At 50.6% G+C, this 57671-nt stretch carries 43 protein-coding genes, 1 other RNA gene and 8 pseudogenes (2 of these 52 running past the window's edge); 22 read left to right on the top strand and 30 right to left on the bottom strand.

Annotation, left to right across the window (positions count from 1 at the left end; all coding sequences use genetic code 11):
- The 4 genes from endA to metK form a co-directional block, all read right to left on the bottom strand.
- Positions 1–398, bottom strand: partial view of a deoxyribonuclease I gene (gene endA, locus H2P46_RS16550; protein ID WP_193406003.1) — the 5' portion only. It extends 310 nt beyond the left edge of the window; 398 of the gene's 708 nt are visible here — the first part of the coding sequence; the start codon lies at positions 396–398; its stop codon lies beyond the left edge, outside the window.
- Positions 399–472: 74 nt separating this feature from the next.
- Positions 473–985 (bottom strand): SprT family zinc-dependent metalloprotease, encoded by a 513-nt coding sequence (locus H2P46_RS16545; RefSeq protein ID WP_193406002.1) that lies wholly within the window; start codon positions 983–985, stop codon positions 473–475.
- 85 nt (positions 986–1070) lie between these two features.
- A complete protein-coding gene (locus H2P46_RS16540) occupies positions 1071–2468 on the bottom strand; it encodes a sugar porter family MFS transporter (RefSeq protein ID WP_193406030.1) in 1398 nt (465 codons plus the stop codon).
- A gap of 455 nt (positions 2469–2923) precedes the next feature.
- Positions 2924–4075: a methionine adenosyltransferase gene (gene metK, locus H2P46_RS16535; RefSeq protein ID WP_193406001.1), complete on the bottom strand. Its 1152-nt coding sequence runs from the start codon at positions 4073–4075 to the stop codon at positions 2924–2926.
- A gap of 817 nt (positions 4076–4892) precedes the next feature.
- Between metK and speA the strand changes: the two genes are divergently transcribed.
- From speA to H2P46_RS23040, 12 genes and pseudogenes are all read left to right on the top strand, one after another.
- Positions 4893–6869: a biosynthetic arginine decarboxylase gene (gene speA / locus H2P46_RS16530; RefSeq protein WP_193406000.1), complete on the top strand. Its 1977-nt coding sequence runs from the start codon at positions 4893–4895 to the stop codon at positions 6867–6869.
- A 1591-nt stretch (positions 6870–8460) separates the two neighbouring features.
- Complete coding sequence (locus H2P46_RS16525) at positions 8461–9612, top strand: capsule biosynthesis protein (RefSeq protein WP_193405999.1); 1152 nt, start codon at positions 8461–8463, stop codon at positions 9610–9612.
- Positions 9613–9646: 34 nt separating this feature from the next.
- A pseudogene (locus tag H2P46_RS16520) lies at positions 9647–11320 on the top strand (polysaccharide biosynthesis/export family protein).
- A gap of 12 nt (positions 11321–11332) precedes the next feature.
- A pseudogene (locus tag H2P46_RS16515) lies at positions 11333–12376 on the top strand (capsular polysaccharide export protein, LipB/KpsS family); the annotation flags it as partial.
- A 31-nt stretch (positions 12377–12407) separates the two neighbouring features.
- Entirely contained in the window at positions 12408–13376 is a 969-nt protein-coding gene (locus tag H2P46_RS16510; protein ID WP_193405997.1) for an IS5 family transposase, read from the top strand.
- Between the two features lie 169 nt (positions 13377–13545).
- The gene (locus H2P46_RS23045; RefSeq protein WP_275092434.1) at positions 13546–13941 is read left to right on the top strand and encodes a fimbrial protein; all 396 of its coding nucleotides are present in this window, start codon (positions 13546–13548) and stop codon (positions 13939–13941) included.
- Positions 13942–14014: 73 nt separating this feature from the next.
- A complete protein-coding gene (locus H2P46_RS16500; RefSeq protein ID WP_193405996.1) occupies positions 14015–14575 on the top strand; it encodes a fimbrial protein in 561 nt (186 codons plus the stop codon).
- 30 nt (positions 14576–14605) lie between these two features.
- Positions 14606–15295 carry a fimbria/pilus periplasmic chaperone gene (locus tag H2P46_RS16495; RefSeq protein WP_193405995.1) on the top strand — a complete coding sequence of 230 codons (690 nt, stop codon included), beginning with the start codon at positions 14606–14608 and terminating at the stop codon, positions 15293–15295.
- A gap of 75 nt (positions 15296–15370) precedes the next feature.
- Positions 15371–18007 carry an outer membrane usher protein FimD gene (gene fimD / locus H2P46_RS16490; RefSeq protein WP_193405994.1) on the top strand — a complete coding sequence of 879 codons (2637 nt, stop codon included), beginning with the start codon at positions 15371–15373 and terminating at the stop codon, positions 18005–18007.
- Between the two features lie 68 nt (positions 18008–18075).
- A complete protein-coding gene (locus H2P46_RS16485; RefSeq protein WP_193406029.1) occupies positions 18076–19050 on the top strand; it encodes a fimbrial protein in 975 nt (324 codons plus the stop codon).
- Entirely contained in the window at positions 19034–19624 is a 591-nt protein-coding gene (locus H2P46_RS16480; RefSeq protein ID WP_193405993.1) for a fimbrial protein, read from the top strand. The genes H2P46_RS16485 and H2P46_RS16480 overlap by 17 nt, the downstream gene beginning before the upstream one ends.
- Before the next feature lie 388 nt (positions 19625–20012).
- Positions 20013–20114, top strand: a pseudogene (locus H2P46_RS23040) (transaldolase); the annotation flags it as partial.
- Between the two features lie 96 nt (positions 20115–20210).
- On the opposite strand, the gene trhA reads toward H2P46_RS23040, so the two are convergent.
- The 9 genes from trhA to H2P46_RS16430 form a co-directional block, all read right to left on the bottom strand.
- The gene (gene trhA / locus H2P46_RS16470; RefSeq protein WP_193405992.1) at positions 20211–20864 is read right to left on the bottom strand and encodes a PAQR family membrane homeostasis protein TrhA; all 654 of its coding nucleotides are present in this window, start codon (positions 20862–20864) and stop codon (positions 20211–20213) included.
- Positions 20865–21421: 557 nt separating this feature from the next.
- Entirely contained in the window at positions 21422–22165 is a 744-nt protein-coding gene (locus tag H2P46_RS16465; RefSeq protein ID WP_193406028.1) for an SDR family oxidoreductase, read from the bottom strand.
- Between the two features lie 199 nt (positions 22166–22364).
- Positions 22365–25238: an aminomethyl-transferring glycine dehydrogenase gene (gcvP, locus tag H2P46_RS16460; protein ID WP_193405991.1), complete on the bottom strand. Its 2874-nt coding sequence runs from the start codon at positions 25236–25238 to the stop codon at positions 22365–22367.
- A 78-nt stretch (positions 25239–25316) separates the two neighbouring features.
- Positions 25317–25703 (bottom strand): glycine cleavage system protein GcvH, encoded by a 387-nt coding sequence (gene gcvH, locus H2P46_RS16455; RefSeq protein ID WP_193406027.1) that lies wholly within the window; start codon positions 25701–25703, stop codon positions 25317–25319.
- Between the two features lie 22 nt (positions 25704–25725).
- Positions 25726–26820 carry a glycine cleavage system aminomethyltransferase GcvT gene (gcvT, locus tag H2P46_RS16450; RefSeq protein ID WP_193405990.1) on the bottom strand — a complete coding sequence of 365 codons (1095 nt, stop codon included), beginning with the start codon at positions 26818–26820 and terminating at the stop codon, positions 25726–25728.
- Positions 26821–27251: 431 nt separating this feature from the next.
- Positions 27252–28454, bottom strand: coding sequence for an FAD-dependent 2-octaprenylphenol hydroxylase (gene ubiI, locus H2P46_RS16445; protein WP_193405989.1), 1203 nt, complete (start codon positions 28452–28454; stop codon positions 27252–27254).
- 13 nt (positions 28455–28467) lie between these two features.
- The gene (gene ubiH / locus H2P46_RS16440; protein WP_193405988.1) at positions 28468–29646 is read right to left on the bottom strand and encodes a 2-octaprenyl-6-methoxyphenyl hydroxylase; all 1179 of its coding nucleotides are present in this window, start codon (positions 29644–29646) and stop codon (positions 28468–28470) included.
- Positions 29643–30965 carry a Xaa-Pro aminopeptidase gene (pepP, locus tag H2P46_RS16435; RefSeq protein ID WP_193405987.1) on the bottom strand — a complete coding sequence of 441 codons (1323 nt, stop codon included), beginning with the start codon at positions 30963–30965 and terminating at the stop codon, positions 29643–29645. The genes ubiH and pepP overlap by 4 nt, the downstream gene beginning before the upstream one ends.
- 50 nt (positions 30966–31015) lie before the next feature.
- Positions 31016–31594, bottom strand: a complete 579-nt coding sequence (locus tag H2P46_RS16430) for a YecA/YgfB family protein (RefSeq protein ID WP_193405986.1) — start codon at positions 31592–31594, stop codon at positions 31016–31018.
- Positions 31595–31764: 170 nt separating this feature from the next.
- On the opposite strand from H2P46_RS16430, the gene zapA reads away from it, so the two are divergent.
- The 3 genes from zapA (at position 31765) to H2P46_RS16415 (ending at position 32987) form a co-directional block, all read left to right on the top strand.
- Positions 31765–32094 carry a cell division protein ZapA gene (gene zapA, locus H2P46_RS16425; RefSeq protein WP_006120829.1) on the top strand — a complete coding sequence of 110 codons (330 nt, stop codon included), beginning with the start codon at positions 31765–31767 and terminating at the stop codon, positions 32092–32094.
- Positions 32095–32131: 37 nt separating this feature from the next.
- A non-coding RNA gene (ssrS, locus tag H2P46_RS16420) (6S RNA) lies at positions 32132–32315 on the top strand.
- 78 nt (positions 32316–32393) lie between these two features.
- Positions 32394–32987 carry a 5-formyltetrahydrofolate cyclo-ligase gene (locus H2P46_RS16415; protein WP_193405985.1) on the top strand — a complete coding sequence of 198 codons (594 nt, stop codon included), beginning with the start codon at positions 32394–32396 and terminating at the stop codon, positions 32985–32987.
- A gap of 35 nt (positions 32988–33022) precedes the next feature.
- Here H2P46_RS16415 and serA read toward each other — a convergent pair whose 3' ends face one another.
- Complete coding sequence (gene serA, locus H2P46_RS16410; protein WP_193405984.1) at positions 33023–34261, bottom strand: phosphoglycerate dehydrogenase; 1239 nt, start codon at positions 34259–34261, stop codon at positions 33023–33025.
- Between the two features lie 279 nt (positions 34262–34540).
- Positions 34541–35200, bottom strand: coding sequence for a ribose-5-phosphate isomerase RpiA (rpiA, locus tag H2P46_RS16405; protein WP_193405983.1), 660 nt, complete (start codon positions 35198–35200; stop codon positions 34541–34543).
- A gap of 183 nt (positions 35201–35383) precedes the next feature.
- On the opposite strand from rpiA, the gene H2P46_RS16400 reads away from it, so the two are divergent.
- Complete coding sequence (locus tag H2P46_RS16400; RefSeq protein ID WP_193405982.1) at positions 35384–36292, top strand: LysR family transcriptional regulator ArgP; 909 nt, start codon at positions 35384–35386, stop codon at positions 36290–36292.
- Between the two features lie 34 nt (positions 36293–36326).
- On the opposite strand, the gene H2P46_RS16395 is transcribed toward H2P46_RS16400, so the two are convergent.
- The 7 genes from H2P46_RS16395 to tkt all read right to left on the bottom strand — a co-directional run bounded on the left by H2P46_RS16395 (position 36327) and on the right by tkt (position 45088).
- Positions 36327–37055 (bottom strand): oxidative stress defense protein, encoded by a 729-nt coding sequence (locus tag H2P46_RS16395; RefSeq protein ID WP_193405981.1) that lies wholly within the window; start codon positions 37053–37055, stop codon positions 36327–36329.
- A gap of 272 nt (positions 37056–37327) precedes the next feature.
- Complete coding sequence (argO, locus tag H2P46_RS16390) at positions 37328–37951, bottom strand: arginine exporter ArgO (protein ID WP_193405980.1); 624 nt, start codon at positions 37949–37951, stop codon at positions 37328–37330.
- Positions 37952–38075: 124 nt separating this feature from the next.
- Positions 38076–38969, bottom strand: a complete 894-nt coding sequence (mscS, locus tag H2P46_RS16385; protein WP_193405979.1) for a small-conductance mechanosensitive channel MscS — start codon at positions 38967–38969, stop codon at positions 38076–38078.
- 388 nt (positions 38970–39357) lie between these two features.
- A complete protein-coding gene (gene fbaA, locus H2P46_RS16380) occupies positions 39358–40437 on the bottom strand; it encodes a class II fructose-bisphosphate aldolase (RefSeq protein ID WP_193405978.1) in 1080 nt (359 codons plus the stop codon).
- Between the two features lie 105 nt (positions 40438–40542).
- A complete protein-coding gene (pgk, locus tag H2P46_RS16375; RefSeq protein WP_193405977.1) occupies positions 40543–41706 on the bottom strand; it encodes a phosphoglycerate kinase in 1164 nt (387 codons plus the stop codon).
- 51 nt (positions 41707–41757) lie between these two features.
- Positions 41758–42777 carry an erythrose-4-phosphate dehydrogenase gene (gene epd / locus H2P46_RS16370; RefSeq protein ID WP_193405976.1) on the bottom strand — a complete coding sequence of 340 codons (1020 nt, stop codon included), beginning with the start codon at positions 42775–42777 and terminating at the stop codon, positions 41758–41760.
- A 316-nt stretch (positions 42778–43093) separates the two neighbouring features.
- Positions 43094–45088 carry a transketolase gene (gene tkt, locus H2P46_RS16365; RefSeq protein WP_193405975.1) on the bottom strand — a complete coding sequence of 665 codons (1995 nt, stop codon included), beginning with the start codon at positions 45086–45088 and terminating at the stop codon, positions 43094–43096.
- Positions 45089–45360: 272 nt separating this feature from the next.
- On the opposite strand from tkt, the gene loiP reads away from it, so the two are divergent.
- Positions 45361–46116 (top strand): metalloprotease LoiP, encoded by a 756-nt coding sequence (gene loiP / locus H2P46_RS16360; protein WP_193405974.1) that lies wholly within the window; start codon positions 45361–45363, stop codon positions 46114–46116.
- Between the two features lie 45 nt (positions 46117–46161).
- On the opposite strand, the gene H2P46_RS16355 is transcribed toward loiP, so the two are convergent.
- Complete coding sequence (locus H2P46_RS16355) at positions 46162–46578, bottom strand: YidB family protein (protein ID WP_193405973.1); 417 nt, start codon at positions 46576–46578, stop codon at positions 46162–46164.
- Positions 46579–46633: 55 nt separating this feature from the next.
- Entirely contained in the window at positions 46634–47554 is a 921-nt protein-coding gene (gene speB / locus H2P46_RS16350; RefSeq protein WP_193405972.1) for an agmatinase, read from the bottom strand.
- 709 nt (positions 47555–48263) lie between these two features.
- Between speB and H2P46_RS16345 the strand changes: the two genes are divergently transcribed.
- A complete protein-coding gene (locus tag H2P46_RS16345; RefSeq protein ID WP_193405971.1) occupies positions 48264–49040 on the top strand; it encodes an ABC transporter permease in 777 nt (258 codons plus the stop codon).
- A pseudogene (locus tag H2P46_RS16340) lies at positions 49037–49264 on the top strand (ATP-binding cassette domain-containing protein); the annotation flags it as partial. The gene H2P46_RS16345 and the pseudogene H2P46_RS16340, both read left to right, overlap by 4 nt.
- A gap of 62 nt (positions 49265–49326) precedes the next feature.
- Here the strand turns inward: H2P46_RS16340 and istB are convergent.
- Both istB and istA read right to left on the bottom strand, forming a co-directional pair.
- Positions 49327–50115 (bottom strand): IS21-like element helper ATPase IstB, encoded by a 789-nt coding sequence (gene istB, locus H2P46_RS16335; RefSeq protein ID WP_193403211.1) that lies wholly within the window; start codon positions 50113–50115, stop codon positions 49327–49329.
- Positions 50112–51140 (bottom strand): IS21 family transposase, encoded by a 1029-nt coding sequence (gene istA / locus H2P46_RS16330; protein ID WP_193405970.1) that lies wholly within the window; start codon positions 51138–51140, stop codon positions 50112–50114. The genes istB and istA overlap by 4 nt, the downstream gene beginning before the upstream one ends.
- Positions 51141–51216: 76 nt before the next feature.
- On the opposite strand from istA, the pseudogene H2P46_RS16325 reads away from it, so the two are divergent.
- Together H2P46_RS16325 and H2P46_RS16320 are read left to right on the top strand one after the other, a co-directional pair.
- Positions 51217–51672: pseudogene (locus tag H2P46_RS16325) on the top strand (ABC transporter ATP-binding protein); the annotation flags it as partial.
- A gap of 72 nt (positions 51673–51744) precedes the next feature.
- Positions 51745–52929, top strand: a complete 1185-nt coding sequence (locus tag H2P46_RS16320; protein ID WP_193405969.1) for a Stealth CR1 domain-containing protein — start codon at positions 51745–51747, stop codon at positions 52927–52929.
- A gap of 991 nt (positions 52930–53920) precedes the next feature.
- Here the strand turns inward: H2P46_RS16320 and H2P46_RS23035 are convergent.
- Positions 53921–54256, bottom strand: a pseudogene (locus tag H2P46_RS23035) (transposase); the annotation flags it as partial.
- Between the two features lie 31 nt (positions 54257–54287).
- Between H2P46_RS23035 and H2P46_RS16310 the strand changes: the two are divergent.
- Positions 54288–55256 (top strand): IS5 family transposase, encoded by a 969-nt coding sequence (locus tag H2P46_RS16310; protein WP_193405968.1) that lies wholly within the window; start codon positions 54288–54290, stop codon positions 55254–55256.
- A gap of 78 nt (positions 55257–55334) precedes the next feature.
- Here the strand turns inward: H2P46_RS16310 and H2P46_RS16305 are convergent.
- The 3 genes and pseudogenes from H2P46_RS16305 to tnpB all read right to left on the bottom strand — a co-directional run.
- Positions 55335–56140 (bottom strand): IS5 family transposase gene (locus H2P46_RS16305; protein WP_193403474.1). Its coding sequence is split into 2 segments (ribosomal slippage): positions 55335–55787 and positions 55790–56140, totalling 804 coding nucleotides; the frame shifts between segments, so codons are not numbered across the junction.
- Between the two features lie 316 nt (positions 56141–56456).
- Positions 56457–57593: pseudogene (locus H2P46_RS16300) on the bottom strand (IS66 family transposase).
- Between the two features lie 19 nt (positions 57594–57612).
- Positions 57613–57671: pseudogene (gene tnpB / locus H2P46_RS16295) on the bottom strand (IS66 family insertion sequence element accessory protein TnpB); it runs 277 nt beyond the window's last position.

Raw genomic sequence — 57671 nt, 5'->3', positions numbered from 1 at the left:
TTCACTTCGCCGACAGCGGGTTGCAGATTATGCAGATCAGTTTCAATACGGCGATACCCGGCATCTTTTCGGCAATTTTTGCGACCACCGTTTTGCCAGCATTGCCGCTGATGACCAAATTCCCAGGCAGGCACGACATGTTCCCATTCAATGCGTTCAGCACGATTGGCATTTTTCCGTACCTGATAACCGCAGCTGTTCAGATCGGGAATGCCTTTTTTACCTTTCCAGCTGATTTTACAGCCGCAGTAAAATGTTCCCGGCGCGTCAGCATTAATCTGCGCGGCATAAACTTTAGCCTGCTGAAAATTATTCTGATGATAGTTATTCAGACTCAGCGCACTGGCGGCAAAGGGAGCAAATAACAGCGAAACAGTAATACAAATTTTGCGAGACATATTCCCCTCTACTCAGACCTAAAAAAGGGCGGCAGGGTAACAGAATGGGGAATCACGCGGAATGAGAATTCTGCTCAGGAAGGGGAATACTCGCCTGGTTTTAACAGGCAGCCGCAGTGAACGCAGCGGTATTCGCTTTCACCACGTATTACCCGGTTATGACGACGCACAGTGAGCTGGTGTTGCTGGCACTGACAGCGATAGGAGAAGGCACGGCTGCGTACCGATCCCAGTTCAAAACGATGGGTACGCTGAGCGGGCACGCCAAGTATGCTTTCCATCATCCATTTCCACTCTTTGCCGTGTGGCGCAACACGACCAAATTTTTTCCATACCAGCAGATGCGCCAGTTCATGTGGCACGACTTCGTCAATAAACGCCTGTTGGTTTTCAAGCAACAAAACCGGATTGAGACGGATTTCCCACTTCTCCAGCCAGGCGGTTCCGGCAGCCGTACCGCGCTGCTGATAAACCAGTTTAGGTTCGGGGAAATCGCTCTCTAGTGTTTGATTAGCCAGATCAAGCGAATAGCGCAGAGAACGCATCACGGCTTGCTGGAGCGCGATGGGCAGGCGAGGAGTTTTCATGGCGCTAAGAATAAGGGGAGGCGGGAGTGAACTCAATATCAGAAAAGAAAACGGCGGGAAGACGTCCCGCCGTCAAAGGTGATTATCAGTCGTGTGAACCGATGTCGCGCAGTTTTCTGCCTTTCATCAGGTTGCGTTCGATGTGCTCCAGCGAGATGTTTTTGGTCTCAGGAATCAGCATTACCGTCAACAGGATAAAGAACACATTCAGCAGCGCGTATACCCAGAAGGTCGGCGCGTTGCCCAGCGTATTCAGCATCGTCAGGAAGGTAGCACCGACGATCATATTCGCAATCCAGTTGGTGGTCGTGGATACGGTAATACCAAAATCGCGGCCTTTCAGCGGCTGAATTTCAGAACACAGCACCCAGATTAACGGACCCGCCGACATAGCGAAGCCAATGATAAACATCAGCAGCATGCCGATGGCAAAATATTGCGCACCCGACGAGTTAATGCCTATATGCAGCATCGTACCCAGAATGCCCATGCCCGCAGCCATCACCAGGAAGCCGAGGATCAGCGTTGGTTTACGGCCCCAGCGGTCCACCAGACCAATCGCGATAAAGGTAGCCAGTACGTTGACGAGGCCAACGATTACCGTGCCCCACATCTGTTCCGTGGTGTTAGAAAAGCCCGCAATCTCAAAGATTTTCGGCGCATAGTACATGATGACATTCATACCGGTGAACTGCTGCATCACCTGCAACAGAATGCCGAGGAATACTGCACGACGGAAATTGCTGTTGTCTTTGAACAGGCCCCAACCGGATTGCTTGATCTTCAGGCTGTCACGAATTTCATCCAGCTCACGCTTTGCCTGCTCGCTGGTATCGCGCAGGCGATCCAGCACGCGCTGTGCATCACGGAAGTTGCCTTTCGCCGCCAGCCAGCGAGGGCTGTTAGGCAGGAAAAACACCCCAACCAGCAGCAGCGCCGCAGGAATGGTGATGACGCCCAGCATCCAGCGCCAGTTGCCAGTGAAGCTGAATGCCGTATCTGTCAGATAAGCCCCAAGGATACCGATAGTGATCATCAGCTGATACAGCGAAATCATACTGCCGCGTATTTTTTCTGGCGCGATTTCAGAGAGATAAAGCGGTGCAGTGTAGGAAGCGATACCCACAGCCAGGCCCAGTAAAACGCGCGCGCAAATCAGCATCTCAGGGTTTGGCGACATTGCCGACCACAGAGAACCGATTACGAACAGAATTGCACCTGCCATCAGGCTTTTCTTACGGCCCAGGCGAGACGACATCCAGCCACTACCGATAGCACCAACGGCTGCACCGAACATCATTGAGCTGACGATCCACTCTTGCTGGTGTGCCGTAACGTTAAAGTCTTTTGCGATGAACGGCAAAGCACCGGCGATAACGCCAATATCCAAGCCGAACAGCAGGCCAGCAAGAGCCGCCAGGAAGCAGACAAAAAAGGTCATCGCCTTATTTGATGTTCTGCTTTTGTGTGTGTTGCCAGGCATAGTGCCTCCAGATTTATCCATCGTTGTTTTTATCAATGTTAAAAAACCTTGTCCGGGAAAAAAGTGAGGGCGATCACATCAGTGTAATCGTTTACACAAGCTGAAGCCCTGAAATTCAGCATTTTCAGCCCAAAAAGGTCAAATAACCAGTGAGGTGTAGCACTCATTAAGTCTCTGACATTACTCTAATTATCAGCAATCAGACGACGCTGAAAATAACGCATTTTCACCAGAATAACTACGTCGTTTAATTTTTAAATTACAGATAAATAAAGCGTTTAAAACTGTAATCGTTAACATTTCTCTTACAGGAAAGGCGAAAAGAAGTGTAGCTGAGATAAAAAAAACTGCTGGCTGGCGGCAATTTTTCATCGCGCCTGAAAAACGGCAATAAAAAACCCCGCTTTATCAGCAGGGTTTTCAGGTAATGCTTAGAGGAAAGCGTGAACTTATACTTACAGACCGGCAGCGTCGCGCAGGAGTGCCGCTTTGTCAGTTTTTTCCCATGGGAAATGCTCACGGCCAAAATGACCATATGCAGCGGTTTCTTTATAGATTGGATGCAGCAGATCCAGCATCTGAATCAAACCGTAAGGACGCAGATCGAAGAACTCACGGACCAGCAGAGTCAGCTGCTCGCTAGAGATTTTCTCGGTGCCGAAGGTTTCAACCATGATAGACGTTGGTTCAGCAACGCCGATAGCGTAAGAAACCTGAATTTCACAACGATCCGCCAGACCGGCCGCCACGATATTTTTCGCAACATAGCGTGCAGCGTAAGCGGCTGAACGGTCAACTTTTGATGGATCCTTGCCTGAGAACGCGCCGCCACCGTGACGAGCCATACCGCCGTAAGTATCCACAATAATTTTACGGCCGGTCAGACCACAGTCGCCCATTGGGCCGCCGATAACAAAACGACCGGTTGGGTTGATGTGGTATTTGGTGGAAGCGTTTAACCATTCTGATGGCAGCACAGGCTTAATAATCTCTTCCATCACTGCTTCTTGCAGGTCTTTCTGGCTGATCTCTTCCGCATGCTGCGTTGACAGCACGACAGCATCGATACCGACGATCTTGCCGTCGTTGTACTGGAAAGTAACCTGGCTTTTCGCATCAGGACGCAACCACGGCAATGAACCGTTTTTACGTACTTCCGCCTGACGCTGTACTAAACGGTGTGCGTAAGTCACTGGCGCTGGCATCAGCACGTCGGTTTCGTTGGTGGCATAACCAAACATCAGGCCCTGGTCGCCTGCGCCTTGTTCCAGCGGATCGGTACGGTCAACGCCCTGGTTGATGTCTGGGGATTGCTTACCGATTGCGCTCAGCACAGCGCAAGAGTTGGCATCAAAGCCCATATCGGAATGAACATAGCCGATTTCACGTACGGTGTTACGGGTGATCTCTTCAATGTCGACCCAGGCGCTGGTGGTGATTTCACCGCCAACCAGAACCATACCGGTTTTAACGTAAGTTTCGCAGGCCACGCGTGCTTTTGGATCCTGTTCCAGGATTGCATCAAGCACGGCATCAGAGATTTGGTCAGCGATTTTATCAGGATGTCCTTCTGATACGGACTCGGACGTAAAAAGGTGTTTAGCCATTCTGTTCTTTACCTTACAAATGGTTTGAATTCGACTGCATAGCGTAAGTGAGGCCGGACCTGACTCAACGCCCCTTCAGGCAAAGCCGCGAGCAGTTAGGAAGTGCCAGTACATCAGGCTAACACCGCCTGGATATTAACCTGTTTAGATGGAAAACCATCTGGACGTCTATTTTAGGTTACAGAATGCGCGAATTACCAGCCCTTTTTCTGTTTCAGCATTTTACATATCGACAAAACGAAGAAATTTTTCCGGCTGTACAGCGAATAACCAAATAATCTTTTTGCATTTTTTAGCTGCAAACTGTATAAAACGCCGCTGCTTTTAAGCAGCAAAAAGGATGACGTCATCACGCGTCGCGCCTGTCAGATTTGCTTCTGACATTCACCCAGGTTGTTTTCCATATACCCCTGGTATGTGTGGAGGTGATACAAGTAATGAACCCTATTCTCTTCCCTTTCGGTTCTCTGCGCAGTTGCGCCGCGCTGGTTTTCTCCTGCTTCCTATCTTTTTCTCTGTCTTGCCGACATTTTGTTCGTTGCGGTAATTATCCCGACACGAGCGCCGGTTAATCTGTCGCGCTATCCTTACGTTTTAGTTCCTTCATTATGCTGATGCAGGTGAATGACGCACATTATCCGTGGTCCTTTTATACGTAACTGGCCGGGGTGTTTTACACTTACTCTCATGCGTGAATCGCACTGACGGCAATGTCAGGTGAACAGGACCTTGCGATACATGGAGCAACGAATTTCCAGATTAGCGGCATTAAAGCCGGTTAATAGTTTTATCTTTCAACGGAAAATTGAGGTTCGTGATGTCTGACGACGTGAAGAATATCAAGGGTTCGTCAGCTGGCGAACAGGGTGCACTCCGCTCAATGCAGGAGGTAGCAATGAACGATCAGGATGCCAGCAAAATGCTGCGTACCTATAACATCGCCTGGTGGGGCAACAACTATTACGACGTAAACGAACTGGGCCATATTAGCGTATGCCCGGACCCGGATCAGCCGGACGTGCGCGTTGACTTAGCCAGGCTGGTGAAAGAGCGCGAAGCGCAAGGCCAGCGCCTGCCTGCTCTGTTCTGCTTTCCGCAGATTTTGCAGCATCGTTTGCGTTCTATTAACGCCGCGTTCAAACGCGCACGCGAATCCTACGGTTATACCGGTGATTACTTCCTGGTCTATCCGATCAAAGTTAACCAGCACAAACGCGTGATTGAGTCTCTTATCCATTCCGGCGAACCGCTGGGGCTGGAGGCCGGTTCGAAAGCGGAACTGATGGCGGTGCTGGCGCATGCCGGGCAAACGCGCTCAGTAATTGTGTGTAATGGCTACAAAGACCGCGAATACATACGTCTGGCGCTGATTGGCGAAAAAATGGGGCACAAGGTTTATCTGGTGCTCGAAAAAATGACCGAAGTGCGGCTGGTACTTGAAGAGGCTGAACGCCTGAACGTTGTGCCGCGCCTGGGTATTCGCGCCCGTCTGGCGTCGCAAGGGTCCGGTAAATGGCAGTCGAGCGGTGGTGAAAAATCCAAATTTGGCTTGTCGGCGACGCAGGTACTGAAACTGGTTGAGATCATGCGCAATGCAGGCCGTATCGACAGCCTGCAACTGCTGCATTTCCATCTTGGCTCACAGATGGCGAATATTCGCGACATCGCCACGGGCGTTCGTGAATCGGCGCGTTTCTACGTTGAACTGGCCAAACTGGGCGTCAATATTAAGTGCTTTGACGTCGGCGGTGGGTTGGGCGTGGATTATGAAGGCACCCGTTCACAGTCTGACTGCTCGGTCAACTACGGCCTGAATGAGTACGCCAACAACGTGATTTGGGCAATTGGCGATGCGTGTGATGAGCACGGCCTTGAACATCCGACGGTGATCACTGAGTCTGGGCGTGCAGTAACCGCGCATCACACTGTGTTGGTGTCCAATATTATTGGCGTTGAGCGTAATGAGTTCAGCGAGCCGGAAACGCCAGATACCGATGCACCGCGTCCGATTCTCAGCATGTGGGAAACCTGGCAAGAGATGCACGAGCCAAACACGCGCCGTTCACTGCGTGAATGGTTACACGACAGCCAGATGGATTTGTTTGATATTCATACCGGTTACTCTTCCGGTACTTACGATCTCAAACAGCGTTCCTGGGCTGAGCAGCTTTATCTCAGTATCTGCCATTACATTCAGCAGCATCTTGATCCGAGCAATCGCGCGCATCGTCCAATCATTGACGAGCTGCAGGAGCGAATGGCAGATAAAATCTACGTCAACTTCTCGCTGTTCCAGTCAATGCCGGATGCGTGGGGAATTGATCAACTATTCCCGGTGCTGCCGCTGGAAGGGCTGAATAAAAAGCCGGAGCGCCGTGCGGTGCTGCTTGATATTACCTGTGATTCCGATGGCACCATCGATCACTACGTTGATGGCGACGGCCTTGCCACCACCATGCCGATGCCGGAATATGACGTAGAAAATCCGCCTATGCTGGGCTTCTTTATGGTGGGCGCTTATCAGGAGATTCTGGGCAACATGCACAACCTGTTTGGTGATACCGAAGCGGTGGATGTATATGCCCGTCCAGACGGCGAAGTGGATGTGCAGCTTTCTGATGAAGGCGATACCGTTGCGGATATGTTGCGCTACGTTCAGCTCGATCCCAATGAGTTGATGACGCTGTTCCGTAATCAGGTAACAGAAACGGAGCTTGATGAAGATCTGCGCGAGCAATTCCTGCAAGAGTTTGAAAGTGGTCTTTATGGGTATACCTATTTAGAAGACGAGTAATCTGCATTGGGCTGGGCACTTTGCGTGCTCAGCCTGTAATTAAAGGCATTCTGCACGCTTACTAACAAGCCTGGTTGTTAACGCAGCCAGTAGTTCCGTTTTACAGTTTCATGCTTTTTCAGCTTTTCCGAAAAATCGCACTACGCTCACTCTGCACTTGTCCTCGCCTGTGAAAAAAACATATTTTTCAAAAAGATATGGCGGATTCTGCCAATGTTTTTATGCAACTAAGATGTGAATCGTAATCCTATTGAAATATTGCCAGGTTATACGTTAGGTATTGAACTGCCATACTGAGAGCATGTCCTAATGCGTAAAGAGCAAAACAGCAAAGGTGGTTATGTGGAATACGTGCTTTATGGCCTGAGGATCACACTTTTTCTGGCTTTAATCATCGGTGTGGTAGTGGTGAGGTCGGCTGCAAAGGATATTGATAACGATTATTAGTAAAGAAGTCAGTACACTGATTCCTTCAATGATGCCTGTTCTTTCCTGTTTTCCTCTTAATCTCTTCTGTATTTTTGGTTTTTGTTTACACCATTCTGAACGGTTAATCTCTGAATTAACTTATTGATATAATTCTTGGATTTTTCTCGGTTTTCTATCAGCGTTTTCCGTTTTAGGATCTGTAATACTTACACATACACATAAGAATAAATTATTCTATGACGTGCTAGCGAGCTGGCTTCAAATGATGAATTTTTCTAAAGTCTCCTCTGCATAATGAGAGCGTGATTTAAAAGCACTTCTCACCCCGTTTTTTAGTTTTAAGTATAAACTAATCGCCTGCTAGTTATATCGAATTGAAAATTGTATAACGCTTTTTAGCTATTATCTGTAACTACAATATCCAGTACTAATAAAGAGGAAAAGCAATAGAGTTATATTGTTTAACTGACTGTATTAAATTCTTTTTTTAAAATTATTGTATCTGGCTAGTAAGCCTGGTGTAAAAAAACACAGCGTTATGTGTTAAGAAATTTCTTAAACATCTTGTGCCATTTCTTACGCTATGTTACATAGGATTCGCTAAAACTTCCTCCCGTCAGTCACGCTGTTTTTTGACTGGCGATCTGCGCCAGGAAACACTGCTAAAAATTTTCTGTGATAAACAGAAGGCCCTTTTTTTGTCTTTTTTAATGATAAAACGAGTGGCAGGTCGCGCGAAAAAAGAACGATCCAGGAAGTGAATGTACATGGCTGCTTATTATTTAATTAAAAACTAAAACAGTATCGTGATAGCTCGTAAGCATCACAAATGCAGAAAAAAGAAGGACAGGCTCAGGCTGATAAATTTCTTAAGTAAACGCTCACGTTTGCCAAATGACCATGTTGTTATTTAACCGGTAAAAAGCAACTAGATCTTATTAATATTTTGATTTTAAAGGTTTATTTAAAGATCCCTCTAAGGGTATAGCCAGTACTAAAGTACGATATAAGGAATGTATAGTTCTGTTTTCAAACGATTGTCGATAGATAAACAGAATAAAGTCACCGATTGGTGAAATTTAACGCTAGTCCGCAGACATAAACGACGCAGCTTCAGGCGCGGCTATCTGCGTGAGCACATAAAATAAATGATGAAAGCACCATGTTAATTGAGAAAGCGAAGTCCACAACTTTGATAATGCGCAGGCGTTTTCCAGCCTTATCACTGGCGAATCTGCAAAATCACCTTGGCAAAATTATCATTTTACTGCCAATGGCACTGCTACTGATTTACCTGATAATTTTCAGCCAGCCGCGCTTTATGAGCGAATCTAAAGTGGCGATTAAACGCTCTGATGATATTAATGGCAGCAGCCTGAACGTTGGTTTATTGCTGGGTGCGTCAAACCCCAGCTCGGCAGAAGATGCGCTCTATTTAAAGGAGTACATCAACTCACCGGATATGCTGGCCGTACTGGATAAGCAGCTTAATTTTCATGAAGCCTTCAGCCACAGCGGACTGGATTTTCTTAATCATTTAGCAAAAGAAGAAACCGCCGAACGTTTTCTTGCGTATTACCGCAGCCGCATCAGCGTGGCCTATGACGATAAAACCGGTTTGCTGGATATTCAGACACAAGGCTTTACGCCTGAATTTGCTAAGCGGTTTAACCAGGCGGTGCTGAAAGAGTCTGAGCGTTTTATCAATGAACTTTCTCATCGTATTGCCCGCGATCAGCTGACTTTTGCAGAAAACGAAATGCAAAAAGCTCGCGCCAGACTGGACCAGAGCAAAGGCGAGTTGCTGTCTTATCAGAACCACAACAATGTCTTAGATCCCGAAGCGCAAGCACTAGCCGCCAGTACGCTGGTTAATACGCTGGTAGGACAGAAAATCCAGATGGAAGCGGACCTGCGTAATTTGCTGACTTATTTGCGTGACGATGCGCCGCAGGTTATTAGCGCAAAAAACGCCGTCGCGTCGCTGCAATCACAGATTGATGATGAGAAAAGCAAAATCACCGCGCCAGAAGGGCACAAGCTCAACCGCATGGCTGTAGATTTTGAAGAGATCAAAGCCAAAGTGGCTTTCGATACTGATATTTATAAGTTAGCGCTTACTTCTATTGAAAAGACGCGTGTAGAAGCAGCACGTAAATTAAAAGTGCTGTCGGTGATCAGTTCGCCGCAGCAGCCACAAGAATCCACCTTCCCGAATGTCCCTTATTTAATTGCCTGCTGGTTACTGGTGTGCTGCCTGCTGTACGGCACGCTGAAACTGCTGCTGGCTGTTATTGAAGATCATAAAGATTAATGCCGTCGCCCCAGGGAAATTGAACGAGTTCGCCATGAAATTATTGAAGTCTCTGTTATTCATTGCTGCGTGCCAGGCTCTACCCGCCAGCGCAATCGATATAAATGCCGATCCTAATCTGACCGGCGCAGCACCGTTACCTTCTTTTATTACTGGTCAGCAGAACACGGTACAATGCAGCGATGGCTTTGATAATACGCCACCGCCAACCGCGCCGATGGTGATGAGCCGCATGTTTGGTGCGCAGTTGTTCAACGGCAACAGTGCCGATAACGGCGCCAGCGTCGGCTTTAACCCGAACTATGTCATCAGACTTGGCGACACCATCCAGGTGCGTTTGTGGGGCGCATTCACTTTTGATGGCGCGCTGGCGGTCGATCCTAAAGGCAATATCTTCCTGCCGAACGTCGGCCCGCTGAAGGTTGCCGGTATCAGCAATAGCCAGCTAAATAACCTGGTGACGACGCGTGTTAAACAGGTATATCAAAGTAATGTGAACGTCTACGCTTCGCTGTTGCAGGCGCAGCCAGTAAAAGTTTATGTCACCGGTTTTGTGCGCAATCCAGGGCTTTATGGCGGCGTGACCTCGGACTCTTTACTCAATTACCTGATCAAAGCCGGCGGCGTCGATCCTGATCGCGGTAGCTACGTGGACATAGTGGTGAAACGCGGTAATCGTGTGCGCTCTTCTGTCAATCTGTATGACTTCTTGCTCAACGGTAAACTTGGTCTTTCACAGTTCGCCGATGGCGACACCATTGTGGTTGGTCCGCGCCAGCATACCTTTAGCGTGCAGGGCGATGTGTTCAATAGCTATGACTTTGAATTCCGTGACAGCACCATTCCTGTGACGGAGGCGTTGAGCTGGGCGCGTCCGAAACCAGGTGCGACACACATGATCATTATGCGTCAGCAAGGCACGATGAAGCGCAGCGAATATTATCCGCTGAACACCGCCGCAGGTCGTATGTTGCAGGATGGCGATACGCTAATTATTAGCTCTGACCGTTACGCTGGCACTATCCAGGTTCGCATTGAAGGTGCGCATTCTGGCGAACATGCACTAGTACTGCCTTATGGTTCAACCATGCGTTCCGTACTGGCGCAGATTCGTTCTAACAGCATGTCGCAGTTGAAAGCCATTCAGCTTTATCGCCAGAGCGTGGCGACACGCCAGAAAGAGATGCTGGATCTGTCGTTGCAAAAACTGGAAGAAGCCTCGCTGTCGGCGCAATCTTCGACCAAAGAAGAAGCCAGCCTGCGTATGTAGGAAGCCCAGCTTATCAGCTGCTTTGTGGCAAAAGCCCGCACCGTGGTGCCAAAAGGCGAAGTGATTCTTAACGAAAAAAACCTGGACTCCGTGTTACTGGAAGATGGCGACGTGATCAATATTCCAGAGAAGAGTTCGCTGGTGATGGTACATGGCGAAGTGCTGTTCCCGAATGCAGTGAGCTGGGAGAAGGGACTTAGCCCGCAAGATTACCTTGAGAAATGTGGCGGCCTGACGCAGAAAACCAGCAACGCCAAAATTATCGTGATTCGTCAAAATGGTGCAGCTGAGAATGCTGAAGATGTGGGTTCCTTAAATCCGGGCGACGAGTTGATGGTGCTGCCGAAATATGAGTCGAAGAATATCGAAGTGACACGCGGCATTTCCACCATCCTGTATCAGCTGGCCGTTGGCGCGAAAGTGATTCTGTCGATTTAAGGACTCAGGAACATGATTGGTATCTTTTCTTCAGGTATCTGGCGCATTCCACATCTGGAAAACTTTCTGGCACAGCCGTGCCAGAAGATCTCTGTGCTGCGACCACTGCCAGAAGAAATTGATGCCATCGCTGTTTGGGGCCATCGTCCCAGCGCCCGTAAGCCGGTAGAAATGGCTCGCGCAGCCGGAAAATCGATTCTTCGTCTGGAAGATGGTTTTATCCGTTCGCTGGATTTAGGTGTGAATGGCGCGCCGCCGCTTTCCATGGTGCTGGATGAAGAGGGCATCTATTACGATGCTAATCAGCCCAGCACGCTGGAAAGACTGATTAAAGATACTACTGGGAATCTGCCTTTTGCTATTCAGGCAGAAGAGGCGATGCAGTCTATCGTTACAGAAGATTTGTCCAAATATAACCAAGCCCCTGCCTTTAAAGCAGGTATGAGTTTGCCCTCTGACTTAGTATTGGTAGTCGATCAGACCTTTGGTGATATGTCTGTCACCTATGGCAATGCCGGGCCGGATGATTTTGCGGCCATGCTTGAAGCGGCAATCAGTGAAAACCCGAACGCCATCATCTGGGTAAAAGTGCGTCCTGATGTATTGCAAGGCAAAAAGGCGGGTTATTACGCCGAACTAAAATCCACGCATCGCGTTCATTTGATGGCAGATGACGTCAGCCCGCAATCGTTGCTGCGTCATGTTTCGCGCGTCTACGTGATGACATCGCAATACGGTTTCGAAGCGTTAATGGCGGGCAAACCGGTTTCCCGCTTTTGTCAGCCCTGGTATGCGGGGGGGGGGTTAACTGATGATCGCCCTCCGAAAGCTGAGCAGCTTGCTAAGCGTCGCGGACCAGCAACCCTAAATGAACTGTTTGCGGCAGCTTATTTACGCTATAGCCGCTATATCGATCCGCTGACAGGCGCAGCAGCAACATTGTTTGACGTGATGCGCTGGTTGCAGCTACAGCGTCGCCATCAGCAACAGCGTAATGGGCATTTATGGGCACCGGGCTTAACGTTGTGGAAATCAACGATTCTCAGGCCTTTTTTGGCTTTGTTGAATAAATCGAACTTTTGCTGAGTTGAAGGATCAGATCACGCATCCTCCCGACAACACAGACCGTTCCGTGGCAAAGCAAAAGTTCAAAATCACCAACTGGCCCACCTACAACAAAGCCCTCATCAACCGTGGCTCCCTCACTTTCTGGCTGGACGATGAAGCGACTCATGCCTGGTATGAGTCGGCAACGCCTTCATCACGGGGAAGACCTCAGCGCTATTCTGACCTTGCCATCACCACCGTCCTGATGATTAAACGCCTGTTCCGGCTGACCCTGCGGGCTGCGCAGGGTTTTATTGATTCCATTTTTGCCCTGATGAACGTTCCGTTGCGCTGCCCGGATTACAGCAGTGTCAGCAAGCGGGCAAAGTCGGTTAATGTCTGTTTCAAAACACCCACCCGGGGTGAAATCGCACACCTGGTGATTGATTCCACCGGGCTGAAGGTTTTTGGTGAAGGCGAATGGAAAGTCAAAAATCACGGCAAAGAGCGCCGTCGTACCTGGCGGAAGCTGCATCTGGCCGTTGACAGCAGAACACATGAAGTCATCTGCGCGGACCTGTCTCGGCACACCGGCACGGACTCAGAAGTTTCCCCGGGTCTTACCCGGCAGACACCCAAAAAAATCAGGGCAGCCGCAGCAGACGGCGCTTACGACACCCGACTCTGTCACGATGAACTGCGGCGCAAGAAAATCAGTGCCCTCATCCCGCCCCGAAAAGGAGCGGGTTACTGGCCCGTAGAGTACGCAGACCGTAACCGTGCAGTAGCGAATCAGCGGCTGACCGGGAGTAATGCCCGGTGGAAATGGACAACAGATTACAACCGTCGCTCGATAGCGGAGACGGCCATGTACAGGGTAAAGCAACTGTTCGGAGGTTCACTGACGCTGCGTGATTACGATGGTCAGGTAGCAGAGGCTTTGGGCATGGTGCGTGCGCTGAATAAAATAACGAAGGCTGGTATGCCAGAAAGCGTGCGTATTGCCTGAAAACCCGGTCAGCTACAGAGTCACTCGTCCTGAAGCTGATTTATTCAACAAAGCCCCATCAGATGCAGAAAAAACCGTGACCGTTAACGGCGGGGCCGTACATTTTAAAGGAAAGGTGGTAGCTGCACCCTGCTCCGTCAGTACGGATTCCAGCGACTAGGAAGTTAAACTGGGTGAATACACCACTCACCATTTTAAAACAACCGGAATTTTGGGATCGGTGGTTCCGTTCCAGATAAAACTGGAAGACTGCGATACCTCCGTTGCAAAAACCGCATCCGTTGCATTCTCAGGACGCTCAGACACTTCTGTAACTGACGGTACGCTGCTGGCCGTCGATCAGGATTTATCTTCTGGCAACGCCGGAACGGCAACCAACATCGGCATCCAGATTCTGGATAACAAGTCTAACCCTGTGAAGTTTGACGGCACCACGTTTATTAATAAAACCCAACTGATCGACGGTGAAAATATTCTGAAATTCGCCGCCCAGTATAAATCTACCGGTACAGCCACTGCTGGTGATGCAAACGCGGACGTTAACTTCATCATGCAGTACAACTAAATTATCTGCGGCTGCGGAGCGGTACCGCCCCGCACGCTTACCCGGTATTATCGCCATGAACTATCCACGCCTCATGATATTACTTCTGTTGACGCTATTCATCCACTCCGGATGGGTGATGGCGCGCAATGTTCGCGTCATTATTCCGGGGGGCGAAGTACACATGCGCGGGCGGCTCACGCACGGCGCATGTGTCGTCAGCGCCGACAGCAAGGATTTACATGTTGATATGGGGCAGTACACCACACATGGGTTTGAACGAGTCGGCGATTTTTCTGAACCGGGGATTCCGTTCACCATCAGGCTGACAGAGTGCCATTCCGGCCTTGAAGGCGGTGTTGGTATTACGTTCACCGGCGTAACCACCCCTAAGGAGCCAGATCTCTTTCTGGTCAGCGCTTCTGATGCTTACCCGGTAGGCGTTTCCGGGCGCGACAGCTTTAGCGGCCTGGGATTGCTAATTACCGATCAGACGGGTCACAAGGTCGTACCCGGCAGCGTTCCGGCTCTGTTTTTCCATCCAGACGGAAACGATATGTCGCTTCATTACGTTGCCCGTTATCGGTCAACGTCCCGGAGCGTCTGCCCGGGGAGTCTGCACACTGAAGTCCGGTTTGATATCGCTTATCCGTAACGTTCATTGACTTAAGAAACAGGTTATAACATGCAGAAAACAGCTTTTTTATTGCCCTTTGCCGCTCTGGCGCTTTTGCTATGCCAGCCCGCAACGGCAGGAGGCATCGCGCCCGGCGCCACGCGCGTAATCTATCCAGAAAGCGACAGCCAGGCTTCACTTGCCGTCACCAACAGCGACGGTCATGAACGTTATCTGATTCAGGCATGGGTAGAAAATGAGCAGGGGCAGCATGATCATGACTTTATTGTCACTCCGCCTCTGTTTGCCGCAGCACCCAAAAGTGAAAATACCCTTCGCATCGTCTACACAGGCAAGCCGCTGCCACGGGACCGCGAGGTGGTCTACTGGATGAATATTAAGGCTATCCCCGCGATGGACCATGAAGCATCCAAAGGTGCCAATACACTTCAACTGGCTGTCCTGTCAAGAATGAAGCTGTTTATGCGCCCAGATGGGCTGAATATTAGTGAGTCTGAGTCTGCGGATCAGCTGCGATTTCAGCAGACAGCTAGTGAGGTCCTCATTAAAAATCCGACCCCCTACTATCAGTCGCTTGTCAACCTCAGCGTCGGCAACCGCAAGCTCGAAAACACAATGGTTGAGCCGTTTGGTCAGCGCACGCTAAAACTGCCTTCGGGTACCTCAGGACCAGTGCATTATCAGACGGTAAACGACTATGGAGCCATTACTGCGCAGAAAACGGGCAAGGCATCTTAGCGTGATACGCCGCATTCAACCTCAATACAAGCACACTGCACGAAAAGACAGCCACTCAGCTCTAAAAGTAAGATTATGTATCGGTTAAACTATAAAATATTGCGCATCTCGTACCGGCTTCCCCGCCTGCGTTACTTCGTGCTTGCCGTATTTGTTGCACTGACAGGTTCTGCCCGCGCTCAGGACTGGTTTAACCCTGCCTTTTTATCCCAGGATGGTGGTGAGGTGGCAGACCTCTCCCGTTTTGAAAACGGTGCCGGACAGCTGCCGGGCGTATACCGGGTAGATATCTGGGTAAACGATACGTTCGCGGCAACCAGTCCCCTGCGTTTCGACGCCGTCAAGACGGCGCCTGCCGCCGGTAGCTCAAAGAATGACGGTACGGGGCTGATGCCCTGTCTGACTGTCAAGTGGCTAAAGCGGCTGGGGGTAAACACCACATTGGTTGAGAAGCTGAAAAAACTGCACGACGACAGTGAGTGCGTGGATTTTATGCGACTCTTTCCCGGCGCATCCTCCTGGTATGACTTTTCATCACAGCGCCTGACTCTCACCTTTCCACAGGCGGTTATCCAGAACAGCGTCAGGGGATATATTTCCCCCGAGGAGTGGGATGAGGGGATCAATGCCGGTCTGCTTGACTACACCCTCACCGGCAGCAAGGGGAACGACAGCAGCAACTACTATCTTAATTTGACCAGTGGCCTGAACCTAGGGGCCTGGCGTCTGCGTAACAACGGTGCCTGGACCTATTCCGATTATGCCGGTGGATACCGTCAGCATAAGTGGCAGAACATTTCCACCTATGCTGAACGCACAATGATTCCTCTTAAAAGTGAACTGGTGCTGGGCGACAGCAACAGCGCCGGAGAAATCTACGACAGCCTGGGGTTTCGCGGTGTCCGACTCTCCTCTTCAGACCCTATGTATCCGGATAGTCAGCAGGGCTTTGCGCCGACTATTCGCGGCATTGCGGCAGGTCGTTCACAGGTTACGATCCGGCAGAACGGCTATGTTATTTACCAGAATACGGTGCAGTCCGGCGCTTTTGAGATTACCGATCTCAGCGCCACGTCATCAAGCGGTGACCTACAGGTTACAGTTAAAAGCGAATCGGGAACAGTACAGACATTCGTGGTGCCTTACTCAACGGTTCCCCTGCTGCAGCGCGAGGGGCGTCTGAAATATGACGTAGTGGCCGGTCGCTATCGTAGCGAACTGTCGGATAAGGGCGCTCCGCTTTTCATTCAGGGCACGCTCGCCAGAGGATTTACCGGCGGCGTGACGCTGTATGGTGGAACGCAGGTAGCGAAACAGTACAACTCTGCCGTGGCCGGTGTGGGCATGAACCTCGGTACCTGGGGTGCCGTATCAACGGACGTGACCACCGCCCGCAGCGAACTGGCCGACGGCAGCTCGCACTATGGTCAGTCGGTACGCTTACTGTATGCTAAATCGCTGAACAACTATGGCACCACCTTTCAGCTGCTCGGCTACCGTTATTCCACCCGAGGGTTTTATACACTTGATGAGGCAGCGTGGAATGTTATGAACGGCTATCAGTACGAGTGGAAGGACGAAACCGATGGTCGTGGACGGCAACGGGAGCCTGTCAGCTATCACGATCTGCGCAACAGCAAAAAGGGACGATTACAGGTGAGCGTCTCACAGCAGATATCGGACATCGGATCGCTGAACCTCACCGCTACTCGACAGGATTACTGGAACAGTAGCAGCGACACGTGGTATCAGGCAGGATTTTCCAGCGGCTGGAACGGCATTAACTACACCCTCTCTTACTCTCTGAGCCAGAGCCATGGCATGCCAGGCACCGACCGCCTGGCGTCACTGAATGTCTCGATACCGTTTGGCCGCTGGCTGGGGCATAACATGACGGAGCATGACCGACTCAACAGCATGTATGCCACGGCCCAGATGAGCCGCGACCAGGACGGCATCACTCATGTGCAGACTGGCGTGACCGGCACATTGCTTGAAGGTAACAACGTGACTTACAGCGTGACCCAGGGTCGCAGTAGCCGGAGCGGCGGCAGCGGCAGCCTGAATGCGAGCTGGCAGGGTGCGGTGGGCCGCGCCAGCGGCGGGTACAGTTACAGTCAGAATGAGCATACCTGGAACTGGGACCTTTCCGGCGGCATGGTGGCACATGCGAATGGCCTTACCTTTAGCCAGTCGCTGGGAGACACTAATGTGTTGATCAAAGCGCCGGGCGCGAAGGGCGTACATGTGGAAAACGAAACTGGGGTCAGCACCGACTGGCGGGGCTATGCGGTGATGCCCTATGCCACAAATTACCGGCGTAACCGCGTTGCGCTGGATGTAAAAAGTCTGGACATGCATACCGACCTTGAAGATAGCGTACAAAATGTGGTGCCGACGCAGGGCGCTATCGTGCGGGCTGAATACCGGACCCACGTGGGGCTGCGGACCATGTTCAGCCTGACGCATGACGGGCATCCCGTCCCGTTCGGCACAGTGGTGACTGAAAAAAGTTCTGGCACCACCGGCATTGCTGATGATACCGGTGACGTTTACATGACAGGGGTGCCGCTTAAAGGGATACTGGAGTTGGTCTGGGGGAACGGTGACAGCGGAAAATGTCGGGTACATTATATTATGCCGAACGGGAGTGAAAAGTTACCCGTAGTTCGGGTGTCACTGGACTGCAGGAAAGTTGAGAGGAACAAATGATTTATAAGTTTAAAAAGCCACTTTCTTTACAACAAATTTGCGTCTGGGTCTTTCTTTATGTTTTTTTTATGTTGAATTTAATGAAGCCTGCCGAAGCTGCGGTTTGTTCGAACAGCAAAGACATAATTGATAACATTAACTATGATATTACTCATAATATCTCCATTTTAAATAATCAGCTTGGGTCTACCTTTGATATTACTAAAAATGCTGGCGTTAACATTAACGTAGCCGCAATTTGTCCCTCTGGAGTTGGGGTGAATTATACCTACAGAAGCTACATCTCTCCTTACTCTGTGATTGACAGAGATGGAAACTATCAATATGTAAAATTGAACGACTATCTTAAGGCAGCTATTTCCATAAAAGATTCCTATGCAGGAACCTTTTATCCTCCTGCTCAATATATACATATGGGAAATGATTCTAGAGTATCGAAAAATAAACCTTTTTCGGTAAATGATTCAGATCTTAAATTTCGGTTTAAACTGATAAAATCTTTCGTTGGTAGCGTTAATTACGAGTTAAACCCAGCATTTTATGTATACGTAACAACAACCGATACCGATCCTTTAAATAAAGTTGTTTACACTATTTCTTATTCGGGAAAAATGATCGTCCCTCAAAGTTGTGAAATTAACGCTGGCCAAGTCATCAATATGGACTTCGGTAACATCGCTGCACCAGTCTTTTCACAAGCGGGCGCAGGCAACAAGCCTGCAGGCGTTAATCCCCAAACCCGAAGCGTTGGCATTAAGTGCAAAAACATTGATGCTGAAGCTCTGCTCTCCCTGCGCATTGAGGCGGATAAGATTAATGGCAACGCTCTTGTATCTGATAACCCGGATCTGGGGTTTGTCATTGCAGATAGTAAGTATAAGGTGCTGACGCCGAACAATATCAACAGCAAGATCCCGTTCAGGCTGGATGATAACGCTTCTGCCTCCGTTCCTGTCAGCGCCTGGCCTGTCAGCGTCACGGGGAATAAACCGGTGGCAGGCCGGTTTACATCGGAGGGCTATGTGCGTGTCGATTTTGACTGAGTCCGGTATTCCTGAACCAACACTAACCTCTCGCACCGCGTCTGTTTTTGCTGCCGCTCTGCGCAGCCTGATTCTGAGCTTGCTGATGCCCTTAACACACGCCCATGCAAAAGGTGTACTCGGCGAAGTTAACATCAGGCTTTCAGGCACGGTAGTCGCACTGGGCTGTACCGTTAATCCTAATGACGTCGACAAGCCGGTTCAACTTGGCGAATGGACAACTAAACAATTGAAAAAGGCGGGGGAGAAAACATCGCCTGTTCCTTTTAGCATTCATCTTACGGGATGCACTGCTAGCGGCGTTACTACCGCCTTCACGGGCCAAAAGGATAGGGTCAATCCCGAACTCCTCGCGCTCAGAAGTGTTGGTGATGACTACGCCACGGGAATTGCGGTGCAGATTATGGACAGCAGTGGTCAGCGCATCCCTATAAGCAACAACTCAACCCGGCAAGTGGTCGATGAGAACGGAAATGTCACTCTGAACTTCCAGGCCAGCTATGTCACCACCAGTAATAATGTCAGACCCGGCACGGCCGATGCCGACACTGAATTTACGCTGACCTACGACTGATTGCAGGCGACTTCTCTGATTTTTACCCGGTCAACCGCACTGGTGAATTACTGCCATGGCGCGTCACTCTGCCCGGGGAATAATCTCCGGGTCATCCTGTCAATACGGTTCTGGCTGTACGCTTACGATTTTTTGCGTTGATTCGTGGCGGCAAAGACCATGCCAGACCTGCCTGTCGGAAGCGGACAAAGAGTTTGCAGGCCGTAGATTTTTGGATGTCTAAACGGCGCGCTGTCTCAATGCGCGGCAGTTTTTCATTAAAATGGAGACAGAGAACTTCAGGGAGCCATGTCCGGTCTTTCACGCGATAGTGTCTATTAAAAATGATGGACAATATTTTCCCGGAACCTGAGTCTGCTGCACAGACAGCCTAAATGAGACGCTTACCAATAATCAGGACGCGATGGCGGTTGAGAAACTGGCTGAAGGCATTCGTCAGTTCGCCATGGACCAGCAGAATCTGAAAGATATGTTGTCTGCCAGACTCTGACGTTTCTTCAGTGCTTATGAGATTCGTTTACAGATAATGTGGCCTGCACCCTGAAAGGTGAAGCCAGTGACGGGGCGGGAAAACTACCCGCCCTTTTTACAGCACGTAGAAATAAATTGCGCAAAAGTGACAAATGCTGCCACCCAATACAAACCCGTGCCAGATAGCATGGTTATAGGGGATTCGGCGCGACACATAAAAAATCACACCCAGCGAGTAAATAATCCCCCCAGCGGCCAGCAGCCACACACCACCAGCTGAAAGCTTCACCGCTAGCTGATAAATCACCACCAGCGACAACCAACCCATACTCAAATAGGTTACCAGTGATAGCGCTTTGAAACGGTGAGCAATCGTCAGTTTAAAAATGATGCCTGCCAGCGCCAGGCTCCAGATCACCGCCATCAGTCCGGTGGCCAGCGGTGATTTCAATCCTACCAGCAAAAATGGCGTATAGGTTCCGGCGATCAGCAAGTAAATCGCGCAGTGATCGAACTTTTTCAGCCAGGGTTTAGCGCGCGGATGTGGAATAGCGTGATACAGCGTCGAGGCAAGAAACAGCAAAATCATGCTGCCGCCGTACAGGCTGTAACTGGTAATGGCTGTGGCCCCCGCGCCCATTTCCATCGCCTGTGTCAGCAACAATATCAGCCCAACGACACCAAACAGGCAACCCAGACCGTGACTGATGCTGTTAGCAATCTCCTCTGCCAGAGAATACCCCGGTAGCAATAAACGGTTAGCGGTCATAAAAGGGGTCCTTCAAAAAGTAGCAACTGCGGAATATCTGAGCACCAGAGTAACAGGAATAATTTCAGTGTACACATGTACGCCAAAATTAATCTGCCGCCGTCGTAATAATTCACAGCCGTTCTGAAACTGACAAACTGCCTGTCGCTCCACTGCACAATACGTATTTTTTTGGTGGTCCCGTGCTACGGGCTTGCCAGCTTTCTTACCGTCAAAATGCAGGTTTAACCACTCATCAACAGACACCACCAAAACGCCAGTTATATGACCATTCACGCGTTGGCAGAACAGCCCGGTGTCAGTCGCGAATCGGTAAAACTCAGTCCGCAACTTTTATCTTAATCAACAGGCAATAACGCTCTGTTCCCATTGCCAACAGGCGATTGCACTGTTTGCCGCAATGAGTTTTAAATCTTTCCCACCCCAATTGCCTGAGCGTATGCCTTTCCAGAAGGCGACGAATAACAGGCAAAAAAAGCGTTAGCCGGTATTAACAGGTGTTTGCCAGCAACGGCGAAAGTTGCAAACCGTCAACGCCGCCGCTCTCACTGTGGCGTTTAACGTCCACCTGCGGCATCAATAATGCTGCCGGTGATATAAGATGCGGCATCGCTGGCTAACCAGACAATCGCTTCGGCAATCTCTTCTGTCTGGCCGCCGCGCCCCAATGGAATAGCGCTGGCGACACGATCTACTCTGCCCGGTTCGCCGCCGTCGGCATGCATTTCGGTATAAATGAATCCAGGCCGTACCCCGTTAACGCGAATGCCCTGCTGCGCCACTTCCAGCGATAAGCCTTTAGTGAGCGTATCCATTGCGCCTTTTGACGCCGCGTAATCCACATATTCACCCGCAGCACCCAGCCGCGCTGCCGCCGAAGAGACGTTAACGATAGCGCCACCTTTACCGCCGTGATGTGTGCCCATGCGTTTCACCGCTTCACGACAGCAAAGAAAAGTACCTGTGACGTTGGTGGCGAAAACCTGCTGAATGCGCGCCGCCGTCAGCTCTTCGACGCGACATTGCTGAAATAAAATTCCGGCATTGTTAACCAGTACGGTTAACGTCGCGTCTTCTGCATCCAGCCGCTGAAACAGGGTCATTAGCTGCGCTTCATTGGCGATATTGGCCTGTACCGCAAAGGCTTCGCCCCCCTGGCGCTGAATTTCTGCCACCACTAACAACGCGTCCGCTTCACGCTGATGATAATTGACCGCTACGCGATAACCCTTTTTCGCCAGCAATAGCGCGGTGGCGCGTCCAATGCCGCGGCTGGCACCGGTGACTAAGGCAAGTTCCATCATTGTCTCCCGATCTTTATTTTCTTTAACAGAAAAGAGCCGAAACCGGCCCTTTAAGTCAAACGCGTTTGCTGTATTTATCCTCAATCATGCTCGTTGCAGGAAGGCGATAAGTGAATGCATCCCAGCGTTCTTCCTGAAGTAAGCGATCCGGGTGAATACGCATAACCAACGCACGAGGCAACGTATGACGGATAAATCAGGCGTACTCACTCATCGGCACGCACGAGCAGAACAAATTACGGTCGCCGAACACATCATCCAGACGCTTCACCGTCGGCCAGTATTTGTTGTGGCTACCTGCCGGGAACACGGCCAGCTCACGGCTGTAAGGATGGGTCCATTCGCCGACCACCTCCATCTGGGTATGCGGTGCGTTAACCAGCGGATTGTCGTCCGCTGGCCATTCTCCATCAGCTATGCGATCGATCTCCATACGGATTGACAACATTGCATCAATAAAGCGATCCAGCTCAATTTTATTTTCTGATTCGGTCGGCTCAACCATCAGCGTACCGGCAACCGGAAAGGACATAGTCGGCGCATGGAAACCGTAATCAATCAGGCGTTTAGCAATATCAAGCTCACTGATACCGGTTTGCTCTTTCAACGGACGAATATCAAGAATACATTCATGCGCTACGCGGCCATCACGACCGGTATACAGAACTGGATAAGCAGATTGCAGACGGCTGGCTATATAGTTGGCATTCAGAATGGCTACTGAACTGGCCTGTTTCAGACCTTCCGCACCCATCATACGAATATACATCCAGCTGATTGGCAGGATTGACGCGCTACCAAATGGCGCAGCGGATACCGCGCCCTGCTGCGTCAGGATACCATCAATTTGCACCACGCTGTGACCCGGCACAAAAGGCGCCAGGTGCGCTTTTACGCCGATCGGTCCCATACCCGGACCGCCACCGCCGTGTGGAATGCAGAACGTTTTGTGCAGGTTAAGGTGCGAAACATCCGCCCCAATATAACCTGGCGTAGTAATACCGACCTGCGCGTTCATGTTTGCGCCATCAAGGTAAACCTGGCCGCCATACTGATGCACGATCTGACACACTTCGCGGATAGTTTCTTCATACACGCCGTGAGTCGATGGGTATGTCACCATGATGCAGGAAAGCCTGTCGCCCGCCTGTGCGGCTTTTTCCCGCAGATCGCCTAAATCAATGTTGCCCTGTTTATCGCAGGCGACGACTACCACGTCCATACCCGCCATTTGCGCAGAAGCGGGGTTAGTACCGTGGGCGGAGCTGGGGATCAGGCATAAATGACGATGTCCTTCGCTACGGCTTTCGTGATAACGGCGGATGGCCAGCAGGCCGGCATACTCACCCTGCGCGCCGGAGTTTGGCTGCATGCACAGCGCATCATAACCGGTTAATTGCACCAGCCATTGTGACAGCTGCCCAATCATCTGCAGATACCCTGCCGCCTGCTCTGCCGGGCAGAAAGGATGGAGTTCAGCGAATTCAGGCCAGGTGATGGGGATCATTTCTGCAGCGGCGTTGAGTTTCATGGTACAGGAGCCCAGTGGAATCATTGCCTGGTTTAGCGCCAGATCCTTTTTCTCCAGGCTGTGCATGTAACGCATCATTTCAGTTTCACTGTGATGACGGTTAAACACCGGATGAGTCAGAAGATCGCTTTGACGCTGCAGCCCTGCCGGAATCGACTGGCTGTCAGCGGCGACTTCGCTGTCAAGTTTATCAATGTCCTGACCGTGTGCATCGCCCAGCAGAATCGCAAACAGCGCGCTGACATCTTCGCGACACGTAGTTTCGTCCAGCGTAATGCCCACGGCGTTATGGATGTCGCTACGCAGGTTCACACCAAAGCTGATTGCACGGCTCAGCACGCCAGCTTTATCCGCAACTTCCACCGTCAGCGTGTCAAACCAGTGCTTATGACGCAGCTGCAGGCCGCCGTTTTGCAGACCCGCAGCCAGAATATTGGTAAAGCGGTGAATGCGTGACGCAATGCGCTTCAGGCCCCCCGGGCCGTGAAAAACAGCATACAAACCGGCGATGTTGGCCAGCAATACCTGTGAAGTACAGATATTGGAGTTAGCTTTCTCACGACGGATATGTTGCTCACGGGTTTGCATCGCCATACGCAGCGCGGTATTACCTGCCGCATCACGAGAAACGCCGATAATGCGACCTGGCATGGAACGTTTATGCTCATCACGGCTGGCAAAGAATGCGGCGTGAGGCCCACCGTAGCCCATCGGCACGCCGAAACGCTGCGCTGATCCAAAGACAATATCGGCGCCCTGCCTGCCCGGTGCTTCCAGCATGACTAACGACATAAAATCAGCCGCGACGCTGACGATCACTTTGCGCGCTTTCAGCTCGGTAATCAGCTTGCTGTAATCATGCGCTTCGCCGGTAGTGCCAACCTGTTGTAGCAGCACGCCAAACAGATCAGCGTGATCCAGCACGTTGTCAGCGTGATCGATAATCAACTCGAAACCAAAGGTCTCTGCGCGGGTTCGTACTACGTCCAGCGTTTGCGGATGAATATCCTGGGCGATGAAGAATTTATTGGCCGTTTTTAGCTTGCTGATGCGCTTCGCCATCGCCATCGCTTCGGCAGCAGCGGTAGCTTCGTCCAGTAATGATGCGGACGCCACATCCATGCCAGTCAGATCAATAGTGACCTGCTGGAAATTTAACAGCGCTTCAAGGCGGCCCTGTGAAACTTCTGGCTGATAAGGCGTGTAGGCCGTGTACCAGCCCGGATTTTCCAGCATATTACGCAGAATAACGGGTGGCGTAATCACCGCGCTGTAACCCATACCGATCCAGGATTTATAACGCAGATTCTGGCTGGCAATGGCTTTCAGTTCTGCCAGTGCCTGCTGCTCGGTAACGGCCTCTCCTACGGCTGGCGGGCCAGGTAGCTGAATATCCGCAGGGACGACAGAGCCGATCAACGCCTCCAGCGAACTGGCACCGACAGCATCAAGCATGGCCGCTTGTTGCTCTGGCGAAGGACCGATATGGCGCTCAATAAATGCGCCGTTGTGTTCAAGCTGGCTGAGAGTCTGGTTCATTAGCAGTAAATCCTGAATCGGGCTGGGAAACTAAGGAAGCAACAACAGGTGCGGCCTCTCTGTGAGGCCGCGTAACGATTATTCGTCAATAGACGCTTTATAGGCATCCGCATCCAGCAACGAGTCGAACTCTGACTCATCACTGGCTTTAATTTGAAACAGCCAACCCTCTTGATAGGGATCGTTATTAACCGTTTCCGGTGAATCGTCCAGGGCTTCGTTAACAGCAACAATCTCACCACTGACTGGCGCGTAGATGTCCGAAGCCGCTTTTACAGATTCCGCGACTGCGCACTCTTCACCAGCCGCAAAAGTTGCGCCAACGTCAGGCAGATCGACAAAGACCATATCGCCCAGCAATTCCTGCGCATGTTCGGTAATCCCTACGGTGTAAGAGCCATCAGCGTTCTTACGCACCCACTCATGGCTTTCACGATACTTCAACTCATTTGGCACATTGCTCATCGCCATTCTCTCCTGAATAAAGTTACTGGACCGGCTTACCGGCGCGAACAAAAATGGGTTTGGTGACGTTTACCGGTATTTCACGGTTACGAATTTCCACTACCGCTCTGGTGCCAACGCTGGCCGGAACACGCGCTAAGGCAATGCTGTAACCCAACGTTGGTGAGAAGGAGCCACTGGTAATAATGCCTTGTTGTGGCTGGCCGTGTTCATCGGTAAAGCGCACAGTCAACCCGTTACGCAATACCCCTTTTTCGATCATTACCAGGCCAACCAGTTTTTCAGTGCCCTGCTCGCGCTGTGTTTCCAGCGCTGCGCGACCAATAAACTGGCGATCGCTGGGTTCCCAGCTGATGGTCCAGCCCATGTTGGCCGCCAGTGGCGAAACACCTTCATCCATCTCCTGGCCATATAAATTCATACCCGCTTCCAGACGCAGCGTGTCACGTGCGCCCAAGCCCGCAGGCTTCACACCTGCCGCCACCAGGCGCTGCCAGAACTCCGCCGCTTTGCCCGCAGGTAAGGCGATTTCATATCCGGCTTCGCCGGTATAACCGGTAGTCGCGATAAAAAGATCATCCGCCTGTACACCAAAAAATGGCTTCATTCCCTCCACCGCCTGACGCTGTTCGGCGCTGAGCAGGGTCTGCACTTTCTGCTGTGCCTGCGGCCCCTGAACGGCAATCAGTGCCAGATCGTCGCGCTCGGTCAGCGAAATACCATAGGCTTGTGCATGTTCACCGATCCACGCGAGATCTTTCTCACGCGTGGCTGAGTTCACCACCAAGCGGAAGAAATTTTCGTTCATAAAGTAAACAATCAAATCGTCAATGACACCACCTGATGCGTTCAGCATGCCGGTATAAAGCGCTTTACCAGGCTGGGTGAGTTTCGCGACGTCATTAGCCAGCAGGTAACGGAGAAACTCACGGGTTCGTGGGCCTTTCAGATCAACGATAGTCATATGAGAGACATCAAACATGCCGGCGTCATTGCGCACCGCATGATGTTCATCTATCTGGGAACCGTAATGCAGCGGCATCATCCAGCCATGAAAATCCACCATGCGGGCACTACAGAGCTGATGCTGTTCAAACAAAGGCGTTTGCTGAGTCATAATCATCCTGTACAGAAGCGAGTGAGGTACAACGAGCGTCACATTCCGAGCCGACGCAAACGTTCTCTTTGCGCTGACGTTACCACCGAATGTAGCGATTAACCATAAGCAGAACGGGGTCGAAACGCGACGCATAGCGTAGCCAACTTCGATTGCAGGCAGGATAAAAAACCATGTTTTTGTGATTTATCACACAATAAATACAGCGATATTATTTATTCACAGCAAATTTATGCGGAATGCTACGCAGGATGTAAAAAAAACACTTTGGCAAAAACGATTTCAGATAAATAAAAGTAATGCGAATGTGGGCGCAAAATTAGAATAAATCAAACGAGGCACAATTAAAGGGCACCTCCGCCTTTTTATTGTGCAACCGAAAAGCAGACATAAAAAAACCAGCAAAAATGCTGGTTTCTGAAGCACGGTGATTAGCGTAGCCAGTCAGGCATATCATTCAAGCCCATCGCCTGCTTTAACATCACAGGCTTTACGCCTGGTAGCGTGTCTGCCAGCTTAAGCCCGACATCTCTCAGCAGTTTTTTCGCGGGATGATGACCCGCAAATATTTCACGAAAGCTTTGCATGCCCGCCAGCATCAGCGCCGCGCTGTGTTTACGGCTGCGTTCATACCGACGCAGATACAAGTGCTGTCCTATATCTTTACCGTCCTGTTGCAGGCGACGAATTTCGCTAATTAATTCTGCTGCATCCATAAAGCCAAGATTAACCCCCTGACCTGCCAGCGGATGAATAGTGTGAGCGGCATCGCCAACCAGTGCCAGCCTGTGGGCAGCGAAATTGCGGGCATAACGCGCCGTAAGCGGGAACGATTTACGCTCGCTTTCCAGATGGCACTGACCAAGGCGCATATCAAACGCGACCGCCAGCTGTTGATTAAACAGCGCTGCGGGCATGGTTTCCAGGCGGCTTGATTCCTGCGGTGATAGCGACCAGACAATTGAGCAAAGATGTGGGTCCTGCATGGGCAAAAACGCCAGGATGCCATCACCATGAAATACCTGCCGGGCGACGGCATCATGCGGTAAATCGGTGCGAATATTAGCAACCAGCGCATGATGATCATAATCCCAGAAGGTCACGGGAATATCGGCTTTATTTCGCAGCCATGAATTCGCGCCGTCGGCGGCAATAAGCAGGCGCGCACTTAACATGCTGCCGTCCTGCAAGGTGATAAAGGCTTCGTTATCGCCAAATGCTACCTGCTGTAGCTGCGATGGCGCCATTAAAGTCACGTCACTGCAAACGGCGGCGCGCTGCCACAGCGCACTGTGGATGACGGGATTCTCAATAATATGACCCAGGTGCGACAAGCCCTGTTGCTCATCATCAAAAGAGATGGAACCGAAGCTGTCCTGATCCCACACTTCCATACCGTGATAAGCGCTGGCACGCAGCGACAGAATAGTCAACCAGACGTCCAGCTTTTGCAGCAGACGCTCGCTGGCGGCGTTAATCGCTGATACGCGAATAGACGGCGATGCATTAGCATCAAATTGTGGTTCAGCCGCTTTTTCCAGCACGGCAACACGCAGCCCGCTGCCCTGCAAGCCACAGGCAACCGCCAGACCCACCATGCCGCCACCGGCGATCACCACATCAAAAGTTTGCATCGCTGTTCCTTAATTAACGCTTAACCCAACCCAGCGTGCGCTCGGCCAGTTGTTTTCGCAGCCACGGCAGATGATCCATCGCCAGTAAGCCCAGATTTCTGCCAGCAATTAGCGGGGCGTGACGATTGGCAAATAGGCGCACCAGGCCGTCGGTGATGCCAATAGTTGTTGCACGATCGCGCTCACGACGCTGTTGATAATGATGTAAAACCGGGTAGCTGCCAGCATCCTGTTGATGACGATGCGCCGCCGCCAGCGTTTCCGCTAAAGACATGACATCACGCAGCCCCAGGTTGAAGCCTTGCCCGGCGATCGGATGCAACGTTTGCGCAGCATTCCCCACTACCGCGACGCGGTGCGTAATTTGCTGCGTCGCCTGCTGCAAAGCCAGGGGATAACATTCTCGCTGGCCGGTCTGGATAAATTTACCTAAGCGCCAACCAAAAGCACGCTGTAGCTGCATTAAAAACTCGCTGTCGCTCCAGCTTTCAATCTTGCTACGTGCGGCTAAAGGATGACACCACACCAGTGACAGTCGATTGTCCGACATCGGTAACAACGCCAACGGGCCGTGCTCGGTAAAACGTTCAAAAGCGCGCCCCTGATGCGGCTGTTGCGTCGTCACGTTAGCAATCAACGCCAGTTGCTGATAGTCCTCGGTTTGCCACTGGATCCCACACGACGCGGCAAGCGCAGAGCGTGAACCATCAGCAGCGACTAATAATGCCCCTTCCAGCTGCTCGCCACTGTCCAGCGTCACCCGGACCTTATCCTGGGTGCGCGACGTCTGGGTAACGCGCGCCGGACAACGTAAAGTAACGCCGCGTGCTTGCTTTAACCTGGAAAACAGACGTTGGCCGACATCAAACAGTTCAACGACCTGTCCGAGTGCAGGGATACCGTATTCTTCCGCGTTCATGGAAACGAAGCCCAGGTGACCGCGATCAGAGACATGGATATGCGTAATCGGCGTGGCGCAACTTTCGAGGCTGTGCCAGAGATTAATATTTGCTAATTGCTGGCAGGTGCCTGCCGCCAGGGCAATGGCACGGCCATCGTAGCCAGGATGTGCGCGGCTGGTGGGTTCGCGGCTTTCAATCAGCGTTACCGGCAACTGGCCTTGCGTTAAATGTGAAATCGCCAGCGCCAGTGTCGCACCAGTCATCCCGCCACCGGCAATGATTATGCTCATGCGCGCTGCGCCGCCGCCATTAAGGCTTCGATCGCCTCAGCGTCTTTGACGACGCTGTCGGTGAGGTTTTCGTTGCCGGTTTCGGTGATAACAATGTCATCTTCAATGCGGATACCGATCCCACGGTATTCCGCTGGCACATCGGCGTCTGGCGCGATGTAAAGTCCCGGCTCAACCGTTAACACCATACCGGGTTCGAGAATACGATCACGGCCTGGCGTACCATAATGACCCACATCATGCACATCGAGACCCAGCCAGTGACCTAAACCATGCATATAAAACTGGCGATGCGCATCTTCAGCGATTAAGACATCAACTTCACCCTGCAGCACACCCAGCTCAACCAGACCCGTTACCATAATGCGCACCACTTCATCATTCACTTCGCGGATGCTGATGCCGGGGCGGAACATCGACAGCGATTTATACAGCGAAGCCAGTACAATGTCGTAGATGGCGCGCTGCGGCTCGCTAAACTTGCCGTTCACCGGGAAGGTGCGGGTAATGTCGCCCGCATAGCCATGAAATTCACAGCCCGCGTCAATCAACACCAGGTCGCCATCGCGTAGTTCAGACTCGTTTTCGGTGTAATGCAGGATGCAGCCATTCTCGCCAGAACCGACAATGGTGTTGTAAGAAGGGAAACGCGCGCCGTGACGGGTAAATTCGTGGTGGATTTCGCCTTCCAGCTGATATTCAAACATACCTGGGCGACAGCACTCCATCGCGCGCCTATGCGCCAGCGCGCTGATTTTTCCGGCCCGACGCAGAATCTCAACCTCTTCCGGACTTTTGAACAGGCGCATCTCATGCACCCAGGGGCGCCAGTCGGTAATTGTTGCAGGCGCGCTTAAATTCTGGCGGAAACCGCGACGCAGCTTGTCGAGCGCACTGAATACTAAGGTATCGGTTTCGGCATACTCACCTTGCGCGTGATAAACCACATCCAGGCCGTTCAGCAGCAAATGTAGCTGCTCGCCAATATCATCCCAGGGAAGCGCGCGATCTACGGCCAGCTTAGCGGGTGCAGCGTCTTGTCCCAGACGGCGACCAAACCAGACTTCAGCGGTAAGATCGCGCACGCGATTAAACAGTACGCTGTGATTGTGCGTTTCATCGCTTTTGATTAGCACTAATAACGCCTGTGGCTCATTAAAGCCGGTGAAATACCAAAAGTCGCTGTTCTGACGAAACGGATATTCGGTGTCATGGCTGCGGGTGACTTCCGGCGCTGCGAAAATTAACGCCGCGCTGCCTGGCGCCATTTTTGCTAATAATGCCTGACGACGCTGCTGAAAAGTTTCCAGTGAAATCATGTCTGCATTTCCCGTTGAGATAAGTGCGTGAGTATCCTGAGATGTCCGACTTAATGTAGCGTAGGTTTCTGCACTTCAGGTGCGGTAGGCTGCGGATGATTAAAGGTGTCATGGCACAGCAATGCCGCTACGCGCACGTATTCAATGACCTCTTCAAGCGACTGTTCGAGCTCTTCCTGATCTTCATCCTCGTCATAACCGAGCTGCCCGATGGTGCGCAAATCATCAATCGCTTCGCCGGTTTCGCCGGTCACTTTGTCCAGTTTAGGCTGTGTGACGCCGAGACCAAGCAGAAAATGGTTTACCCAGCCAGCCAGCGCATCGGCACGGTCAAAAACCGTGATGTCATCGTCATCTGGCAACATCAGCTGAAAGAGGAACCCTTCGTCTTCCAGCGCCTCTGCAATGCTTTCATGCAGGGATTGCAGGGGTAATGACAGGCTTTGCGAAAAAGCGATGCCTTCATTGGTTAAGTCATGCACCAGCGTTTTCCAGCTCGGGTCCTGATTTCCGCCACAAAGGATGCCGCTAATCAGCCCATGCATTTCCGCTGGTGTCATCCCAACACCTTGCTGCGACAGCGCCGCCGCCAGCGCGTTGTAATTGGGGGTTGCGTTCTGTAAGGACATAAGTTTTCATCGTCGTTGGCAGAATAAGTTCGTGTTATGCTACCACTAGCTGCCTCAAGGTTTCCAGAAAAGGGGTTGTAACTTATTTAGCGGGTCTATATAGTTGCCCGCCTCCCAAGCCGTTGACCGCTAAGGGAGTTGCGGGCTAAGTAATCAGTCAGGAAGGTGGCATGTCTGCACAACCGGTAGATTTACAAATTTTTGGTCGTTCGTTGAGAGTGAATTGTCCGCCTGAACAGCAAGATGCGCTGAATGCAGCGGCTGAAGACCTCAATCAACGGTTGCAAGATCTAAAAGTTCGCACTAGAGTCACCAATACAGAACAACTGGTGTTCATCGCCGCGTTAAACATTTGCCACGAGCTGGCGCAAGAAAAAAACAAGACGCGTGATTATGCTGCTAACATGGAACAACGCATCAGAATGTTACAGCAGACGATTGAACAAGCATTAGTTGAGCAAGGTCGCATAACTGATCGTCAGGATGCGAAGTTCGAATAAAACTTCATGGTCGCGATAACAACGACGATGAAGTAAAAATTCTCTGAGATGTTTGCATGTGGGCCAGTCCCCTGAGCCGATATTTCAAAAAAACAGAATGTGACGCTCCGTAACCTGTGAGCATGCTCGGTTCGTCCGAGAAGCCTGATGGTTGCGACGGCATGTTCACCTTGAACCAAGGGTTCAAGGGTTACAGCCTACGGCGGCATCTCGGAGATCTCCTCTTTAGTAGTCCTGCTTTCCTTCCCCGTGTTGCATGATATAGTTGCGGCATCAGCGACTTATCCTGCGGGGAAAGCATGTCACACCCTTCTCTGTTACAACGGTATGATATTCGTCAGCATGTGCGTCATCTGCGCCGCGCCTTAACCGCTGAACAGCACGAAACCGCCGCTGATCTGCTGGCAGAACATGCCATCAATTTTGCTCCGGTTACTGAAGCGCAAAATATCGCTCTGTTTCTGTCAGTGGATGGCGAGCTCAATACACGCCCGCTGATTGCCAAACTCTGGCAGCAAAAAAAGCATATCTATCTGCCGGTCTTACATCCTTTCTCGCCAGGGAATCTGTTATTTCTGCGCTACTCGCCTGACACCGTCCTCACCCCCAATAAATTGCGTATTCCTGAACCGCCACTGGATATTCGTAACATGATTATGCTCGATCAGCTCGACGTGATGATGGTGCCGCTGGTGGCATTTGACTGTCAGGGACAACGATTAGGTATGGGGGGCGGGTTTTACGACCGCACGCTACAGAACTGGAAGCAGCATGGATTTTTGCCGGTTGGTCTGGCACATGATTGCCAGTTGGTGGATGCCCTTCCGGTCGCAGCATGGGATGTGCCATTACCGGCCATCTTAACGCCGTCAAAGCTGTGGTTATGGGAGTAAAAAAGAGGCGCCAGTAGCGCCTCTTTCTCTGAGGATCAGTAAAGCAAGCGTGCGCGGATGGTGCCTGGAATGGCCTTCATCAGCTGCAATGCTTTATCTGCCCGCTCTTTCTCTGCATCAATATCAATTACCACATAGCCCATAAACGGCGACGTTTGCAGATACTGTGCGGCGATATTCACGCCCTGCTCAGTAAAGATCTGGTTGATAGCGGTCAGCACACCCGGACGATTTTCATGGATGTGCAGCAAGCGACTGGCGCTGGCACCGTGCATGGGCAATGACACTTCCGGGAAATTTACCGCCGAAAGAGTAGAACCGTTATCGGAGTATTTAGCCAGCTTGCCAGCCACTTCAATCCCGATGTTTTCCTGCGCTTCTTCGGTTGAACCACCGATATGTGGCGTCAGGATCACGTTATCAAACTCGCTCAGCGGAGAAATAAACGGATCGTTATTGGTTGCCGGTTCTACCGGGAAAACATCAATTGCGGCGCCGCCTACCTGCTTGCTTGCCAGCGCTTCACACAGAGCTGGAATATCCACTACCGTTCCGCGTGAGGCATTAATCAACAGCGCGCCTGGCTTCATCTGCGCCAGCTGCTCAGCCCCGATCATGTCCTGAGTAGATGCGGTTTCCGGCACGTGCAGGCTTACCACATCACTCATGTTCAGCAGTTCATTCAGGCTACTCACCTGGTTAGCATTGCCGAGCGGCAGCTTATTTTCGATGTCATAGAAATAAACATACATGCCCAGGCTTTCAGCCAGCACGCCTAACTGCATCCCAATATGACCATAACCAATAATGCCGAGTTTTTTGCCGCGTGCTTCAAACGAACCTTTCGCATTTTTATTCCAGATTCCGCGATGCGCTTTGGCATTCGCTTCAGGAATACCACGCAGCATGAGCAGCATTTCACCAATAACCAGTTCGGCAACCGAGCGGGTATTAGAGAACGGGGCGTTAAACACCGGAATACCACGCTTAGCAGCGGCCTCCAGATCGACCTGATTAGTACCAATGCAGAAACAGCCAACGGCTACCAGCTTTTCAGCCGCTGCAAAGATCTCTTCGGTCAGTTGGGAGCGGGAACGGATACCGATGAAGTGTGCGTCACGGATGGATGATTTTAACGCCTCCGAATCCAGAGCACCTTTGTGGAATTCAATATTGGTGTAACCTGCTGCACGCAGGTTAGCCAGCGCGCTCTGATGGACACCTTCCACCAGCAGGAACTTAATCTTGTCTTTTTCCAGTGATACCTTTGCCATTTCCCGACCCTATTCAGAATTCAATGAGGACTGCCATAAGCCAGCCTTCTGTCAAAATATCAAAATTTACGCGTCCGGCAATACAAACGATTGCCTTGCTACCAGCACGGCAACGTCCAGTAGCAGCACATTGCCGTACAAAATCGGGATCTGAGCAAATAAGAAAGAATGAATCCGCTGTCGATGGCGCTTATGTGACATAAGTCACCAAATTTCACCTGAGCGAGAAAAGATATTTCACGAGCAAAAATTACCGGCGCGCTGAAGGCGCCGGATAGATCATTTCTTGATAGTTCTTACGCCGTCCGGGCCACCAATCAGCGCTATATCCGCGCCACGCGTGGCGAAAAGGCCCACCGTCACTACACCAGCCAGTGCATTGATGTTTTTTTCCAGCGCAATCGGATCGAGAATTTTCAGATTATGCACATCGAGAATAATATTGCCGTTGTCGGTGACGACTTTCTGGCGATATTCCGGCAATCCTCCCATTTTCACTAATTCACGTGCCACGTAGCTGCGCGCCATCGGAATCACTTCAACCGGCAATGGAAACCGGCCCAGCACATCCACTTCTTTAGAGGCATCGGCGATACAGATAAATTTTTCAGCCACTGCCGCGACAATCTTCTCACGCGTTAGCGCTGCGCCACCGCCTTTGATCATCTGCATGTGTGGATTGATTTCATCCGCCCCATCCACGTAAACCGATAACGTATCGATTTCGTTGAGGTCAAACACGTGAATACCGAGGCTTTTCAGTTTTTGGGTTGAGGCTTCCGAGCTTGATACCGCGCCTTCAATCTGATGCTTCATGGTGGCAAGTGCATCGATAAAGTGTGCAGCGGTCGTTCCGGTGCCTACGCCAACAACGGTTCCCGGTTGCACATAGTCAAGTGCAGCCCAACCTACCGCTTTTTTCAGTTCATCCTGGGTCATGATATGTTTAAAACCTGTGCGACAACGAAGTGCGCGTAGTATAAAGCAAGGCTTGTTAAAAGTGCCTGGCTGATCGTGGTGGATTAAGCGCTTTGGAAGCCAGCCCACAAAAAAATCAGACATCCGTCACATGTGACACTTTTATGGCATAGTAACGTCCACCCTGAAGGAGAGAGAAAAAAAGTGAAACGCCCCGATTATCGAACGCTTCAGGCGCTGGATGCTGTGATTCGTGAACGCGGCTTTGAGCGCGCCGCACAAAAATTATGTATTACCCAGTCAGCGGTCTCGCAGCGTATCAAACAGCTGGAAAACCTGTTTGGGCAGCCGCTGCTGGTGCGTACCGTTCCCCCCCGCCCGACCGAGCAGGGACAAAAATTACTGGCCTTGCTGCATCAGGTTGAGCTGCTGGAAGAAGAGTGGCTGGGCGGCGATGATAATAGCGGCACCACGCCGCTGCTGTTGTCGCTGGCGGTCAACGCCGACAGTCTGGCGACCTGGCTGCTTCCGGCACTGAAAGATGTGTTAGCTGACTCGCCAGTTCGCCTGAATTTGCAGGTAGAAGATGAAACTCGCACTCAGGAACGTTTACGCCGCGGTGAAGTGGTTGGTGCGGTCAGTATCCAGCCGCAGCCGCTGCCAAGTTGCCTGGTTGATCAGCTGGGTGCGCTGGATTATCTGTTTGTGGCTTCGCGTGATTTTGCCGATCGCTTCTTCCCAAATGGCGTCACGCGGTCGGCACTATTGAAAGCCCCTGCGGTCGCGTTTGATCATCTGGATGATATGCATCAGGCGTTTTTACAGCAGAATTTCGACTTATCACCCGGCAGCGTGCCTTGTCATATCGTTAACTCGTCGGAAGCCTTTGTGCAGATGGCGCGCCAGGGTTCTACCTGCTGTATGATTCCGCATCTGCAGATTGAGCGCGAACTGGCGAGCGGGGAGCTGATTGACTTAACGCCGGGGCTGTATCAGCGTCGCATGTTGTACTGGCATCGCTTTGCGCCAGAGAGTCGTTTAATGCGTCGGGTAACGGATGCGCTAATCGCGCATGGACATCGTGTATTGCGTCAGGATGATGTTGCGGCATAAAACAAAGAAACGGGGCGAAATGCCCCATTTTACGCTATTGCGCGTTAGGCTGGATTTCAAACACTACATCAACCTGATCGTCAAAATTGATACTTTGCTGATCATACGTTTCTTGTGCTGACGTATCGGCGGGAGATGCAGCCGCTTTATACATACGTGCCATAGGCATAGGCTGATAATTAGAAACCTGATACCGGATGCTGTAAATCGGCCCCAGTTTCGCATTGAAGCCTTGCGCCAATTCTGAGGCTTGCTTCGTCGCATTCTTAATCGCGGCCTGACGCGCTTGTTGTTTGTAGCTGTCAGGGTTAGCAACGCCCAACTCGACGCTACGAATCTCGTTCAGCCCCGATTTCAGCGCGCCATCAAGTAATTCATTTAATTTGTCGAGATGGCGCAGCGTTACCTGCACTTCACGTACCGCACGATAGCCTTTCAGAACCGATTTACCCTCTTTGGTGTAATCATATTCCGGCTGCGTGCTCAGATTAGCGGCATCAATATCTTTTTTCTCAATACTGTTTTTCTGCAAGAAATCAAAGTATTGCTGAACGCGTTCATCTGCCTGTTTCTTAGCATCGGCCGCATTTTTTGACGATACATTTACCACAATCGATAACGTCGCGATGTCGGGACGGGCATCAATCGTTGCCTTGCCAGAAGTGACGACATGCGGTGCATTCGGTAGTTCATCAGCTTGTGCGCCTAAAGGGACAGCCCCAGCGCTCATTATTGCGGCCAAAGCCAATGCTTTCAGTTTCATGAAAGTCCTCCTTGAAGATGTCAACTCATTAGCTTCTAACGTGACGAAGCCCAAAACGCATAGCAATGCGCCATGCTTTGAGTGGTGAGTATGGCAAAAGTTCTGTACAACGCAGGTTTAACGGCAGATCGATCACAATTCTTTGTGCAAACAACCGCCCACTCACATATAACCCTCTTTGCCCCCGCGCTGTGTTGGCGCAGAGGACACAATGTTAGCGGATTAAGCGGAAGCGGCTGGCAAGCATTGACACTTTATGGCCTGCATAGGCGTCAGAAACTGGCGATGCCCTGACGCGCCAGCTGGAAGGCGATAAACCACATGATTGCCCCCACCAGCAGATTAATGACGCGCTGGGCGCGTGCGGTGTGCAGTAGCGGAGAGAGCCACGCCGCTAACATCGCCAGACCAAAAAACCACAGGGCCGAAGCGCTAACCGTGCCGAATGCAAACCAGTGGCGTGCTGACTGCGAAGGTAGCTGGCTGCCTAAACTGCCTAAAACCACAAAGGTATCGAGATAAACGTGCGGATTAAGCCAGGTCACCGCCAGTACGGTGGCAATAATACGTCCCCGTCCCTGCTTTATTGCACCGCCAGAGGCCAGCTCTACGCTGCCCCTAAAGGCGGTACGCAACGCGCCCCAACCGTACCACAGTAAAAATGCCACGCCTGCCCAGGTGATCACCATCAGCAGCAGCGGAGATTGATTCAGCAGCGCGCTGCCACCGAATATCCCGGCACAAATCAGTACAACATCGCTTAAGGTGCACAGCGTTGCGGTCATTAAATGGTACTGCCGCTTAACTCCTTGATTCATCACAAAAGCGTTTTGAGGCCCAAGTGGCAGGATAAGCGCGGCGCCAAGCACAAGCCCTTGAAAGAATACAGATAACAACGGAATTTTCCTTACATCGGGGAGATGCAAAGCATTATAGTGACGGGGAGATGATTAGTGGAAATTGAAAAAGTTAATGCCTGATTAGAATAGCTAATGGGCGACCGGAGCCGCCCATTTCACGTTATGACAGTTTTGCTTCTTCGTCTGGTTCTGCCGTTTCAGCCTCAGCCTGCTTAACCTGATGAAAATGCACATCCATCTGTGGATAAGGAATGCCGATACCTTTGGCATCCAGCGCACGTTTGAAGTTTTTCAGCAGATCCCAGTAAACGTTCTGGAGATCGCCGCTGTTGCTCCAGCAACGCACCACAAAGTTCAGCGACGAGGCAGCCAGCTCGTTCAGGCCAATCTGGATACCCATGTCTTTCAGCACACGCTCGTCGGCCTCAACTACCTGTTGCAGCAGAGCGATAACCTCATCCACGTCTGCATCATAAGCCACGCCAATGATGAACTCATTACGGCGTACCGGTTCACGCGAGAAGTTAACGATATTGCCGCTGATAATTTTGCCGTTTGGCACTACAACGATTTTGCCATCACCGCTTTTCAGGGTGGTGGAGAAGATCTGTACACTCATTACTGTGCCCATCACGCCGCCTAAATCGACGAACTCGCCAGTACGGAACGGACGGAAGGTCACCAGCAGAACACCAGCCGCCAGGTTCGACAGCGAACCCTGTAATGCCAAACCGACCGCCAGACCGGCGGCACCCAGAACAGCAATCACCGAAGCGGTTTGCACTCCGACGCGTCCCAGGGCAGCAATAATAGTAAAGGCGATCACACCATAGCGTACCAGCGCAGAAAGGAAGTCGGCCACGGTTGCATCGATATGACGCGCCACCAGCAGACGGTTAATGCCATTTGAAATAAAACGGGCAATAATCATCCCGACGATAATGATGGCAATTGCCGCTACGATATTGACCGCATAGCTTAAAAGCAGTGCCTGGTTACGCACCAGCCAGCCGCCCGCATTATTGATGCCATTAACGACGTTTAAATCTTCCATTTGTAAGCCCTGTTATTAAGTTCCCGTGGGAATGGACAAAACTGCCAGATATAATCCGACACCCAATGATAAAGGGTAATCAATTATCCAGCGAAGCGCCAAAAGCCAGATGAATTAACCGACATTTCTCAGCGTATCCGGATAGATTTCTCGGTTTATTTGGTTAAAAAAATCCTTTCGGGTTTTTAAGCGGAAGAAGGTGAATAACATTGCCAGCGCAGGGCTCGTTCAGGACGATCGTAAAGCCGCAAAAGCGACACGCCTGGCGGCTCGCTCTGCACCGTCCATAATGCGAAATGCTTTGCCTTCTGTCTGCTTCAGCAGACCAGAGGTATCAGAAACTTAAAAGGCCCTTTCGGGCCTTTGTTGCACTGTAATGAAAGATTAATTACAGAACGTTAATCGCGTTGAGCTCTTTAAATGCCTGCTCAAGACGTACCACCATGGATGCCTGAGCAGAACGCAGCCATACACGTGGATCATAATATTTCTTGTTCGGCTTATCAGCACCCTCTGGATTACCCAGCTGTGCCTGCAGATAGCCTTCGTTCTTTTTGTAGTACTGCAGGATGCCGTCCCAGGTTGCCCATTGGGTATCGGTATCGATATTCATTTTGATCACGCCGTAGCTGATCGACTCTTCGATTTCGGCAGCAGAGGAACCTGAACCGCCGTGGAACACGAAGTCCAGCGCATTGTGCGGCAGGCCGTGTTTTTCACAAACGTATTTCTGCGAGTCACGCAGAATGGTTGGCGTCAGTTTCACATTGCCAGGCTTGTAAACGCCATGCACGTTACCGAATGATGCCGCAATGGTGAAACGCGGGCTGATGGCATTCAGTTTTTCGTACGCGTAGTTAACGTCCTCTGGCTGAGTGTACAGCGCAGACGCATCCATATGGCTGTTGTCTACGCCATCTTCTTCACCGCCGGTGCAGCCCAGCTCGATCTCCAGCGTCATGTCCAGTTTGGCCATGCGCGCCAGATATTTGCTGCAAATCTCAATGTTTTCTTCCAGTGACTCTTCAGACAGGTCAATCATGTGTGAAGAGAACAGCGGCTTACCGGTTTTCTTAAAGTGCTCTTCGCCAGCGTCCAGCAAACCGTCGATCCACGGCAGCAGTTTCTTCGCGCAGTGGTCGGTATGCAGAATCACGGGCACGCCATACTGCTCGGCCATCAGGTGAACGTGATGTGCGCCTGAAATAGCACCGAAAATTGCTGCGCCCTGTGGCTTGTCGGTTTTAAAGCCTTTACCGGCGATAAATGCTGCACCACCGTTAGAAAACTGAACGATAACCGGCGCTTTTACTTTTGCCGCGGCTTCCAGCACAGCGTTGATAGAATCGGTGCCGACGCAGTTTACCGCTGGCAGGGCGAACTTATTCTCTTTCGCCACTTTGAAGATCTTCTGTACGTCGTCACCAGTGACAACGCCGGGTTTAACGAAATCAAAAATTTTAGACATGATTGTGTCCTGTTTCGTGATCGTTCATCCCCATAAAGGGATACGATTTAAACGCCCAGTCGGGCAAGTCTTCAGGCGACGCCATCTGGCCCCGCCCCCAAAAGATTACTGCTTCGCACGCTCTTCCAGCATGGCCACTGCTGGCAGTTTTTTGCCTTCAACGAACTCCAGGAACGCGCCGCCACCGGTAGAGATGTAGGAGATTTTGCTTTCGATACCGAACAGGTCGATAGCCGCTAACGTATCGCCGCCGCCAGCTACCGAGAACGCCTCGCTGTCTGCAATGGCGTTAGCAACAATTTCAGTACCTTTACGGAAGTTCGGGAACTCAAATACGCCAACCGGGCCATTCCACAGGATGGTTTTTGCTTCTTTCAGCAGGGCAGCCATGGCCTGAGCGGTTTCGTCGCCAAAGTCCATAATCTCTTCGTTATCCGCTACTTCGGAAACCTTTTTCACGGTTGCCGGGGCAGTTTCAGAGAATTCTGTGCCAACGCGAGAATCGGTTGGAACCGGGATACCGTACTGATCGCGCAAACCTTTTGCAGCTTCAACGAAGTCGGGTTCATACAGCGATTTACCCACTTTATTGTCGATGGCGACGAAGGTGTTAGCGATGCCGCCACCTACAATCACGGTATCCGCAATTTTCACCAGTGACTGCAACACATCAAACTTGGTTGATACTTTCGAACCGCCAACAACCGCCACCAGCGGGCGTGCAGGGTTGTTCATCACTTTACCCAGCGCTTCCAGTTCGTCAGACAGCAGCGGGCCAGCACAGGCGATAGGGGCAAACTTGCCCACACCGTGCGTTGACGCCTGCGCGCGGTGCGCGGTGCCGAATGCGTCCATGACAAACACATCGCATAATGCGGCATATTTTTTAGCCAGCGCTTCGTCGTCTTTCTTTTCGCCTTTGTTAAAGCGAACGTTTTCCAAAACCACCAGCTCACCTGTGCCGACGTCAACGCCGTCAAGGTAATCTTTTGCCAGGGTCACGGTGGTGCCGCTCAGCTTATCTTTCAGATAATTAACGACCGGCAGCAGAGAGAACTCTTCGTTGTATTCACCTTCGGTCGGACGCCCCAGGTGAGAGGTAACCATCACTTTCGCGCCCTGTTTCAACGCCGCTTCGATGGTAGGCAGAGAAGCACGGATACGTGCATCAGACGTCACTTTCCCTTCTTTCACTGGGACGTTGAGATCGGCACGGATCAAAACGCGTTTGCCAGCAAGATCCAGATCGGTCATCTTAATTACAGACATGGTGAATCCTCTCGTTGATTCTCGTAAGTTTTGCCAGACGCAGACCGCGCCTTACCTGAAACCGCTTGCGGCCATAGCTAACGTTGTGTCGAGCATTCGGTTAGCAAAGCCCCATTCGTTGTCACACCAAACCAGCGTTTTGATCAGGTGCTGACCGCTGACCCGCGTTTGCGTGCCGTCCACAATGGCACTGTGCGGATCATGGTTGAAATCCACTGAGACTAACGGTAATTCTGTATAGTCAACTATACCACGAAATGCACCCTCTGCCGCGCTTTGCAACAACGCATTAACTTCGCACGCCTTTACGCCCTGACGCACAGAAACACTGAGATCAATGGCTGTTACGTTGATGGTTGGCACCCGTACCGCAATGGCTTCAAAACGATCGTTAAATTTAGGAAAAATACGGCTGATGCCCGCAGCTAATCGTGTATCAACCGGAATGATTGACTGACTTGCCGCACGCGTGCGGCGCAGGTCGCTGTGATAAGCATCAATCACCTGTTGATCGTGCATAGCCGAATGAATGGTCGTTACCGTACCGGACTCAATGCCAAAGGCATCGTCCAGCAGTTTAATCACCGGAATAATGCAATTAGTGGTACAGGAAGCGTTGGAAACAATGCGGTCGGTTTGCTTAAGCGCCTGTTCGTTGACGCCAAACACCACCGTTGCGTCAAGGTCATTGCCGCCCGGATGGGAGAACAACACTTTCTTCGCGCCAGCCAACAGATGCGCTTCGCCATCTTCGCGGCTGCCATAAACCCCTGTGCAATCCAGCACCACGTCCACATTTAGCTCACGCCAGGGTAAATCCGCCAGCTCAGCCTGATGCAGGATACGGATGGTGTCGTCTCCGACCCACAGCAAATCGCGTTCCTGACGCACATCAAAAGCGAAACGGCCATGGCTGGTGTCGTATTTAAGCAGGTGCGCCATGCCGGCCGCCTCCGCCAGTTCGTTTATCGCCACCACCGTGATTTCCGCGCGTCGCCCTGTTTCGTACAGTGCGCGTAACACATTGCGTCCAATGCGGCCAAAGCCATTAATTGCTACCCGGACGGTCATCTTGCTCCTGCCAAATCTGACTGAAAAAACGTGCCGATAGCCTGAGCGTTCCGCTGCGTTTTGTACAGGATATTCTTGCCTGTCGTCGCCCTGAAAGGGATCGATACCGGCTTCAACTGAAACGGTTCAGCTAGAATAAAGGAAGGATGGAATAACAGGAATGATTGTGATCAACTACGCACTTTATATTTGGATCTGCGTCACAAATTTGCATAAAAACAGCCATTACTGTAGGAATAATTTGCTTAAAAAGGGACGAAATGCTTCGTCCCTTTTCTGTGCTCAAAACGGTTTATCCACCGCCCTGATAATGCCGTTACGCCAGTAGCGCTTTGGCTTTCACCACTACGTTGTCAACGGTAAAGCCAAACAGTGTAAACAGCTGATCAGCCGGTGCAGATTCACCGAAGCTGGTCATACCGATGATAGCGCCATGCAAGCCGGTATATTTGAACCAGTAATCCGCAATGCCCGCTTCGATTGCCACGCGTGCGCTGACGGCTTTTGGCAACACAGACTCGCGATAGTCGTCGCTCTGCTTGTCGAATGCGTCGGTAGACGGCATGGACACCACGCGCACTTTACGCCCTTCAGTTGTCAGCTTGTCGTAAGCCGCAACCGCCAGTTCAACTTCTGAACCGGTAGCGATCAGAATCAACTCAGGCGTACCTGCACAATCTTTTAATACGTAACCACCACGTGCCACGTTTGCCAGTTGTTCAGCCGTACGCGCCTGCTGCGCCAGGTTCTGACGTGAGAAGATCAGCGCGCTTGGACCCTCTTTGCGCTCGATAGCATATTTCCACGCTACCGCAGATTCCACCTGGTCACACGGACGCCACAGGCTCATGTTCGGCGTAGTACGCAGGCTGGCCATTTGCTCAACCGGCTGATGCGTTGGGCCATCTTCACCCAGACCGATAGAATCATGGGTGTAAACCATAATTTGACGGATCTTCATCAGGGCCGCCATACGCGCCGCGTTACGCGCATATTCAACAAACATCAGGAAGGTTGCGGTGTATGGCAGGAAACCACCGTGCAGCGCGAGACCGTTGGCGATAGCGGTCATACCGAATTCACGCACGCCGTAATGGATATAGTTACCGGCTGCATCTTCATTGATTGGCTTAGAACCCGACCAGATGGTCAGATTGCTGGGCGCCAGATCAGCGGAGCCGCCCAGGTATTCTGGCAGAATTTTACCGAAGGCTTCGATAGCATTCTGCGACGCTTTACGGCTGGCGATTTTCGCCGGATTCGCCTGAAGCTGTTCAATAAATTTCTGCGACTCTTCCTGCCAGTTTGCTGGCAGCTCGTTGCTCACGCGACGTTTGAATTCTGCCGCCAGCTCTGGATGATCTTTTGCATATGCCGCAAATTTCTCGTTCCAGGTGGCTTCTTTCGCCTGGCCCACTTCTTTCGCATCCCACTCAGCATAGATTTCTGACGGGATCACGAACGGCGCGTATTTCCAGCCCAGCTGCTTGCGGGTCAGTGCGATTTCATCGTCGCCCAGTGGCGCGCCATGTGAGTCATGGGTTCCGGCTTTGTTCGGCGAACCGAAACCGATAACGGTTTTGCACATCAGCAGTGAAGGTTTATCGCTGATCGCTTTGGCTTCTTCAATAGCTTTAGCAATCGCATCTGCATTATGGCCATCAACGCCGCGTACGACATGCCAGCCATAGGCTTCGAAACGCTTAGCGGTGTCGTCAGTAAACCAGCCGTCAATGTGACCGTCGATAGAAATACCGTTGTCATCATAAAACGCCATCAGTTTGCCTAGCTTCAGCGTACCGGCCAGCGAGCAGACTTCGTGTGAAATGCCTTCCATCATGCAGCCGTCGCCCATGAGTACGTAGGTGTTGTGATCTACGATGTCATGGCCCGGACGGTTAAACTGTGCCGCCAGCGTGCGCTCAGCAATGGCGAAGCCAACGGCATTGGCGATGCCCTGACCCAGCGGACCGGTAGTGGTTTCAACGCCAACGGTATAGCCGTATTCAGGGTGACCTGGAGTTTTAGAATGCAGCTGACGGAAGTTCTCCAGCTCGCTCATTGGCAGATCGTAGCCAGTGAGATGCAACAGGCTGTAAATCAGCATTGAGCCGTGACCGTTAGACAGCACAAAACGGTCACGATCGGCCCACTGCGGGTTAGTTGGGTTGTGATTCAGGTAGCCGCGCCACAGGACTTCAGCGATGTCCGCCATGCCCATCGGGGCACCCGGATGTCCCGATTTAGCTTTTTGTACTGCATCCATACTTAACGCGCGAATGGCGTTGGCAAGCTCTTTACGAGAGGGCATTTTCTACTCCAGGTCGGATTAATGCTTCGCGCCTTAACTTATTGTAATTAATCAGTTATCAGGCAAAGCAAGGAAAAAGTTGCACATCAATGTACATGAAACCAAGGGCAAAAGTACATGCTGCTAATGGCTAAATGTCTCCGCTTCGCCTGGCATTCTCAGCGATGTCTGCTAGCAAAGCAGGAGACGTCACGTTATAACCAGAATATTTAGATGCCTGGCTCTATTCCAGGTGTCTGTTTTTTTTACCTTGTTACGAAAAGGATACTGAAATGAATATCCAAAAAACGGCTTTAGCTTTGGGGATAACCGTGTTGCTAAGTAGCTGCTCGGGTTTTGACAATAACGCTCTGCTGCAATCGGGCGCGCAGGCGTATCAGGCATATACGCTGAGCGACGATCAGGTTAAGCAATTAAGTAATCAATCCTGTGAGCAAATGGATAAAGAAAATCAGATCGCGCCAGCGACCAGTGATTATCAGCAGCGTTTAAATAAGATTGCCGCCGCGCTCGGCGACAATATCAATGGCGTGCCAGCCAACTATAAGGTCTACCAAACCAAAGATGTTAATGCCTGGGCGATGGCGAACGGCTGTATCCGCGTCTACAGCGGTTTAATGGATATGATGACCGACAATGAAGTAGAAGGCGTACTGGGTCATGAAATGGGCCACGTCGCGTTGGGCCATACACGTAAAGCCATGCAGCTTGCGTATGCCACTACCGCGGCACGTACCGCTGCTGCGTCAGTTGGCGGTGTTATTGGATCGCTTTCGCAATCGCAGCTGGGAGAGCTTGGTGAAAAACTGGTTAACGCGCAATTCTCACAGACGCAGGAATCGCAGGCCGATGATTATTCGTATGACCTGTTGAAGAAGCGCAACATTAATCCAATGGGGCTGGCGACCAGCTTTGAGAAGCTGGCGAAGCTGGAAGAAGGACGTCAAAGTTCAATGTTTGATTCCCATCCCGCTTCAGAAGCACGTGCGCAGCATATTCGCGATCGCATCGCGGCAGACACGCAATAACAGGCGCCTCACTTTCTCGTTGGTTTGACAAAGTGAGGCGTAATTTTATTGTTTAAAGAGCTTATCGACCATTGAACCTAAATCCATTTGCTTGTCATGCAGCGATTGCTCATCCATCTGCCCTTGCGGCGACATTTTGTCGATCAACTGCGGCAGCAGCGCGGCTAAGATGCCGGAAGCACTTTGCACGTCGGTGCCCAGCTTATCGGCCAGCGACTGCAATTCCCCTTCGCCAAAGGCAGACTGAATATCGCTTCCCGCTACTGGCTGATTATTACCGGTGCCAATCCACGAACCCAGCACTTCGCCTAAGCCACCTTGCTGAAACTTATGCAGCAGCACTTCGATTCCGCCCTGCTCCTGCACCCAGTGCCAGATAGCCAGTAACTGTCCAGGCTGATTGCCCTGCCCTTGTTCCTGGCCGTGACCTAACGACCCTACCAGTTCATCAAGAAAACCCATCTTTGCCTCCGGAAGTTAATTTACCGTCAGTAAGTTTAGCTTTTGATGTGCGCGATTAGCCTTTATTCGCTGCCTGAACGTGCAACATATCCAGCGCCAGCGTTGCCGCCGCTAATGCAGTCAGATCGGCGTGATCGTAGCCTGGCGCGACTTCGACCAGATCCATACCAACAATATTCATGCCCTGTAGACCACGAATTAGCTTTGTCGCTTTATCGGTAGTCAGACCCCCAATCACTGGCGTGCCGGTGCCAGGCGCATGGGCCGGGTCCAGGCAGTCAATATCAAAGGTCAGATAAACCGGCAGATCACCCACGGTGCGCTTCACTTCCGCCAGAATATCATCCACGCTGCGATCGTTAACCTGCGCGGCATCCAGTACGTTAAAGCCAAGGCTCTTATCAAATTCAGTACGAATGCCAATCTGTACCGAGTGCTGAGGATCGATCAAACCTTCTTTCGGCGCGGTAAAGAACATGGTGCCGTGATCAAAGGTGGGACCATTAGAATAGGTGTCGGTGTGTGCATCAAAGTGCACCAGCGCCATTTTGCCAAAATGTTTGGCGTGTGCGCGCAGCAATGGCAGCGTAACGTAATGATCGCCACCAAAGGTCATCATACGTTTGCCTTTCGCCAGCAGTTTCTCGGCGTGCGCCTGTAGTTTGTCAGAGAGATCCTGTGAATCGCCAAAGGCATAAACCAGGTCGCCGCAATCCACCACATTCAGGCGCTGACGCAAATCGAAATCCCACGGCCAGCGACATCCTTCCCACGCCAGATTAGTCGAAACCTGACGAATCGCACCTGGCCCAAGACGGCTGCCTGGACGACCTGACGTTGCCGCATCAAAAGGGACTCCCGTAATCACCCACTCAGCGTCGCTTTCATAGGGCTGGAAGTTGACCGGAAAACGCATGAAGCCGAAGGCGTTTGAAACCAGAGAGTTGTCGTACTGATTGCCCAGGGTGTTATACATAAATCGTCCTCTATATATCCATGAGTCGGGCCAGGCCCGCCTGTCAGTAAAAGGTATAGATGAAAAAAATCCCCTCCGCGTCGTTAAGCCCGACGAGGAAGGGATTGATGATGTTCATAATCTGGCGCGATTATCGCGAAGAACCTTGCCTGCTGCAATGACGAAATCGCGAGAAAGACAGAGGGAATGATTAGGTAAAATCTAAGACAAAAAAGTGCGATTAAAGGTAAAGCACCCTTATGAAAATGTTTCACATTGCCTGTTAGAAAAACTATATGAAATTATGTTTTTAGTTATTTTTCAATAGGTTATTCAGCATCAAAAAAAGCTGGAATTATGATAGGATTAACGGATTGTTAACGCAGGATTAATAGAGTAAAACACTTAGGAATATTCTGTCACTCCCTGTAACTTACCCGCCGAATAATGAGAATTTTCTTACGGACCTTAAGGGTATTCGGCCTGCGCCAAATAAATTATTTTGCTGTGTAACTGCCTGTAAAGGTAGAAATAAAGCAGATTTTTCGACGTAAACTGCGAGTTAACTCATCGCTTCATGCGTTACCTTTGCTGAATTATTCAGCAGCTCTCCCTTTGTCTGCAGATAACAACCTCACCCATATTCCGCCCATGATATTCAGCGTATTGGTTGCTGTTAAGCCACGGGCGGTAGCGTGCAAAAAACTGTTCTTTCTAGAGTTTTAAACTAATGGCCAGAAGTGGAATAGAAGTACAGCAAGCAGCCATTAAGGCACTGTTTTTACGTGAAATTAAAACGCGATTCGGCAAGTTTAGCCTGGGTTATTTCTGGGCGATTCTGGAGCCTTCAGCGCACTTACTTATTTTATTAGGGATATTCGGTTTTATTATGCATCGCACGATGCCAGATATTTCATTTCCGGTATTCCTGCTTAACGGCATTATTCCCTATTTTATCTTCAGTAATATAAGCAATCGTTCTGTGGGTGCCATTGAAGCTAATCAGGGGCTTTTTAATTACCGACCGGTAAAACCCATTGATACCATCATTGCGCGTGCGCTACTGGAAACGCTGATCTATGTCGCCGTCTATATCGTTCTGATGCTGGTGGTGTGGATGACAGGCGAATACTTTTCTATTACTAACTTATTGCAGTTGGTATGCACCTGGTCACTGTTGGTGTTGTTCTCTTGTGGGATTGGTTTGATCTTTATGGTGGTCGGCAAGACCTTTCCTGAGATGCAGAAGTTTTTACCAATTCTGCTGAAGCCGCTCTATTTCATTTCCTGCATTATGTATCCGCTACATACGATCCCGAAAGACTATTGGCCGTATCTGCTATGGAACCCGATTGTTCACGCAGTTGAACTAAGCCGTGAAGCCGTGATGCCCGGCTATATTAGTGAAGGCGTGAGTTTGCAATACCTGGCGTTTTGTACAATTGCAACGCTGTTTATTGGCCTGGCGCTGTATCGCAACCGTGAAGAGGCGATGTTGACCTCATGATTAAGATTGAAAATCTTACCAAGTCATACCGCACACCTGCGGGCCGCCATTATGTTTTTAAAGATCTCAATATTGAACTCCCGACCGGTAAAAGCGTGGCGTTGATTGGCCGTAATGGCGCGGGTAAATCTACGCTATTACGCATGATTGGCGGCATTGACCGGCCAGACAGTGGCAGCATTATTACGAATAAAACCATCTCCTGGCCGGTTGGCTTGTCAGGTTGTCAATACCGATCGAATTCTGACCCACCCTGCCAAAGTAAAACTGACCCACCCCCTTTGAATCATTCGAGCGTTGTTGCTTTCGTTTTCTTCTGGAGTTGACCGCTTTTCAGCTTATCTTTCAGTCGATAGCTTTGGCCGCTGATTTGGGCGATATGCGCATGGTGAAGCAGCCGATCCAGCATCGCTGCCGTCAGTGTCTCGTCATCACCAAACGTTCCGGACCACTGCGTAAACGGCAGGTTGCTGGTCAGGATCACGCTGCCTGACTCATACCGTTTAGCGACTACCTGGAAGAACAGGTTCGCCTCCATTTTACCGAACGGCAGATATCCCACTTCGTCGATGATCAACAGCTTAGGTTTACCTACGACGCGGTTCAGGTAGCCCTTCAGGTCACCCTGACGATGTGACGCCATCAGTTGCAGCATCATGTCGGCGGCGGTAATGAACCGAATGCTTAAACCCGCCATCGCGGCCTTATAGCCAATGGCGGTCGCCAGGTGCGTTTTGCCGACGCCAGAAGGCCCGAGCAGGACAACGTTCTCCTGACGTTCGATAAATGTCAGACCCGCCAACTCCTGGATCTGACTTCGTGGAACGCCACTGGCATAGGCGTAATCGAACTGCTCCAGTGTTTTTATCACCGGCAGGCCTGATAACCGCAAAATGGTCTGGCGACGCCGTTCGTTCTGGCCATCATGCTGGAGCTGCAAAACGGCTTCCAGGAAGTCGGCATGCGTGCCGCTGTTGTCGATGGTCGCCTGTGCCACACCCGGCCACTCTGCCGGCAGGCGGTCGAGCTTGAGTTGCTCGCAGAGCGCGGCAATACGATCATGTTGAAGGTTCATGCTGGCACCTCGAGCAAGGCCTGGTACGTTGCCAGAGGATGTTGCAGGCTCTCGGTCGGCACCGGACGCTGGCTGAGCGCTGGGACAGGTGCAGGCAATGCCAACGTGACCTTCGGTAACGGCAATAGCGCAGCACGCTCGCGCGGCATGCGCTGCTCAGGCGGTACGCCTGTGGTGCCATGCACTCGTGTGTTCGCGACGGTGACCAGCCACTCGCCGATGCGTGTGTTGGCAGCAGGTACATCCAGTACCAGCCCGGCCTGCCGGAAGGTCGCGGTAAGAGGCACGATAAAGCTGTTCTTGAGGTAATGGTTAAACCGCTCAACCTTACCCTTGGTCTTGGCGCGATAGGGTCGGCAGACCTTGGGAGTAAAGGCATACTTCTCGGCGACGTGCATCAACTGCGGGTTCCAGCGATGCTTACCGGGGCCGTAGACATCGCGCTCAATGATGATGGCCTTGGCGTTGTCGAACAGCAGCTGATGCGGCGTCCCGCCGAAGAACCTGAGCGCAGACTCAATGCCGTCACACCAGGCAGCGGAGTCCTGGTTGCTGTAAAACTTGACGAAAGTCGCGCGGCTCCAGCCCAGCGTGGCGACAAAGGCCAGCAATGGGTTATGACCGAGTCTGATGATGGTGAAATCAACTTGCATCTGAAAGCCAGGCTCGGTCTCGAAGCGTGTTACCTCTTCAGTGACGGGCTGCTTAATGGGGTGCAGGAAAGCGGTCAGCATGCTGTAACCACCCTCGTAACCACGCTGACGGATCTCGCGCAGCAGCACACTGGCGGGGATCCAGAGGGGGCTGGCCGCGGCCACCCGCTCAAGGGTATAGGGCTTGGACGGGTCAAGCTTGCAGGGTCTGGGTGCGCGAGGCTTGTAGCGCATATCCGCTACGGGCAGCGGGCTACGAATATATCTGCGAACGGTCTCACGAGAGCATGAAAGCTGGCGCGCGATGGCGCGTATCGACATGCCCTGACGGTGTAAAACACTAATCTCCACTCTGGTCTCCAATGTCATCATTGGCAGTGCCTTAAAACTGCCATTTTTACCCTAGGTGGGTCAGATTTACATCGGCAGGTGGGCCAGTTTTACATCGGTAGCGACATCAGGTGGCTTTCAGGGCAGCCTGACCGGACGTGAGAACGTGAAATTCGTGGCACGTTTGTATGCAAAAAAAGAAGAGTTAAAAGAGAAAGTCGCGTTTGTCGAAGAGTTCGCTGAATTGGGCAAATATTTCGATATGCCGATTAAGACCTATTCGTCTGGCATGAAATCACGACTCGGTTTCGGCCTGAGTATGGCATTTAAGTTTGATTATTATTTAGTGGATGAAGTTACGGCGGTTGGGGATGCGAGATTTAAGCAGAAATGTGCTGAGTTGTTTAAGGCAAGGCATTCAGAATCGAGCTTTTTGATGGTTTCACATAGCTTGAATTCGTTGAAGGAGTTTTGTGATGTGGCTGTTCTCCTTGAGGACAACGGGATCGTAAATATTATTCCTAATATATCACATGCGATAAAAAAATATAACAACCAGAATGGAATATCTTAATCCATGATAAATCTTCCTTAATCAAATTCAGAACTAGAAAAGAATAATATTTAATGCAATGAGAGAGATACTATGAGTAAGCTAAAAAAAATGATTTTCAAACCTGGTGTTTTTTTTAGGGATGCACTTGTTAAAAGGTATCCTATAACAGTGCCTGACGGCCTTAACCAAATCACTTTAAATAATAAAATAAAAGAAAAAACATTAATAAAAGATATTGATGAGAATAAAAGAGTTTTTGATTCTGGGGATCTGGCTGTCGCCTTCCCAATTGATATGGTTTTTACATGGGTCGATTCAGAAGATCCAAGCTTTATAGAAGAGTTTAATAAATACGCGCCAATTGATGCACAGAAATCAGCAATATCTAATGCTGCACGATTTAAATCTCTTGATGAGCTAAGATATGCTTTACGCTCGATATTTGAATATGCCAACAGGGTCAATAAAATATATATTGTGACTAACGGACAATCTCCGAAATGGTTAAACATCGAGCATCCAAGAGTGAGAATTGTTAGCCACAAAGAAATTTTAGATGAGAAATACTTGCCAACATTTAATTCTCATGTAATTGAAAGTGCAATCCATAAAATTGAGGGTTTATCTGAGCATTATATATATTTCAATGATGATATGATGTTATTAAGGAAAATCAATCCGGAATATTTTTATTCTGGATCTGGGCTGGCATTTATGTTTACTTCAAAAGTAAAACTATCCAGGACCCCTACTAATACTGTTTATGATTCAGCTACAGAATGGGGTGCGAAAAATGCTCGTAGATTAATATTTTCTCAATATGGCATTTATGTTGACCAAATGTTTGCTCATACATTCTATCCTCAATTAAAGTCTGTCGCAATAAAGTGTGAAGAAATGTGGCCCGAGGAGTTTGACTTATGTCGAAAAAATAAATTTCGGTCAATAAATGATTTATTATGTACTGGTTTTTTATTCCCTCATGTTGCTCATATAACAGGAAAATCAATTTTTACTAAAACAAGGCTTTTCTATTTCAATATTAGAAAAAGAGTTGCGCTTGATTATTATCGTATGTTAAAAAATAAAAAAGGCAAAGAATCAATTCCATATTCAATGTGCCCAAACGACCGATCTTCAGATGATGGGAAAGGTTTTGAAGACTATGATAAGCATTTAAAAGAAGCTCTTCAATCATTTTATGACATACCTTCACCTCTAGAACTAAGCTCTTCCCCCAAATCAACAAAGTCACTAGATAAGGTTGTCAATTAATAATGGACTCGATTAAAATTATTGAAAGTACAGTAAAAAAAATGTTTTAGTGGTTTTTTCTTCACGTCATACACCAAAAGGGAAATTTACTTTTTCAAAAAAATTAGATTCTGTTCCTGCATCAAAAATATATATAAATGACTTCAGTAATAAATGGTTTATACATGGAACTTCTGAGCATCCTAGTTATGAAGCTTTAATAAATTTTCTTAAAGAAAAGATAAAAGATCTTCTTGGTAAAGGAGGAAAGCTTTGGATACTCGGTGCAAGCATGGGTGGATATGCTGCATTAAAATATGGGGCGGATTTACAAGCTGATCGGATTATTGCATTCAGCCCCGAAAGTCATTTAGGGATGAAATTCTCAAAGAGTTTAGTAGATTTCCCTACAGGTGAAGCTCTTGATGAAGATATTTCATTATTAGAATATAGTAAAAAAACTCAAATTATAGTAGTGAGTAATAACGGAGATCTGATAGATTATTATTCCGCTAATAAGCTCAAGAACAATATAAGAGAATCAAAAGTATACATCCTTAATAATTACAAACATAATATTTTAGGCGAATTGAATAAAAACCATAACATTGAACAATTACTTTATGAAATGATTTCGAAAGGCTCCTCAAAAGGCCTATCACATATACCAAAATCAAAAACATATGATAATGAGAAAATTGATAGATTAAAAGAAATAAACGAAAATTACATTAGTAATAAAGAAAGCAGTGAAAGTTATATACCCTTCCTAGAAAAAATGATTAAAGCATCACCTAATTGGGGTTATATAAATTATCTTTATGCTATATGTTTAGATAAGAATGGATTTAAAACAGCTTCGATGAAATATTATGAACAATGTTATCAACTGACTCCATATCTGGGAAGACCTATTATCAGATTAGCAGAGCTATATTTCTATAAAAAGGAATACGATACAGTTTTATTATATCTTGAGCCTTTCTGCCGAACTAAGTATAATATTAAGAACCTATCCCAAAAGGATTTTATTCCAGACAATGATGCTGCAAGCAAAATGCAGCATCGCCTCGTAGTTTTCGACTTTCTTCTCCCATCGCGTCAGTATGCGGCGAAAGCGATTCATCCAGCTATGCGTTCTTTCCACAACCCAACGATGAGCCCTGAACTCGCTGTTTTTAATTGCCTCAGACTCCTCTTTCCCCGACTGGATATGAGGTTCATAACGACGAGCTTTCAAACAAATTTCCACCCATTCAGCCTCATAGCCTTTGTCCATACACAGATGCAGCCTGCGACCCGGCCTGCCGGTCTGTAGCGCGTCCAGCGTATCTTCAACCAGTTTTAGGCTTTGTTGAATAAATCGAACTTTTGCTGAGTTGAAGGATCAGATCACGCATCCTCCCGACAACACAGACCGTTCCGTGGCAAAGCAAAAGTTCAAAATCACCAACTGGCCCACCTACAACAAAGCCCTCATCAACCGTGGCTCCCTCACTTTCTGGCTGGACGATGAAGCGACTCATGCCTGGTATGAGTCGGCAACGCCTTCATCACGGGGAAGACCTCAGCGCTATTCTGACCTTGCCATCACCACCGTCCTGATGATTAAACGCCTGTTCCGGCTGACCCTGCGGGCTGCGCAGGGTTTTATTGATTCCATTTTTGCCCTGATGAACGTTCCGTTGCGCTGCCCGGATTACAGCAGTGTCAGCAAGCGGGCAAAGTCGGTTAATGTCTGTTTCAAAACACCCACCCGGGGTGAAATCGCACACCTGGTGATTGATTCCACCGGGCTGAAGGTTTTTGGTGAAGGCGAATGGAAAGTCAAAAATCACGGCAAAGAGCGCCGTCGTACCTGGCGGAAGCTGCATCTGGCCGTTGACAGCAGAACACATGAAGTCATCTGCGCGGACCTGTCTCTGAACAACGTCACGGACTCAGAAGCTTTCCCGGGTCTTATCCGGCAGACACACAGAAAAATCAGGGCAGCCGCAGCAGACGGCGCTTACGACACCCGACTCTGTCCCGATGACCTGCGGCGCAAGAAAATCAGTGCCCTCACCCCGCCCCGAAAAGGAGCGGGTTACTGGCCCGTAGAGTACGCAGACCGTAACCGTGCAGTAGCGAATCAGCGGCTGACCGGGAGTAATGCCCGGTGGAAATGGACAACAGATTACAACCGTCGCTCGATAGCGGAGACGGCCATGTACAGGGTAAAGCAACTGTTCGGAGGTTCACTGACGCTGCGTGATTACGATGGTCAGGTAGCAGAGGCTTTGGGCATGGTGCGTGCGCTGAATAAAATAACGAAGGCTGGTATGCCAGAAAGCGTGCGTATTGCCTGAAAACCCGGTCAGCTACAGAGTCACTCGTCCTGAAGCTGATTTATTCAACAAAGCCTATCCAACCATATAACTAAGAACCTATCCCAAAAGGATTTTATTCCAGACAATGATGCTGCAAGCAAAATGCAGCATCGCCTCGTAGTTTTCGACTTTCTTCTCCCATCGCGTCAGTATGCGGCGAAAGCGATTCATCCAGCTATGCGTTCTTTCCACAACCCAACGATGAGCCCTGAACTCGCTGTTTTTAATTGCCTCAGACTCCTCTTTCCCCGACTGGATATGAGGTTCATAACGACGAGCTTTCAAACAAATTTCCACCCATTCAGCCTCATAGCCTTTGTCCATACACAGATGCAGCCTGCGACCCGGCCTGCCGGTCTGTAGCGCGTCCAGCGTATCTTCAACCAGTTTTATGTCGTGGGTATTTGCCCCTGCGACAGCCAGCGAGAGCGGAAGCCCGTTCCCGTCGGTCATCAGGCTCCGCTTTACTCCCTGCTTCCCCCTGTCAGTCGGGTTGCGACCTGTTTTTTTGAGCCTGCAAGGGGCGATTTTGTCATGCAGCCATCCATCGACAACCATGACCAGTCAATGGCATCCCGCTTCTCGCAGGCAAGCAGCCCGTTTTGCCAGAAGCGTTCAAATACTCCAGCATCCCGCCATTCCTGAAAGCGGCGGTGGGCTGAGCTGGATGAGCAAATATCCGTGGCATTCAGGGCATTCCATTGGCAACCGGTTCTGAGCACAAAGAAAATGGCGTTCATTGCGGCACGATTATCAACACGTCTACGATGCGTGCCCAGCGGATGGTGGGTTTTATGTTCCGGGAGAAGTGGAGCCATTTTCTCCCAGAGTTCATCGCTGATCTGCCACTTGTTGCCCGCCATACTTCGCCCTCAAAAATTGCCATTATTTACGATCTGACAATTCCTTTTGGGATAGGTTCTTAGGCAGGCATCAGACTAAGTATTAAACCTTTTAAGTTAGGCTGTGTCCCTTACATTCTGAGCTATAGCAGGCTATGTGGCAGCCTTTGCCGCCGTATTCTTTTTGCTTGACAATGAGCCGGAGCAGGGGATTTTCTGGAGGTATGATCCTGCTTATCGAAAAATACGAACAGGAGCACTATCCGATTGAGGCGCCCAATCCGTGCGATGCATTAAAGGAGCAGATGTAAGCGTCATATACAGAGCGCATTGACGCTTATTTAGATGTGATATCGACCTTCCACGGCAGCAGATCGCTCAGCCGGTTCACTGGCCAGATAGCGCAGCCATGGCTCCGCGCCGTTCAGCCGACAGGGGCCGATCAGTGAGTACAGTACAGCTGCCCTTTCCCCACCCGCATATGAACCGGCGAACAGTCAGTTTTTTCGACCCAGGGCAACACCACGCAGCGCGTTCTCCGCGAGGTTATTGCCAGCCGTTGCTGCAGTACAGGTTGAGCGCGTCCCATTGTTTCAGCAAGTACGCGAACGCCTTCGTTGTACCCGGGTGCCGAGACAGCACCTTTATCTGCGCCTGTATCTAGTCGCAGAGCGACTGCATCAGCGGAACGGTCTGCTCTTTTCGTTCCGCCAGCCGCTCGTCTGCCGGGCTGCCGCGTTTTTCCGCCTCGATGGCATACAGTTTTCCGATGCGCTTCAGCACTTCGGTTGTGATGTCGGTCGGTGTGCGGGAATGCTTTTCCGGCCCGGCAAGTACGCGAACCACACCGCCGGTAGTAGCTGCGACCCCGCGTTGCGGTCATTCCGCACGTAGACCTACCACAGCCGGGCCGTCCGGTTTTTGCCGCTGCCCGGCTCCTGAACCGGTACCGGGATATCGTCGGTATGTTCCTTGCCCAGCATCAGCACGTACTGCCGCAGCAGGTCATACAGCGGCTCCAGCAGTTCGCTCACCGCGCCGGGCCAGCGTCCCAGCGTGGCACGGCTCAGCTCCACGCCCTGGCGGCGGTATATCTCCGACTGACGGTAATGAGGCGTGTGTTCCGCGCACGTCGCCGTGACGATGCGCGCCAGCAGGCCAGCTTTGGACGCTGCGTTTCGATAACCTTAAAAGCGCTGCTGATAAGTTCCAACTGCTCTGCTATCTCCTCCTGCAGGGTGCTGATGCGCTCCTCAGCCTCGCATACCTGGCGCTGCGTTTACTCACGCAACTTTTCGGAGTTTTTGCTGAACTGCATACGCTGCAGCTTAGCAACCAGCGCCTTCAGGCGGTTAATTTCGCTGGTGTACACCGCCACCCGCTGCAAGAGTAGAAGTTTATATTCTGCCATTTTGCGGAGGGTGATCTGCTGCGCCCTGAGCCGGGCGTTTTCATCAGGGTACGAGCTGTCCATAGCCTCACTTTACAGCAGGTTATATGCGTATTCCAGGGCGTTCCGTCCGCTGCGGATGGGTCCAGTTAATGCCTTCCA

It is taken from the genome of Mixta mediterraneensis (assembly GCF_014946725.1).
Taxonomy (GTDB): domain Bacteria; phylum Pseudomonadota; class Gammaproteobacteria; order Enterobacterales; family Enterobacteriaceae; genus Pantoea; species Pantoea mediterraneensis.
The sequence above is the reverse complement of the archived record's forward strand: the minus strand, read 5'-3'. Positions and strand labels throughout refer to the sequence as shown.

Coding starts and splice junctions, on each gene's coding strand:
- H2P46_RS16395 (WP_193405981.1), bottom strand. CDS start 37,055: ATGAAACTGAAAGCATTGGCTTTGGCCGCAATAATGAGCGCTGGGGCT.
- zapA (WP_006120829.1), top strand. CDS start 31,765: ATGTCTGCACAACCGGTAGATTTACAAATTTTTGGTCGTTCGTTGAGA.
- trhA (WP_193405992.1), bottom strand. CDS start 20,864: ATGACCGCTAACCGTTTATTGCTACCGGGGTATTCTCTGGCAGAGGAG.
- H2P46_RS16545 (WP_193406002.1), bottom strand. CDS start 985: ATGAAAACTCCTCGCCTGCCCATCGCGCTCCAGCAAGCCGTGATGCGT.
- H2P46_RS16525 (WP_193405999.1), top strand. CDS start 8,461: ATGTTAATTGAGAAAGCGAAGTCCACAACTTTGATAATGCGCAGGCGT.
- H2P46_RS16430 (WP_193405986.1), bottom strand. CDS start 31,594: ATGTCCTTACAGAACGCAACCCCCAATTACAACGCGCTGGCGGCGGCG.
- istA (WP_193405970.1), bottom strand. CDS start 51,140: ATGATGACATTGGAGACCAGAGTGGAGATTAGTGTTTTACACCGTCAG.
- H2P46_RS16540 (WP_193406030.1), bottom strand. CDS start 2,468: ATGCCTGGCAACACACACAAAAGCAGAACATCAAATAAGGCGATGACC.
- H2P46_RS16500 (WP_193405996.1), top strand. CDS start 14,015: ATGATATTACTTCTGTTGACGCTATTCATCCACTCCGGATGGGTGATG.
- speA (WP_193406000.1), top strand. CDS start 4,893: ATGTCTGACGACGTGAAGAATATCAAGGGTTCGTCAGCTGGCGAACAG.
- gcvP (WP_193405991.1), bottom strand. CDS start 25,238: ATGAACCAGACTCTCAGCCAGCTTGAACACAACGGCGCATTTATTGAG.
- pgk (WP_193405977.1), bottom strand. CDS start 41,706: ATGTCTGTAATTAAGATGACCGATCTGGATCTTGCTGGCAAACGCGTT.
- gcvT (WP_193405990.1), bottom strand. CDS start 26,820: ATGACTCAGCAAACGCCTTTGTTTGAACAGCATCAGCTCTGTAGTGCC.
- epd (WP_193405976.1), bottom strand. CDS start 42,777: ATGACCGTCCGGGTAGCAATTAATGGCTTTGGCCGCATTGGACGCAAT.
- ubiH (WP_193405988.1), bottom strand. CDS start 29,646: ATGAGCATAATCATTGCCGGTGGCGGGATGACTGGTGCGACACTGGCG.
- loiP (WP_193405974.1), top strand. CDS start 45,361: ATGAATATCCAAAAAACGGCTTTAGCTTTGGGGATAACCGTGTTGCTA.
- H2P46_RS16485 (WP_193406029.1), top strand. CDS start 18,076: ATGTTGAATTTAATGAAGCCTGCCGAAGCTGCGGTTTGTTCGAACAGC.
- metK (WP_193406001.1), bottom strand. CDS start 4,075: ATGGCTAAACACCTTTTTACGTCCGAGTCCGTATCAGAAGGACATCCT.
- ubiI (WP_193405989.1), bottom strand. CDS start 28,454: ATGCAAACTTTTGATGTGGTGATCGCCGGTGGCGGCATGGTGGGTCTG.
- gcvH (WP_193406027.1), bottom strand. CDS start 25,703: ATGAGCAATGTGCCAAATGAGTTGAAGTATCGTGAAAGCCATGAGTGG.
- istB (WP_193403211.1), bottom strand. CDS start 50,115: ATGAACCTTCAACATGATCGTATTGCCGCGCTCTGCGAGCAACTCAAG.
- H2P46_RS16415 (WP_193405985.1), top strand. CDS start 32,394: ATGTCACACCCTTCTCTGTTACAACGGTATGATATTCGTCAGCATGTG.
- H2P46_RS16495 (WP_193405995.1), top strand. CDS start 14,606: ATGCAGAAAACAGCTTTTTTATTGCCCTTTGCCGCTCTGGCGCTTTTG.
- H2P46_RS16355 (WP_193405973.1), bottom strand. CDS start 46,578: ATGGGTTTTCTTGATGAACTGGTAGGGTCGTTAGGTCACGGCCAGGAA.
- H2P46_RS16465 (WP_193406028.1), bottom strand. CDS start 22,165: ATGGAACTTGCCTTAGTCACCGGTGCCAGCCGCGGCATTGGACGCGCC.
- speB (WP_193405972.1), bottom strand. CDS start 47,554: ATGTATAACACCCTGGGCAATCAGTACGACAACTCTCTGGTTTCAAAC.
- fbaA (WP_193405978.1), bottom strand. CDS start 40,437: ATGTCTAAAATTTTTGATTTCGTTAAACCCGGCGTTGTCACTGGTGAC.
- rpiA (WP_193405983.1), bottom strand. CDS start 35,200: ATGACCCAGGATGAACTGAAAAAAGCGGTAGGTTGGGCTGCACTTGAC.
- H2P46_RS16345 (WP_193405971.1), top strand. CDS start 48,264: ATGGCCAGAAGTGGAATAGAAGTACAGCAAGCAGCCATTAAGGCACTG.
- serA (WP_193405984.1), bottom strand. CDS start 34,261: ATGGCAAAGGTATCACTGGAAAAAGACAAGATTAAGTTCCTGCTGGTG.
- H2P46_RS16320 (WP_193405969.1), top strand. CDS start 51,745: ATGAGTAAGCTAAAAAAAATGATTTTCAAACCTGGTGTTTTTTTTAGG.
- tkt (WP_193405975.1), bottom strand. CDS start 45,088: ATGCCCTCTCGTAAAGAGCTTGCCAACGCCATTCGCGCGTTAAGTATG.
- fimD (WP_193405994.1), top strand. CDS start 15,371: ATGTATCGGTTAAACTATAAAATATTGCGCATCTCGTACCGGCTTCCC.
- mscS (WP_193405979.1), bottom strand. CDS start 38,969: ATGGAAGATTTAAACGTCGTTAATGGCATCAATAATGCGGGCGGCTGG.
- pepP (WP_193405987.1), bottom strand. CDS start 30,965: ATGATTTCACTGGAAACTTTTCAGCAGCGTCGTCAGGCATTATTAGCA.